General features: G+C 33.7%; 47 protein-coding genes (2 of these 47 only partly in view). 30 read left to right on the top strand and 17 right to left on the bottom strand.

The features are described 5' to 3' along the window. The 5 genes from ACWA1B_RS07065 to ACWA1B_RS07045 all read right to left on the bottom strand — a co-directional run. Nucleotides 1-355: the start of an adenosine deaminase gene (locus tag ACWA1B_RS07065; protein WP_456905424.1), read on the bottom strand. It extends 1,061 nt beyond the left edge of the window; 355 of the gene's 1,416 nt are visible here — the first part of the coding sequence; the start codon lies at nt 353-355; the stop codon falls past the left edge of the window. Nucleotides 356-568: 213 nt separating this feature from the next. Then, nucleotides 569-853 (bottom strand): GNAT family N-acetyltransferase, encoded by a 285-nt coding sequence (locus tag ACWA1B_RS07060; protein ID WP_456905422.1) that lies wholly within the window; start codon nt 851-853, stop codon nt 569-571. A 4-nt stretch (nt 854-857) separates the two neighbouring features. Further along, complete coding sequence (locus ACWA1B_RS07055; RefSeq protein ID WP_456905420.1) at nt 858-1,253, bottom strand: OsmC family protein; 396 nt, start codon at nt 1,251-1,253, stop codon at nt 858-860. A gap of 2 nt (nt 1,254-1,255) precedes the next feature. Beyond that, nucleotides 1,256-2,137: a pirin family protein gene (locus ACWA1B_RS07050; protein ID WP_456905418.1), complete on the bottom strand. Its 882-nt coding sequence runs from the start codon at nt 2,135-2,137 to the stop codon at nt 1,256-1,258. Between the two features lie 254 nt (nt 2,138-2,391). Then, a complete protein-coding gene (locus ACWA1B_RS07045) occupies nt 2,392-3,492 on the bottom strand; it encodes a DNA alkylation repair protein (protein WP_456905416.1) in 1,101 nt (366 codons plus the stop codon). Between the two features lie 203 nt (nt 3,493-3,695). Here ACWA1B_RS07045 and nadC point away from each other — a divergent pair, with 203 nt between their 5' ends. The 5 genes from nadC to priA all read left to right on the top strand — a co-directional run bounded on the left by nadC (nt 3,696) and on the right by priA (nt 9,236). Then, a complete protein-coding gene (gene nadC / locus ACWA1B_RS07040) occupies nt 3,696-4,553 on the top strand; it encodes a carboxylating nicotinate-nucleotide diphosphorylase (protein WP_456905414.1) in 858 nt (285 codons plus the stop codon). A 91-nt stretch (nt 4,554-4,644) separates the two neighbouring features. Further along, on the top strand, nt 4,645-5,565 hold the full coding sequence (locus ACWA1B_RS07035; protein ID WP_456905412.1) for a YihY/virulence factor BrkB family protein: 921 nt from the start codon (nt 4,645-4,647) through the stop codon (nt 5,563-5,565). 5 nt (nt 5,566-5,570) lie between these two features. Further along, nucleotides 5,571-5,996, top strand: a complete 426-nt coding sequence (locus ACWA1B_RS07030; protein ID WP_456905410.1) for a DUF2147 domain-containing protein — start codon at nt 5,571-5,573, stop codon at nt 5,994-5,996. A gap of 16 nt (nt 5,997-6,012) precedes the next feature. Further along, entirely contained in the window at nt 6,013-6,759 is a 747-nt protein-coding gene (gene bla-B1-FLAV / locus ACWA1B_RS07025; protein ID WP_456905408.1) for a subclass B1 metallo-beta-lactamase, read from the top strand. A 26-nt stretch (nt 6,760-6,785) separates the two neighbouring features. Beyond that, entirely contained in the window at nt 6,786-9,236 is a 2,451-nt protein-coding gene (gene priA / locus ACWA1B_RS07020; protein WP_456905406.1) for a replication restart helicase PriA, read from the top strand. Here the strand turns inward: priA and ACWA1B_RS07015 are convergent. Further along, a complete protein-coding gene (locus ACWA1B_RS07015) occupies nt 9,233-9,931 on the bottom strand; it encodes a LytR/AlgR family response regulator transcription factor (RefSeq protein ID WP_026729423.1) in 699 nt (232 codons plus the stop codon). The genes priA and ACWA1B_RS07015 overlap by 4 nt on opposite strands. A gap of 178 nt (nt 9,932-10,109) precedes the next feature. Here ACWA1B_RS07015 and rpsF point away from each other — a divergent pair, with 178 nt between their 5' ends. The 10 genes from rpsF (at nt 10,110) to ACWA1B_RS06965 (ending at nt 32,598) form a co-directional block, all read left to right on the top strand. Then, nucleotides 10,110-10,451, top strand: a complete 342-nt coding sequence (gene rpsF, locus ACWA1B_RS07010; protein ID WP_026729424.1) for a 30S ribosomal protein S6 — start codon at nt 10,110-10,112, stop codon at nt 10,449-10,451. A gap of 5 nt (nt 10,452-10,456) precedes the next feature. Then, the gene (rpsR, locus tag ACWA1B_RS07005; protein WP_002987043.1) at nt 10,457-10,753 is read left to right on the top strand and encodes a 30S ribosomal protein S18; all 297 of its coding nucleotides are present in this window, start codon (nt 10,457-10,459) and stop codon (nt 10,751-10,753) included. Nucleotides 10,754-10,822: 69 nt separating this feature from the next. Next, a complete protein-coding gene (rplI, locus tag ACWA1B_RS07000) occupies nt 10,823-11,263 on the top strand; it encodes a 50S ribosomal protein L9 (protein ID WP_035648232.1) in 441 nt (146 codons plus the stop codon). Between the two features lie 100 nt (nt 11,264-11,363). After that, nucleotides 11,364-14,534 (top strand): TonB-dependent receptor, encoded by a 3,171-nt coding sequence (locus ACWA1B_RS06995; RefSeq protein WP_456905404.1) that lies wholly within the window; start codon nt 11,364-11,366, stop codon nt 14,532-14,534. A gap of 99 nt (nt 14,535-14,633) precedes the next feature. After that, on the top strand, nt 14,634-15,107 hold the full coding sequence (locus tag ACWA1B_RS06990) for a DUF6495 family protein (protein WP_456905402.1): 474 nt from the start codon (nt 14,634-14,636) through the stop codon (nt 15,105-15,107). Between the two features lie 1,202 nt (nt 15,108-16,309). Continuing rightward, nucleotides 16,310-26,734 (top strand): Ig-like domain-containing protein, encoded by a 10,425-nt coding sequence (locus tag ACWA1B_RS06985; RefSeq protein WP_456905400.1) that lies wholly within the window; start codon nt 16,310-16,312, stop codon nt 26,732-26,734. A 47-nt stretch (nt 26,735-26,781) separates the two neighbouring features. After that, on the top strand, nt 26,782-27,714 hold the full coding sequence (locus ACWA1B_RS06980; RefSeq protein ID WP_456905398.1) for a PorP/SprF family type IX secretion system membrane protein: 933 nt from the start codon (nt 26,782-26,784) through the stop codon (nt 27,712-27,714). 11 nt (nt 27,715-27,725) lie between these two features. Beyond that, nucleotides 27,726-29,663 (top strand): OmpA family protein, encoded by a 1,938-nt coding sequence (locus ACWA1B_RS06975; RefSeq protein WP_456905396.1) that lies wholly within the window; start codon nt 27,726-27,728, stop codon nt 29,661-29,663. A 246-nt stretch (nt 29,664-29,909) separates the two neighbouring features. Further along, nucleotides 29,910-31,916: an NAD-dependent DNA ligase LigA gene (ligA, locus tag ACWA1B_RS06970; protein WP_456905394.1), complete on the top strand. Its 2,007-nt coding sequence runs from the start codon at nt 29,910-29,912 to the stop codon at nt 31,914-31,916. Beyond that, nucleotides 31,903-32,598 (top strand): lysoplasmalogenase family protein, encoded by a 696-nt coding sequence (locus ACWA1B_RS06965; RefSeq protein ID WP_035644970.1) that lies wholly within the window; start codon nt 31,903-31,905, stop codon nt 32,596-32,598. Before ligA ends, ACWA1B_RS06965 begins: the two co-directional genes overlap by 14 nt. On the opposite strand, the gene ACWA1B_RS06960 is transcribed toward ACWA1B_RS06965, so the two are convergent. Both ACWA1B_RS06960 and ACWA1B_RS06955 read right to left on the bottom strand, forming a co-directional pair. Beyond that, nucleotides 32,584-33,495, bottom strand: a complete 912-nt coding sequence (locus ACWA1B_RS06960; RefSeq protein ID WP_035644967.1) for a bifunctional metallophosphatase/5'-nucleotidase — start codon at nt 33,493-33,495, stop codon at nt 32,584-32,586. The two genes, ACWA1B_RS06965 and ACWA1B_RS06960, sit on opposite strands and share 15 nt — an antisense overlap. A gap of 51 nt (nt 33,496-33,546) precedes the next feature. Beyond that, nucleotides 33,547-34,326: a 5'-nucleotidase C-terminal domain-containing protein gene (locus ACWA1B_RS06955; protein ID WP_456905391.1), complete on the bottom strand. Its 780-nt coding sequence runs from the start codon at nt 34,324-34,326 to the stop codon at nt 33,547-33,549. A gap of 47 nt (nt 34,327-34,373) precedes the next feature. On the opposite strand from ACWA1B_RS06955, the gene ACWA1B_RS06950 reads away from it, so the two are divergent. The 15 genes from ACWA1B_RS06950 (at nt 34,374) to ACWA1B_RS06880 (ending at nt 49,537) form a co-directional block, all read left to right on the top strand. Continuing rightward, on the top strand, nt 34,374-34,886 hold the full coding sequence (locus ACWA1B_RS06950; protein WP_456905389.1) for a DUF6913 domain-containing protein: 513 nt from the start codon (nt 34,374-34,376) through the stop codon (nt 34,884-34,886). A gap of 15 nt (nt 34,887-34,901) precedes the next feature. Continuing rightward, complete coding sequence (gene dapA, locus ACWA1B_RS06945) at nt 34,902-35,783, top strand: 4-hydroxy-tetrahydrodipicolinate synthase (RefSeq protein ID WP_456905387.1); 882 nt, start codon at nt 34,902-34,904, stop codon at nt 35,781-35,783. A 135-nt stretch (nt 35,784-35,918) separates the two neighbouring features. After that, on the top strand, nt 35,919-36,713 hold the full coding sequence (locus ACWA1B_RS06940) for an outer membrane protein assembly factor BamD (RefSeq protein WP_456905385.1): 795 nt from the start codon (nt 35,919-35,921) through the stop codon (nt 36,711-36,713). An 8-nt stretch (nt 36,714-36,721) separates the two neighbouring features. Further along, nucleotides 36,722-37,039: a DNA-directed RNA polymerase subunit omega gene (locus ACWA1B_RS06935; protein ID WP_007807938.1), complete on the top strand. Its 318-nt coding sequence runs from the start codon at nt 36,722-36,724 to the stop codon at nt 37,037-37,039. Between the two features lie 10 nt (nt 37,040-37,049). Next, nucleotides 37,050-38,261 (top strand): bifunctional phosphopantothenoylcysteine decarboxylase/phosphopantothenate--cysteine ligase CoaBC, encoded by a 1,212-nt coding sequence (gene coaBC / locus ACWA1B_RS06930; protein WP_456905383.1) that lies wholly within the window; start codon nt 37,050-37,052, stop codon nt 38,259-38,261. Nucleotides 38,262-38,318: 57 nt separating this feature from the next. After that, nucleotides 38,319-39,203, top strand: coding sequence for a type IX secretion system protein PorD (gene porD, locus ACWA1B_RS06925; RefSeq protein WP_456905381.1), 885 nt, complete (start codon nt 38,319-38,321; stop codon nt 39,201-39,203). 60 nt (nt 39,204-39,263) lie between these two features. Next, complete coding sequence (recN, locus tag ACWA1B_RS06920) at nt 39,264-40,916, top strand: DNA repair protein RecN (protein ID WP_456905379.1); 1,653 nt, start codon at nt 39,264-39,266, stop codon at nt 40,914-40,916. Nucleotides 40,917-41,019: 103 nt separating this feature from the next. Further along, on the top strand, nt 41,020-42,210 hold the full coding sequence (fabV, locus tag ACWA1B_RS06915; RefSeq protein WP_456905377.1) for an enoyl-ACP reductase FabV: 1,191 nt from the start codon (nt 41,020-41,022) through the stop codon (nt 42,208-42,210). Nucleotides 42,211-42,334: 124 nt separating this feature from the next. Then, nucleotides 42,335-43,333, top strand: coding sequence for a glycosyltransferase family 2 protein (locus ACWA1B_RS06910; RefSeq protein ID WP_426485600.1), 999 nt, complete (start codon nt 42,335-42,337; stop codon nt 43,331-43,333). Between the two features lies 1 nt (nt 43,334). After that, nucleotides 43,335-43,931: a dephospho-CoA kinase gene (gene coaE, locus ACWA1B_RS06905; RefSeq protein ID WP_456905375.1), complete on the top strand. Its 597-nt coding sequence runs from the start codon at nt 43,335-43,337 to the stop codon at nt 43,929-43,931. A 59-nt stretch (nt 43,932-43,990) separates the two neighbouring features. Beyond that, nucleotides 43,991-45,577 carry a sensor histidine kinase gene (locus tag ACWA1B_RS06900; protein ID WP_456905373.1) on the top strand — a complete coding sequence of 529 codons (1,587 nt, stop codon included), beginning with the start codon at nt 43,991-43,993 and terminating at the stop codon, nt 45,575-45,577. 3 nt (nt 45,578-45,580) lie between these two features. Next, complete coding sequence (locus ACWA1B_RS06895) at nt 45,581-46,297, top strand: response regulator transcription factor (protein WP_035644935.1); 717 nt, start codon at nt 45,581-45,583, stop codon at nt 46,295-46,297. A gap of 545 nt (nt 46,298-46,842) precedes the next feature. After that, nucleotides 46,843-48,234: an RtcB family protein gene (locus ACWA1B_RS06890; protein WP_456905370.1), complete on the top strand. Its 1,392-nt coding sequence runs from the start codon at nt 46,843-46,845 to the stop codon at nt 48,232-48,234. Nucleotides 48,235-48,247: 13 nt separating this feature from the next. Continuing rightward, on the top strand, nt 48,248-48,937 hold the full coding sequence (gene prfH, locus ACWA1B_RS06885) for a peptide chain release factor H (protein ID WP_456905368.1): 690 nt from the start codon (nt 48,248-48,250) through the stop codon (nt 48,935-48,937). A 75-nt stretch (nt 48,938-49,012) separates the two neighbouring features. Beyond that, a complete protein-coding gene (locus ACWA1B_RS06880) occupies nt 49,013-49,537 on the top strand; it encodes a tetratricopeptide repeat protein (protein ID WP_456905366.1) in 525 nt (174 codons plus the stop codon). Nucleotides 49,538-49,611: 74 nt separating this feature from the next. Here the strand turns inward: ACWA1B_RS06880 and ACWA1B_RS06875 are convergent, their stop codons facing one another. The 9 genes from ACWA1B_RS06875 to ACWA1B_RS06835 all read right to left on the bottom strand — a co-directional run. Next, nucleotides 49,612-50,358, bottom strand: a complete 747-nt coding sequence (locus ACWA1B_RS06875; RefSeq protein WP_456905364.1) for an acyl-[acyl-carrier-protein] thioesterase — start codon at nt 50,356-50,358, stop codon at nt 49,612-49,614. A 43-nt stretch (nt 50,359-50,401) separates the two neighbouring features. Next, nucleotides 50,402-50,995 (bottom strand): hypothetical protein, encoded by a 594-nt coding sequence (locus tag ACWA1B_RS06870; protein WP_456905362.1) that lies wholly within the window; start codon nt 50,993-50,995, stop codon nt 50,402-50,404. 2 nt (nt 50,996-50,997) lie between these two features. Beyond that, nucleotides 50,998-51,675 (bottom strand): hypothetical protein, encoded by a 678-nt coding sequence (locus ACWA1B_RS06865; protein ID WP_456905360.1) that lies wholly within the window; start codon nt 51,673-51,675, stop codon nt 50,998-51,000. A 50-nt stretch (nt 51,676-51,725) separates the two neighbouring features. Continuing rightward, on the bottom strand, nt 51,726-52,649 hold the full coding sequence (miaA, locus tag ACWA1B_RS06860; protein WP_456905358.1) for a tRNA (adenosine(37)-N6)-dimethylallyltransferase MiaA: 924 nt from the start codon (nt 52,647-52,649) through the stop codon (nt 51,726-51,728). Between the two features lie 153 nt (nt 52,650-52,802). Beyond that, nucleotides 52,803-53,642 (bottom strand): ion transporter, encoded by an 840-nt coding sequence (locus tag ACWA1B_RS06855; protein WP_456905356.1) that lies wholly within the window; start codon nt 53,640-53,642, stop codon nt 52,803-52,805. Between the two features lie 30 nt (nt 53,643-53,672). After that, a complete protein-coding gene (locus ACWA1B_RS06850) occupies nt 53,673-55,034 on the bottom strand; it encodes an exonuclease domain-containing protein (protein ID WP_456905354.1) in 1,362 nt (453 codons plus the stop codon). Between the two features lie 60 nt (nt 55,035-55,094). Beyond that, nucleotides 55,095-55,754, bottom strand: a complete 660-nt coding sequence (locus tag ACWA1B_RS06845) for a YggS family pyridoxal phosphate-dependent enzyme (RefSeq protein ID WP_456905352.1) — start codon at nt 55,752-55,754, stop codon at nt 55,095-55,097. A 12-nt stretch (nt 55,755-55,766) separates the two neighbouring features. After that, on the bottom strand, nt 55,767-56,654 hold the full coding sequence (locus ACWA1B_RS06840; protein WP_456905350.1) for a 3-hydroxyacyl-CoA dehydrogenase family protein: 888 nt from the start codon (nt 56,652-56,654) through the stop codon (nt 55,767-55,769). A 91-nt stretch (nt 56,655-56,745) separates the two neighbouring features. Then, on the bottom strand, nt 56,746-57,671 hold the 3' portion of the coding sequence (locus tag ACWA1B_RS06835) for a Gfo/Idh/MocA family protein (protein ID WP_035644905.1). It continues 40 nt past the right edge of the window; 926 of the gene's 966 nt are visible here — the last part of the coding sequence; its start codon lies off the right edge, out of view; its stop codon occupies nt 56,746-56,748.

Here is a 57,671-nt window from a genome sequence, read left to right as displayed (position 1 = left end):
CATTATAATCTTTAGCCGACCAAGTTTGCATGATTTGCTGTTCATAATAATCCAGTTTTTCGAGTTTTTTTATACTATCGAAATTTATCCAGTTTCCTTTTTCAGGTTTTGTTTTTGAAACTGCCAAAGTTTCTAAATTAAGATAAAAGTTTTCAGAAATGGCTCTTTCTAAAAGTGGTTCTGCGTAAATTGATCCTGAAAAATGGTGGTGTAAATCGCCTCCTTTTGGCATTTGTTGAAAAAAAGCTGTTAAGAGAGCTTCATTATTTCTGATTTTTTCTAAATAACTTTCAGCCGATTGAGAAAAGCCGATTTGTGCTATAAAAATACAGAAAAGCGTAATTATCCTTGTCATACTCTAAGTTTAAATTACGCGCAAATATACGAGTTTTCGGAGAAATTTGAAAATTGAAATTTGTTACGTTGATTTTAACCGCAAAGAACGCAAGGTTTCTTATATACTAAAACTTAATATAAACGCAAAGTTCACAAAGCTTTATCTAAAAAAAAACTTTGCGAACTTTGCGTAATCCTTTGCGTGCTTTGCGGTTAAAAAAGCTTAGCCCCTTTAAGAAAAAAGTACATCATGTATTTCAGGAACCTTATCAAAAACGCTTTTAGCAAAAGGACAAAGTGGAATAATTTTTAAATTATTAGCCCTTGCATATTCTACCGAAGCCATAACCAGTTTTTTGCCAACACCTTTTCCGTTGAATTCTGGGCTTACTTCAGTGTGGTCTATGATGAATTTTGAATCTCCAGCCCAAGTATAGGTCATTTTTCCGGCTTGTTTTCCATCTTCTACAGCTTCAAAATAGCCTCTTCTTGTATCGTTTATTTGTTGAATTTCCATGTTTTTAAATTAATGTGGTTTTGATTTCGATTGAATGTGTCAGTGTTTTGTGAATTGGGCAGTTGTTTGCAATTGTTTCCAATCTTTGTCTTTGCGTTTCGTCAACTTCGCCGATTACTTCAATTCTTCTGGTAAATGAGGTACAATTTCGCTCTGAATCTCTTTCAAAGTCAATTTTTATATTGATTTCTTCGACGCTCCATTGCTTGCGATTAATGTACATTCGTAAAGTAATCAATGTGCAAGAAGCCAATGATGAAGCCAAAAGCTCTGTCGGATTTAAACCTAAATTTTTCCCTCCAAGTTGTTGCGGTTCATCTGAAATTAAAATATTTCCGCTTGCCGAAGTAATTTCCGTCCTATATAAACGCGTATCTATTTTTGCTGAAATTGTATCCATAATTATTTGATTCTTGGTTCAGGTAATGGAACAAATTCGGTTTCTCCCGGAACTTTTGGGAAAGTCTGTTCTGTCCAGTCTTTTTTGGCTTTTTCGATTAATTCTTTATCCGAAGAAACGAAGTTCCAAAATATAAAATGTTCTTCAGGAAATGGTTGTCCGCCAAAGATGTAAACGGTAGAGTTTTCAGAAATTTCAAATTCACAAAGAGAAGCTTCAGTTGTAATTAAAATTTGTCTCGGATCATAAACATGTTCGCCGTTTTTGATACTTCCCTCTAAAATATACAAACCGCTTTCGCCGAATAAATGGCTTCCAATATTGATTTTCTTTGCTTCTTTACTTTTAATTTCGATAAAATAAAGCGGACTATAAACCGGAACTGGTGATTTTTTTCCAAAAGCTTCTCCGGCGATTAATTTGTACGAAACGCCATCTTCTTCCCAAGCCGGAATATCATCTGCTTCAACATGCGTAAAATTCGGATCCATTTGCTCCAATTCTTTTGGAAGCGCTACCCAAATCTGCAAGCCGTGAAGCATTTTGTCTGAATCTCTTAAGTATTCTGGAGTTCTTTCAGAATGTACGATTCCTTTTCCGGCTGTCATCCAGTTTACGGCGCCGGGCTTTATTTCTAATTCGGTTCCTAAACTATCGCGGTGCATAATGCTTCCTTCAAACAAAAAAGTCAATGTTGAAAGTCCGATATGCGGATGCGGCGGAACATCCATATTTTCATGATCACTTAAATGTGCAGGTCCCATATGATCGATAAATACAAATGGCCCGACAGCTCTTTTTTCACGGAAAGGCAATAAACGACCTACCATAAAATTGCCAATATTGGCTGAGCGTTCTTCGATAATTAAACTGATATTTGACATCTGGTATTTTAATTTGATTTGAAAACAAAATTACAGTTGTGATAGAAATCTGTAACTTAATTTAGATTAAGAAAAGTTGTTTTTGGATTTTTGAATTATAAAAGTAAGGAAAACCTCCGAATAATTTATTTCATTTTTGTTATTGTAAAGTGAAGTGTATTTTTGTCAGACTGAGCGAAGTCGAAGTCCCGCATGCTGAATCACTTTGCGAGACTTCGACTTCGCTCAGTCTGACAACACTAAAGATATTCTGTTTAATCAATCAACTCAAACTCCAAAACTTCACTCTCTGTCCCATTAATAATAATCGACAATTGATGAATTCCAGTATGAAAAACTCTCGTTGTAATCAATTTAAAAGACTGATTTCTTTCAATCTTAGTCAATTGATTCGGATGATAAATTTTCTCACTGATTTTAAAGACTTTTTTTGCTAAATGTCCTTTTGCTTTTTTGTAATGAACTGCATATTCTAATCGAATCGTTTTAGCTTCTTCGTTTTTATTATTTAAATGAAAATGAAACTGTAAATAATCTCCAATTTTCACAATAGGTGTTTTAATTTCAAAAGAAGAAAGTTCAATATTGGTGCTTTCTAAACCATAATGACTTAAAATTTCAGGATGACCTTGTTTTAATAAAGTTCTGCATCCGTGTTTTATAATTCCTTCAGTTTCTTTGCTTTGACCTTTCCATTTATTAGCAATTTCTAATACAATTTGCGGATTATCTTTTGCAATATCATTTAAGTTATTTGCAACGCTTCGGCGGACATATTCTGAAGGATCATTTTTTAAATTCTCCAAAATGGGAAGGATAGAAGAGGGATCTTTTTTGAGAAAAGGAATCGCCATTGCCCACGGTAATCTCGGGCGCGAACCTTCGCTGGCTAATCTTCTAACATGATGATTTTCGTGTAAAGACCATTTTACCATTTCATCAATCATTTGTTCTTTATATTTTAAAATAAAAGGGCGAACGGCAAATTCACAGCTTATAAACTGTGTTATCGATACAAAGGCTTTCGCCGAAGTTTTAAAATCGTCTAAACCATATATTTCGATATAATCAGCAAAAAAGATGAAAGCCAAATTGCTGACTCCAAAGTTGTTTTTCTTCAGATTTTCGATGATTTTATCAATTGTGGCAACGGCTTCGGGAAAATTTTGAGGCATAAATTGGTGAAACACAACTGTTGTATGTTTCATTCTTTCTTTCCATTCTTTTTGTGCAAAATCGCCTTCGTAAATGGCTTCAATAAATTTTTGCTTGTTGAATGTTGGATGCACTTCGGCGACAGCCTGACTAAATTTTTCGTAAAAAGAAACCGAATAAATATCTTTAATTAATCCCATGATTTTGTTTAAATGAACCTCAAAGATATTTAATCCAACGCTTATTAAGGGAGTAAGTTTTGTTAAGAATTGTAACTTTTTTTTTCTGAATATTTTAATGGTTAAAAAAGAAAATTTTAATGTTTTGAAAAATTTTTCATGTTAAGTAAACTTTCAAATCCATAAAATATATCCTAATTTAGCATATTATTAAAAACAGAAAAATGATAAGCGAAGCGCAATTTCAGGCAGAATTACAACTTTTGATAAGCAATGCCATAAGAGAAGATGTTGGCCCGGGCGATTACAGTTCATTGGCTTGTATTCCAGATACAGCTCACGGTCAGGCTAAATTATTAGTAAAAGATCAAGGGATTATTGCGGGTGTTGCCTTGGCGAAAATGATTTTTGAATTTGTTGACCCAAAATTAAAGATAAAGACTTTTATCGAAGACGGAACACATGTAGAATATGGTGATGTTGTTTTTGAAGTTTCAGGAAGTTCGCAGTCTATTTTAAAATCTGAAAGAGTGGTTTTGAACACCATGCAACGTATGTCGGCAATTGCAACAAAAACCAATCATTTGATGCAACTTTTAGAAGGAACGGGCGCTAAAATTTTAGATACACGTAAAACAACTCCCAATTTTAGAGTAGCTGAAAAATGGGCAGTAAAAATTGGCGGAGGCGAAAATCACCGTTATGCTTTGTATGATATGATTATGCTGAAAGACAATCACATTGATTTTGCTGGAGGAATTACGCTTGCAATAAAGAAAACAAAAGAATATTTAAAAGCCAATAATTTAGATTTGAAGATTATTGTTGAAGCCCGAAACCTTGATGAAATTCGTGAGATTTTGTTAAGCGATGGCGTTCACAGAATTTTGATCGATAATTTTAATTATGAAGATACTAAAAAGGCTGTGGATTTAATTGGCAAAAAATGCCAGACAGAATCTTCGGGAAATATCAACGAAAAAACAATTCGCGAATATGGTCTTTGTGGTGTAAATTATATATCTTCAGGAGCTTTGACGCATTCGGTTTATAATATGGATTTGAGCTTAAAAGCGTTTTAGTTAAGTTATTAGTTTTGAGTTATAAGTTATGAGTTGAATTTTGTGATCTAAAATTTAAACTCAGAAATCTAAAATCTAAAATCAAATAAATATGTCGCAAGAGATAGAAGCTCGGATTGAGAAACTGCCTGTGGTACGCTCTTTCGCCCGACTTTTAAAGAAAATAAAATTGCCTTGGCTGGAAGGTTTTTCGCTGTATGACTTGATCGAAATGTACGTTATCGGTATTATTGATGGCGCATTTTCTTATCATGCGAGTGCGGTTTCTTTTAGCTTTTTTATGGCTTTGTTTCCGTTTGCTTTATTTATTTTAAATTTAATTCCCTTTATTCCGATTGATAATTTTCAGGAAGATTTTCTTCAGTTTGTACAGCAAGGAGTTCCTCCCAATACGTATGATGCTATCAGCAAAATTATCAGCGATATCTTAAATAATAGTCACTCGGGATTATTGTCAACCGGTTTTTTTCTTTCGATTTTTTTGATGGCAAATGGTATTAACGGAATCTTGAGTGGTTTTGAATCCTCTAAACACGTTTTTGATAAACGCGGATTTTTGCATCAATATCTGGTGGCGCTGGCAATTTCACTTGTTATGACTATAATATTATTTGTAACCGTGGCAACGATTGTCGTTTTTGAGGTATTTATTCAAAAAACAATCATTCAGGATGTGCTTAGTGACAGGATTCCGCTGATTATTTTAGGCCGATATTTGTTTGTTGTTTTGATGATTTTGATAACATCTTCAATATTATTACGTTATGGTACTAAGCAGTACAATAAAGTGCCTTTTATAAGCATTGGATCTGTTTTTACAACGGTGTTAATTGTTATATCTTCGTTCTTTTTTGGGATTTGGGTTATAAAATTTTCAAAATATAACGAACTTTACGGTTCAATTGGGACATTATTAATTCTAATGTTTTACATTTGGATAAACTGTATGATTCTGCTTTTAGGGTTCGAATTGAATGCTACTATCAGAAAATTAAAACAAAAAAAAAAATAAATAGTATGAAAAATTGGATGTTAGCAATTGGTGTTTTTTTCTTCGCAATGAGTATTCAGGCTCAAAGTGTTATTGGAAAATGGAAAACAATTGACGATGAAACTGGAGAAGCAAAATCAATCGTAGAGGTTTACGAAAAATCGGGAAAAATTTACGGTAAAGTAGTAGAAATACTTCGTGAGAATCACAAAAAAGATGTTTGCTCTAAATGTGACGGCGCTGAAAAAAATAAACCAATTTTAGGAATGGTTATCATTAATGGTCTTAAAAAAGACGGAAGTGAATATAACGATGGAACTATTTTAGACCCGACAAATGGTAAAAAATACAAATGCTACATCACTTTAGAATCTGCTGATAAATTAAAACTTCGTGGTTACGTTGGAATCTCTTTAATGGGAAGAACACAATACTGGACACGAGTGAAATAATTAATTCAAAAAATACATGCGAAAATTAACTTCGATAATTTTATTCTTAGTTTTAGTTTCAAACAGTTTTGGACAATCTAAGAATTCGCCATTACAAATAAGTCATCTTACAGGTGACTTTTATGTTTATAAAACGTTTCATGATTATAAAGGAACGATGATTTCTGCCAATGCCCTGTATCTGGTTACAGATAAAGGTGTTGTTCTTTTTGATGCTCCTTGGGACGAAACGCAATTTCAGCCTTTGTTGGATAGTATAAAGACAAAACATAACAAAGAAGTTGTAATGCTTTTTGCTACGCATTCTCATGATGATCGCGCAGGAGGTTTTGATTTTTATAGAAAAAAAGGAATTAAAACGTATTCTATTAAGTTGACGGATGATATTCTTAAAAAAGAAAAGAAACCGAGAGCTGAATTCATAATTCCTAATGATAAAACTTTTACTGTCGGGCAGCATGCTTTTGAGGTTTATTATCCAGGAAAAGGACATTCGCCAGACAATATTGTGGCTTGGTTTGATAAAGAAAAAGTGCTTTATGGAGCTTGTTTTATCAAAAGTGCCGATGCTCAGGATCTTGGTTATTTAGGCGACTCCGATGTGAAAGAATGGAAAACATCTATTAAAAAAGTACAAACGAAATTTAAAAGTCCAAAGTATATTATTCCGGGTCATGAAGATTGGACAAATACTCAATCTTTAAATCATACTCAGAAATTAGTTGATGAGTATTTGGCTCAAAAATCTTCAGGAAAAAAATAATTTTCCAAATCATATAAAATTGTTGCATGTTTTTTATCGAAGTTATTTTACCGCTTTCCTTAGCAAAAACGTTTACCTATCGAGTTTCTGAGGCCGAATATCATTTCATTAAAAAAGGAATGCGAGTGGCGGTACCTTTTGGTAAAAATAAAATTTACACAGCACTAGTTTTAGACATTCATGAAAATGCGCCAACATTATATGACGCCAAAGAAATTCATGAGATTTTAGATGAAAAACCAATTGCAACAGAAACTCAGATAAAACACTGGCTTTGGGTGGCTAATTATTATATGTGCGGAATTGGCGATGTTTATCGTGGTGCCTTTCCAAGTGGATTATTATTAGAAAGTGAAACAATAGTTTCGCATAAACCAGAAGTTATTGTAAATGATAGCGAACTTTCAGATGATGAATTTTTGGTTTACGAAGCTTTACAGCATCAAAGTTCATTGAAGGTTCAGGAAATTGCTTCAATTTTAAATAAAAAAAACATACTTCCGGTTCTTCAAAAATTGATAAGCAAAGATATTATTGTTTTAGAAGAAGAAATAAAAGAAAGCTACAAGCCAAAATTGGTTCGGTATGTAAAACTGCATTCCAAATACGATTCTGATAATGGTTTAGCAGAATTGCTTGAAGTATTAAAAAGTGCCAATAAACAAAAAGAAATTGTTTTGGCTTATTTTCAGCTTAATGCCTCAGAAAAAAAGCCAATCACAGTAAAAAAACTTACTGAAATCGCTAATGTGACATCAGCAGTTGTAAAGGCTTTAATCGAAAAAGAAATCTTTGAAGAATATTATTTACAGCACGATCGAGTTTCATTTAATGGAATAAAATCAGAAAAAGAACTTCATTTAAGTGAGGCTCAGGAAAATGCTTTTAAAGCTATAAAATCGAGTTTTTCTGAAAAAGAAGTTTGTCTGCTCCATGGTGTTACTTCAAGCGGAAAAACAGAAATATATATCAAATTAATTGAAGAATATCTACAGACGGGAAAACAGATTCTGTATTTACTTCCTGAAATTGCATTGACGACTCAATTAGTTTCTCGTTTACGTCTTCATTTTGGCGATAAAGTGGCTGTTTTTCACTCCAAGTACAGCAATAATGAAAGGGTTGAGGTTTGGAAACAAACACTAGAGAATTCTGAGAAAGCACAAATCGTAATAGGAGCGAGGTCGGCTTTGTTTTTGCCTTTTAATGATTTAGGATTATTAATTGTTGATGAAGAACATGAGCAGACTTTTAAACAAACAGATCCTGCGCCGAGATATCACGCAAGAGACAGTGCAATAGTTTTGGCTAATTTTCATAATGCCAAAGTTTTATTAGGTTCAGCAACGCCAAGTATTGAAACTTATTTTAATACACAAAATGATAAATACGGTTTAGTAACGCTTACAGAGCGCTATAAAAATGTTCGTATGCCTGAAGTCGTTTTGGTTGATTTGAAAGACAAACATTTCAGAAAAAGAATGACTGGGCATTTTAGCGATCTTTTACTTGAAGAAATTGCAGAAGCTTTGTCTTTAGATGAACAAGTTATTTTATTTCAAAATAGAAGAGGATATTCTCCTATAATAGAATGTTTGACTTGCGGACACGTACCTCATTGCCAACAATGCGATGTGAGTTTGACTTTTCATAAGTTTAAAAATCAATTGCGTTGTCATTATTGTGGTTATTCGATTGCAAAACCAACGAATTGCCACAGTTGTTCAAGTATTGATTTAACGACAAAAGGTTTTGGAACCGAACAAATAGAGCAGGAGTTAGTTTCTCTTTTTCCAAAAGCAAAAACAGCGCGAATGGATCAGGATACAACCCGCGGTAAATTTGGTTTCGAGAAAATCATTGATGCATTTAAAAATAGAGAAATTGATATTTTGGTCGGAACACAAATGCTGGCTAAAGGTTTGGATTTTGATAACGTAAGTTTGGTCGGGATTATGAATGCTGATAATATGTTGCATCATCCAGATTTTAGAGCTTTTGAACGCAGTTTTCAAATGATGACTCAGGTTGCGGGAAGAGCTGGAAGGTCAGAAAAACAAGGGAAAGTTGTGATTCAGACATACAATCCAAATCATAATACAATTCAGCAGGTTACCAATCATAATTATATAGGTATGTATAAGGAGCAATTATACGACCGCCAAATCTATAAATATCCGCCTTATTTCAGAATTATAAAACTTACTATAAAACATAAAGATTTTGATAAATTGAAAGAAGGATCAATGTGGCTGTATCAGGTTTTGAGCCAAAATTTGAATATGCCAGTTTTAGGTCCGGAAGAACCAGCGATAAGTCGAATCAGAAATGAATATATCAGAACTATATTAATTAAGATTCCGCAAAACCTGCATTTAGGAAACACAAAAAAAACTATTCAGAAGATGTTGAATAGTTTTGAAGCTGTTGCTCAATACAGAGCTATAAAAGTTGTTGTGAATGTCGATTTCTATTAAGACGAAGTAGATAATGCTTTAACTAAATCTTCTTTTTTGTTTCGGCTTAAAGGAATTTTTGTAATTCCGATTTCGGCAAATTTACTGTTAAAGCGTTCTACCTTATCAATATTAATAATATAGGATTTGTGCACACGAATAAATTTGTCTTTTGATAAATCGTTTTCAAAAGATTTCATTGTTGAAAGTACCAAATTGCTGTCATCCTCAGTAACTACTCTAACATAATCTCCAAATGCTTCGATCCATTTAATTTTAGCAGTAAAGATTTTTAGTTTTTTAAGATTACTTTTAATGAAAATATGTTCTCCTTCTTCTTCTTTGACTTCTTTTTTAAGTAAGTGCATATCGATCGCCCTTTTGACAGAAGCGTTGAATCGATCAACAGCAATTGGTTTCTGCAGATAATCAGTGGCATCATAGTCAAAGGCTTTTAAAGCATACTCTGCTTTAGAAGTGATAAATATAATTTGTGGTTTTGATTTTAGTCCGTCAAGAAAGTCAAAACCATTGATAACAGGCATTTCGATATCAAGAAATATTAAATCGATATTATTTAAAGAGATACAGCTTTTTGCTTCTATTGCATTAGAAAAGTCCCCGATTAAGTGCAAACCTGGGTGATTATTAACTAATTTTGCAATAATGGTCCTCTGTATAGAACTATCATCTACAACAACACAGTTTAGTTTCATAACATTTAAATTTAGAATAAATTCAGGATAGCATTAGTAAAAGTATTATTTTTTTTGTAAAAAAAACTAAACTGAGCATATATTTTTTGCAGTATGACGAATAAAAGCAAAAATGTGTTGTTTATTTAAATTTTATGATTACTTTTGCACCCAATTTTAACAAATAAATATTGTATTTATGAATCATTATGAAACTGTTTTCATTTTAAATCCCGTTTTATCTGAGGTTCAGGTGAAGGAAACAGTAACGAAATTTGAAGAATTTCTTACTAGTAGAGGAGCTGAAATGGTATCGAAAGAGGATTGGGGTCTGAAAAAAATGGCTTACGAAATCCAAAACAAAAAAAGTGGTTTTTACCATTTATTCGAATTCAAAGTAGCTGGAGAAGTTCTTGTAGCTTTTGAAACTGAATTTAGACGTGACGAAAGAGTTATGCGTTTCTTAACTGTAAGTTTAGATAAACATGCTATTTCATGGGCGGAAAGAAGAAGAGCTAAATTAAAATCTACTAAAGCGTAATTATTATGTCTACAATCGAACAATCTGCAAAAGGAAAAAAAGACGGAGATATCAGATATTTAACGCCTTTAAACATTGAAACTAACAAAACTAAAAAGTATTGCCGTTTCAAAAAATCAGGAATCAAATACATCGATTATAAAGATGCTGATTTCTTATTGAAATTTGTAAATGAGCAAGGAAAAATTCTTCCTCGTCGTTTAACTGGAACTTCATTAAAATACCAAAGAAAAGTTTCTGTAGCTGTAAAAAGAGCTCGTCACTTAGCTTTAATGCCATACGTGGCCGATTTATTAAAATAGTATAAAAAAAATCTAGTCGCTGGTTTCTGCTTGATCAGAACCTAACTTCTAAAATATAAGGACAACAACATGGAAATTATTTTAAAACAAGACGTACAAAACCTAGGGTTTAAAGATGATGTAGTATCTGTAAAGCCTGGTTACGGTCGTAACTTTTTAATTCCTCAAGGTTTTGCTACTTTAGCAACTCCTTCTGCTAAAAAAGTTTTAGCTGAAAATCTAAAACAAAGAGCACACAAAGAAGCTAAAGTTGTTGCTGATGCTAAAGCATTAGCTGAAACTTTAAAAGCTCTTGAAATTAAACTTACTGCAAAAGCTGGTGGAGAGAAACTTTTTGGTTCTATCACTAACATCGACATTGCTGAAGCTTTAGAGAAATCTGGTAATGCTATCGATAGAAAATTCATCACTAGCGGTGTTGTAAAACGTTTAGGAAAATACAACGCTACAGTTCGTTTACACAGAGATGTAATCGTTGAATTAGCTTACGAAATCGTTGCTGAAAAATAACATTTTGTTAGCTTATTGTTAATAAAATATTGAAATCACTCTTCGGAGTGATTTTTTTTTGCCTAATTTCGAGTTTAATAACTAACTCAAAATCAGGAAAATGAAAAAAATCTTTGCATTAATACTACTTGTGCTTGGGCTTACTGTAGTTACTGGGCAAACTACTACCTCGAGTATTAAAGGTATTGTTAAAAGCTCTTCGAATGAGCTATTACCAGGTGCTGGTATTTTAGCAATCCATACACCAACTGGGACAAAATACTCAGCCATTTCGAATGAAGATGGAAGGTTTAGTATTTTAAACATGAGAATTGGAGGACCTTATAAAATTGTGGTCACATTTGTAGGTTTTCAAGATCAGGAGTATACTGATGTATATCTGGATTTAGGGAAGCCTTTTAATATGGATGTTTTGTTAGCAGATCAAAGTCAGACGCTTGAAGAAGTCAAAGTTACCGCTAAAGATAAAGTTTTTAAGAGCGGAAAAACAGGAGCAGAAACTACGATTGGTAGAAGAGAATTAACTGCGTTGCCAACAATTTCGAGATCTGCCGAAGATTTTACTCGTTTAGAGCCAACAGCAAGTGGAGGATCTTTTGGAGGAAGGAATGATCAGTATAATAATTATTCCCTAAATGGTGCCGTTTTTAATAACCCTTTTGGTTTGGATGCAGCAACTCCCGGCGGACAGACAGGAGCGCAGCCAATTTCGTTAGATGCAATTGAGCAAATTCAGGTTGCTACGGCTCCTTATGATGTTACTTTATCTGGTTTTACTGGAGCATCTGTAAATGCGGTTACAAAGTCTGGAACCAATGAAATTCATGGTACAGCTTATGCTTTTTACCGAAATCAGGATTTAACAGGAAGTAAGGTGAAAGGAGAAAAAATATTTGTTCCTTCTCTTGAGCAAACTCAGGCTGGATTTAGTTTGGGAGCGCCAATAATTAAAGATAAATTGTTTGTTTTCGGGAATTTTGAGATTGATAAGCGAAGTGATTTAGGGTCTAACTTTGTTGCAAATAATAATGATGGAGTTACCGGAATCAATGAATCAAGAGTTTTGGAATCTGATTTAATCGCTGTTTCGAATGCTTTGGCAAACTTAGGTTATAATACAGGTGCATATCAAGGGTTTAAGCATGAATCTAATTCAAGTAAGGGAATTATAAAAGTGGATTGGAATATTAATGACAATCATAAATTGGCAGTAATTTATAATTTTCTTGATGCTTCAAAAGATAAGCCTGCTCACCCAACTGCGCTAGGGTTTAGAGGTCCAAATGCTTCAATATTGCAATTTCAGAATTCAGGATATCAGATCAATAATAAATTAAGTTCTTTTTTATTAGAGCTGAATTCAAAATTCAGTGAAACGGTTTCGAATAAATTACAGGCGGGTTATACTCATTTTAATGATTATAGGGATCCATTTTCAGTTCCAGCACCCGTTATAAATATTCAGGATGGAGCGGGGTCAAATTATATAATTGCAGGTCACGAGCCATTTTCAATAAATAATACTTTAGATCAAAAAGTAATTCAGATTACTGATAATTTAACTTATGCTGTTGGTAAACACGTGTTTACTTTTGGCGGTTCATTTGAGAAATTTGCATTTAAAAATTCATTTAACCTTGCTGGGTATGATAATTTCACTAACCCTAATGGTTATGCAGGAACATTCTTTACTCCATATTTTACTGTACAAGACTTTTTAGACGACGCTGCTAAACCTTTTGCGACTAGTATTATTGCTCAAAATCTTCAATATGCTCAGAATACTTATGATGCAAAAAGTCAGTTTGCAGTAGGTAGTGATGGAGGTTGGAAATTAGCCGAATTAAATGTAGGTCAATTGGCTTTTTACGCACAGGATGATATTAGTGTAAATGATGATTTTAAGGTTGCAATAGGATTGAGAATTGACAAGCCTTTGTATTTTAATACAGCAGATTTGATTCAAAAATACATTGATACTGATAATGGGGGTGCAGGTAGAGACAATAGTATAGATTATTATGACCCACAGACTGGTCAGGAAGTAAAATTGATTTCGACCGATTTGCCTAGTGATAAAATTCTTTGGTCGCCTAGAGTCGGTTTTAATTGGGATGTAAAAGGAGATGCTACTTCTCAGCTTAGAGGAGGAACAGGGATTTTTACAGGAAGAATTCCGTTTGTTTGGTTAGGAAATCAGGTCAGCGGTGCTGATGATAGCTTTTTGCAGATTATGGATCCGAGTTTCAAATGGCCACAAGTTTGGAGGTCTAGTTTAGGGTATGATCATAGATTTGAAAATAATTATATTGTGACGCTTGATTTTGCTTACAATAAAGATATAAATGGGGTACATGTTCAAAATTGGGGATTGAAACCTCCAACCGGCACTTTGGCTGGTGTTGACAATAGGTTGATTTATACAGCGGCAGACCATGGAGCAAATAATGCTTATGTAATGACTAACTCTGATAAAGGAAATGCTTTTACAGCAACGGTAAAGGTGCAAAAGACTTTTGTAAATGGTTTGTATGCAAGTGTGGCTTATAATTATTTGAAATCGCAAGATGTTAACTCAATTGAAGCAGAAATCACTGGAGATGCATTTGCGTTTAATCCTGCTTTGGGAAATGTAAATAATGATGTTTTATCTAATTCAAAATATGGAGATACACACCGTTTTATTGGCGTTGCATCAAAAAAATGGAAATATGGAAAAGACAAATGGGCAACTACGGTTTCTACTTTTTTAGAATATGCTCAGGGAGGACGTTATAATTATACTTATGGTGGTGATATAAATGGAGACGGTTCTTCTGTTAATGATTTGATTTATATTCCTACAACTGCTCAAATTGGTCAAATGAATTTTAGTGCGCCAGGTCAGGCTGAAGCTTTTGATAAATTTATTTCTCAAGATAAATATATGAGGGATAGAAGAGGGCAATATGCAGGTCGTTATGGTGCAATATCGCCTTGGAGAGGAAGATGTGATCTTAAATTAATGCAGGATTACAATTTTAGAGTTTCTTCGGCATCTGAAAAAACAAATACAATTCAGTTCAGTATAGATGTTTTGAATTTTGGTAATTTAATAAATTCTGATTGGGGTGTTGTACAAGTACCTACAAGTGTTCAGCCAATTGGTGTGACTGTTGCAGGAAATGTGCCAACATACACTTTTAATAATACGCTTGTAAAAACATATAATTATGATGCAAGTTTGACATCGAGATGGCAAGCGCAATTTGGTATCAGGTACATTTTTTAGTACAATAAAAAAAGTCTTAAATTTGCCCTCGCGTTTGCGGGGGCTTTTTTTTTGTAAAATTTCAAAAGTCTTTGCACCGTTTTAAACTTGATAAAGAAAATGAAATACACAAGATTAACAAAAGAGCAATTTGATGAATTGCATGCTGAATTTGCCAGTTTTTTGGCGACACAAGCAATTGATAAAGCAGAATGGGATTCTCTTAAAAAAAACAAGCCAGAAGTTGCTGAGCAGGAATTGGATGTTTTTTCAGATTTGATCTGGGAAGGTGTTTTGTCAAGAGCTGAATTCCTGGAACATTTTTCTAAAAATCATATTTTCTTATTTCAGTGTTTTGAAACGCATGTTCAATCTATCGTGTTAAAGTCGTTAGTGCCGGAAACTGATTTTTTGACTCAAGAAGGTTTGCAGTGGTTGAGTGATAATATGTTTACAGAAACAATTGAGATGAAAGTTGGTAAAAAAGTATTTACTGAAGATCGAAACGTTTCAATTTTTGAATTAATTCAGCAAGGTGCTTTTTTAAGTGATGGACAATTATTTAAACAGATTAACACAATTATCCAATCATAGTAAGCAAAAACTATTTAAAAATAAAAAAAGGTTGAACAATTTGTATTTGAATTGTTCAATCTTTTTTTATTTTTTTAACATTTGTTTAAGTTTTAAAATTTTTATTACCACGTACTTTTACGTATTTATTTAAGATTTCTTAATATTTTAAGATTTTTGTATTTAAATTTTTAGTTTATAATTTTTTTTTGTTTTTATTGTTAAATATACATCGTTTTAAACTTATTTTTATAAGTTTTTTCTTTCTTTTTTAAAATTTAATATTAGATAAACGTATTTTTTACACACTTTATAAAGTGCTTTTTTTGCCCTAAAAACACGGTTTTTTCTTATATTACTGGCTTATTTTGCTTTTTAATCTGCTTACAGTTCGAAAAAAAAATAAGAATATTAGGTTGCTTTTTGTTTTTATTTTATATATTTTTGAAAGAGAAATGTTAAACAAAATGATTTGGCCCTGTTTTGATAATTCTATTTTTGCAGTGTTTTGTTTAATTTTTTGTTTTAAAAGAAAATGTTTGACCCAAATGTTTTTCTTTTTTAGTAACTTAATTATATGCGTATGGAATTGACAATTACTCTCATTATCAAGTTTGCATTAAGTGTTCAAGTTATTTTTGCATTATTTAATGTTGCGAAATTTGCTCGTAAAATTTCTTTCTATTCAAATCTAAGTTTATTTCAAAACCACAATCAATATATTAATTTATTATCATTGCCCAGTTGGCAACTAGGTTAATAAATGATGATTTATCGTGCTTATTATTAGTTAATGCGATATATGATTATTTATCAATCACTGTTTCAAGTTTTAAAATCTTATTAAAACCCTGAGAGTCTAATCAGCTTTCTTGTGATATTGAACCAGTATTTTTTTATTCCCCCACAACATAACGTTTAAATTTTCTTAATTGAAAATTATGTAGCAAACAAATCACTTCATCAGGAAGATTGGTCTAGATCAGTATTTCCTAAAAGTTTTGAGGGATTTTTTATTCAGGATGAATAAAAGTATTCTTTGGTATACATAAAAATGTATACTCTAATTTAATTTTTTTTAATGAAATAAGATTTTAAAGTTCAGCCCCAAATACTTTAGATTTTATTTTAACTAGTTGAATATTAGTGTTTTTTATAATTGCCTAAGCATTCGTGCTTTTCGCAACAGGTATTTTATTGTCCATTTTCTAATCTTCCAAATTATGAAAAAAATCTTTACTTTTTGTAATCTCATTATTAAGAAGAGATTATTGGGGCTATTATTTTTATTCCTATTATGTAGTAATGCTTTTGCTCAGAATGTTTGCCGACCAGTTTCGCAAACAAATAGCCAGGCAGGTTTATTATGTGTAGGTTTAGATGTAAGTAATCCCACGTTGGCCTATGACAACGATCCGGGGCTAACAACATTTGCAACTCTGCAAAATGCGGTCGGACTCCTATGCTTGGTTGAAGAGACCATGACACTGAACCAGACCGTTAGAGCCGGAGATGAAATTGTACTTTATTTAGGTACAGGAAATGGTTTGCTTGATGTTGGACTATTGTCCAATGTATCAATTCAAACAAAGCTTTCAGGAACAAATGTAGGTCCAAGAGTGGCGCTTAACAGCCCAGTTTTGAACCTTAGTTTGTTATCTGGAAATGCTATTGGAGAAGTCCGATATACAGTTCCTGGCGACGCCAATCAAGTACAAATTCAGGTAGGAGGTCTTTTAAGCCTGCTTGTTAACTTACGAGTTTATGATGTTCGTCTTGATTTTGCAAAACCAACAGTAACAGGTGGTTTAAATCAGACGATTTGTTCAGGAACTTCAACGACTTTAACTGCTACACCGGTAGCAGGAACAACTTTAGTATGGTATAGTTCAGCATCTTCTACAACTGCGTTAGCAACTGGAAATACTTTGGTTACTCCAACTTTAACTGCTAGTACTACTTATTATATTGGTGTAGAAAGAGCCGGAGGATGTGAAGGTAACAATCGTGTGCCAGTGGTTGTTAATGTGTCTAATCCTGTTGCACCGGCAATTAGTTCTTCGGGGACTGCGGTGTGTTCTTCGGGAGCAACACAACAAACTACTTTGTCTTTGATTAATCCAATTCCGGGAACAACTTATAATTGGTATTCAGTACCTACTGCGGGAACAATTCTGGCTTCGGGAACTTCGTATTCTCCAACAGTTCCTATTGGAACAACTAGTTTTTATGTAGAAGCTGTTATTGGAAGTTGCATAAGTCCAACTCGAACTCAGGTAGATGTAGTTTCGGTTGCGGTTCCGGCAGTGGCTAGTGCTTTGACGCAAAATGTAACCATTCAATCTGGACAAAATGCCACTTTGAATGCCACAACATCTGAAGCTGGAGTGACGCTGAATTGGTATGATGTAGCGACAGGCGGAACAGCTCTTGCAACAAATACCTCAACTTTCACAACTCCGATTTTAACTGCTACAAAAACCTATTATGTAGAAACTCAAAGTGCAACTGGTGGTTGTGTAAGTGCTTCAAGGACTCCAATTACAGTGAACGTAGTGAGTACTCCGCTTGGAGGATGTTTACAAGCAAATAGTCAGCAAACTAATATCAATGGTCTTTGTTTGTTATGTAGCAGTACAAATCCAGATTTGTCTGTTGACGGAGATATTAATACAGCGGCGCGTTTAACCGTGCCTGTTGGTTTAGTAAATGGATGGATTCAACAAACATTACAATTTAATAATCCAGGAAAAGCAGGTGATATTATAGATGTTGAATTAGAATTACCGGGTGGTGTTCTAGATTTAAGTTTATTGAATTATATAAGTTTAGCAACCTATAATGGAGCAACTTTTAATAATGACAGAGTTTCGATAAATAACTTAGTAAGTGTTCAATTATTAGGAGGGAATCGTTTTAGAGCTAGTATAACTGCAGGAGCAAATTTTGACAGAGTTGAAGTTCGTTTAGGCGGTTTAGTAGCTGCATTGACGAGCTTGGATATTTATCAGGCAAGTTATCATTATGGCGAAACAAATGTTACAGGAAATAAAAATATTTGTAGTGGACAAAATACAGTATTAACTGCAGGCCTTGCTGTTGGAGAAACCGTTAATTGGTATTCTGCAGCCACCGGCGGTGCTTCATTGGCAAGTACTGCAGCTTTTACCACACCAAATTTAACTGTTGATACAACATATTGGACAGAAGTAACTCGAAATGGTTGTGTTAACAGTGTGCGTTATGCTGTGCCAATTACAGTAAATAATCCTGTAGTGGCAACTTTGGCGGCAGCTTCTTCAAGTATTTGTGAAGGACAATCTACGACAATAACAGTTCAGTCTCCAGTTGCAGGTACTACTTATAATTGGTACGATGCAGCAACAGCTGGAAATTTATTGTTTACAGGAACTACCTTTACAACTCCAGCTTTAACTTCTTCAACAAGTTATTATGTTGAATCAGTAATTGGAAGCTGTACTACTTCAAGCAGAGCGCAAGCCAGTATAACTGTTAATCCACTGCCAGCATCGCCAACAGTGGCATCTTCAACGGTAATTATTCCTTCAGGACAAGTTGTTACATTACAAGTTTCAAATCCTGTGGCAGGTATCGCTTATGATTGGTACGATGTAGCTACGGGAGGAACAGCGTTAGTGACGGATAATCCAAGTTATACTCCAAGTCCAGCTTTAACAGCGGACAAAACGTATTATATAGAAGCAAGAAACGCTTCAAATTGCGTTAGTGCAACAAGAACAGTAATCAATGTTGTTGTAACACCTCCAGCACCAGTAACTTCATGTTTACAGGCAAATGCACAAACTATCTCAACAAGCGGTATTGCTTGTGTAGGTTGTGGTGCTGTTTTAGGAACAGCTAATTTATCTGTTGATGGTGACAATACTACTGCAACTACTCTTCAAAATCCTGTAGGAGTAGCAGGTTATGTACAACAAAGACTAGATTTTGCGAGTTCTGGCTTTACAGGTGATATAATAGAAGTTGAGCTTGGCTTGCCAACCGGACTTTTAGATATTAGTGCCCTCTCTTATATTACTTTAGAAAGTTATAATGGAGGAACTGATAATGGAGATGGTGCAGCTATTAATTCATTACTAAACGTACAGTTATTAGGTGGAAACCGTTTCCGAGCTACTTTTGCAGCAGGCGCAAATTTCACTGGTGTACAAGTTAGATTAGGAGGAGTACTTTCGGTATTGAGTGAATTAAATATTTATGGAGCTTCATTTAGATATAAAGAAGCTACAATTACTGGAGCATCTTCACCAATTTGTTCAGGAGCGTCTGCAACATTGACAGCTTCAACTACAGGAGGAGATATACTTAGCTGGTATGACGTTGCTAGCGGAGGTTTAGCTTTGGCTTCAAACACAAACACTTATACAACAGGACCTTTGACAGGTTCTAAAACCTATTATATTGAAGCTGTTCGAGGTGGTACTTGTATAAATAGTGTTCGTCAGCCGGTAACGGTAACGGTGTTACCTTTATCAGTTGCGGCAGATATTACTATTGCAAGTCCAGTAACATCTTCATGTGATGGAACAGCTGTTTTGAATCCAACTTCTGGTTTAACCGGAGCACAATTTAAATATTACACAGATCAGGTTAAAACACAAGAAATTATTACAGGATCAACAGTTGTTGCTCAGCCTGGAATTACTTTTTCTAAAGATGCATCAACAGGAGCACTTACTATAAGCGGACTTGCTTCAGGAGTATCTTATACTTATTATATCGCTGTTGGGAATACAGCAAGCTGTGATAATGCAATAAATACTTTAAAACCAGTCGTGGTTAATTTCCCGGCAACTACTACAAGTTTGGCAGTAACATCGCCATTAGTTGCTTGTGGAAGTGCTAATTTAAAAAATGCGATTACAGGACTTGATACTAGCGGAAATACAACTTATACTTTTTTCGATCCTTCAAATGCAATTATGACAGACGAAGCAGCATCGAATGTAACGATTAGTGGTGTTTACTCAATTCAGGCTCAAGGCAGCGGAGTCGATTGTCCATCTGCAAAACAAACAGTGACAGTGACAATTAATGCGCTGCCAAGCTTGACTGTTGACCCAGCACAATCTGTAGCTCAAGGTACAAATGTGACGCTGAATGCAACTTCAAATGGTGTATTAGCGTGGTATGACCCACAAGGAGTGGCAATAGCAGGACCTCCATTTACTACAGGTGCGCTTAATGTTCCTGGTATTTACACTTATACAGTTGTAGCAACATTAGGAAGCTGTTCTGTAACAGGTACGCTTTCAGTAAATGTTAAAGATCCGGATAATTGCCAATTATTAACTGAAAGAGTATATGCAAATGGACAAAGTTCAGGATCAATTGTTACTGGAGGCGTATCAAATGGACCAAATGCTATTGATGGAAATCCACAAACATTTTCAACGATTACTACCGGAGTAGGACTTTTAGGAATCGGTACAACCTGGCAAAACTTAACTTGGTCTTCAAATATTGCAAAAGGAACACCAGTAACTATTAAATTGGGTTCTGAATATAGCGGATTAGGAGTGGCACAAGGAGTTTCAGTAATTGGAACTAAAGCTGGAGTTGATATCGGAACATTGCAATCTATTTCAGGAGCATTATTGAATTTGCTTCCGGGAGATAATGCTTATGAGTACACCTTTGTACCTTCAAATGCTGCAGGTCCACAGGATTATGACGGAATCCGAATTGTATCAGGCGCAGTTTTAAGTGTTGCTCAAAATACTAAAGTTTATGAAGCTTATTACAATAAATCTGTTTCTACGGTAGCATGTACACCAGGAGATATTCAGGATATTTTTTATGGAACAACTGATTTAGGACTTCCTGTAGGAGCGTTGACTGCTACAGTTGGAGTAAGCGATGCCTGGAATATAGCTGATAATGATGTTACGACTTATGCTACAATGTATAGCGGTGTTGGTGCTCTTGCAGCTGCAGATATGACAGTGCAATTCAAAACGCCTTCAGTAGTAAGTGATACATTAAGAATAGTGATTTCAAAACCAAGCACATTATTGAATGTTAATTTGTTAACTGGTTTTAGCATTCAGCGTTATCTAGGAAACGTTGCGGTTGGAGCTCCTATTCAAAATAATAGTACATTATTAAGTTTAAAATTATTATCTGCCAATACGATGGCAATGGTGTTAGTATCTTCTCCAACAGAATCATATGATAGAGTGAGAATCCGTTTTGGTGGAGTAGCGGGTGTTCTGGAATTCTTAAGAGTTCACACAGTTGAGCGCGTAGCTAATACTTCGGTTATAGATGGAGGAACTGATAATAAGGTTACAGTCTGTCCGGGAAGTCCCGTAACACTTCAAATACCAGAAGAAGCTTGTTCAACTTATGTTTGGTATGATTCACCTACGGGAGGAGCAATTGTAGCGAATGGTGTTACTTATAATGTGCCAGCAAATTTAGCGGCAGGTATATACAAATATTATGTTCAGCCAGTACGTTACGGTTGCGAAGCAATGACTCGAGGTGAAGTTACTGTTGAAGTTAGAGCAACAAGTCCAGAGCCTACTTTGACAGATATTACTCTGAATGGTACTGCAACAACTGCGATTTGTGCTCCTTCAGGAACTATAACTTTAGCTACAAGTTTAGTGGGTACGTTTACGAATCCAGTTTATCATTGGTATAAATTTGATGGAAGTGTAAGTCAGCCTGTAGCTGGTGCGACAGGACCATCATTGATAGTGAATGGTTTAATTCCTGGAACTTATACTTATTTTGTTGGCGTTAGTTCAAATGAATTTTGTGAAACGGCTGAAGCGGATAGAAAACAAATAACGTTTACTATTTTACCTCCTTCATTAGCAAGTGATATTGTAGTTGATGATTTAACAGTGTGTAATGGTGTTGCTGCATCATTGACGCCAACTGCGCCAACATTGACAAATCCTATTTTCACTTGGTATGCAGATGCTAGTAAAACTCCTCTTGTAAATGGAACACCAGCTGGTGTAACTTATACAGTAAGTCCAACGGGAGTCTTGACAGTTACTGGTTTAACACGTGCGGTAAGTCCAATAACTTATTATGTTGCTGTTTCGAGTGATACAACTTGCGAAAATCTAGCAGGAACATTACAAGATGCTGTAATTATTATAAGTGATCCAAATACACCAACGACAACAAATTCTACTCAAAATTTCTGTTTAATTAATAATCCAACAGTTGCCAATATTCAGATAAATGAATCAAATGTGGTTTGGTATAGTACAGATACTTCTACAACACCTTTGTTATCTACTGACGCTTTAGTTACGGGTACCTATTATGCCACAGCAAAAGATCCAGTTACTAATTGTGAAAGCAGTGTTCGCTTGGCAGTTGCAGTTAATGTAAACGATCCAGGAACACCGACACTAGTAACAGCAGGCACACAAAATTTCTGTTTGGCAAATGCACCTACTTTTGCAAGTGTTCAATTCAATGAAACAAATATTGTTTGGTATGATGCTTTGACAGGCGGAAACTTGATTCCATCAACTCAGGCATTGACTAACGGAACTTATTTCGCTACAATCAGCGATCCTGCAACAGGATGCGAGAGCGCAACAAGATTGAGCGTGACTATAAACGTAAATGATCCAGGAACTCCGACACTAGTAACAGCAGGTATACAAAACTTCTGTTTGATTAATTCACCGACTTTTGCAAGTGTTCAGTTCAATGAGACAAACATTGTTTGGTACACAGCTTTGACAGGAGGAACTTTGATTCCATCGACTCAGGCATTGACAAGCGGAACATATTTCGCTTCAATAAGTGACCCTGCAACAGGATGTGAAAGCGCAACAAGATTAAGCGTAACAATCAATGTAAACGATCCAGGTACACCGACATTAGTAACAGCAGGCTCACAAAACTTCTGTCTGATTAATGCACCGACTTTTGCAAGTGTTCAATTCAATGAAACGAATATTGTTTGGTACACAGCTTTGACAGGAGGAACATTGATTCCATCGACTCAGGCCTTGACAAGTGGAACTTATTTCGCTTCAATCAGTGATCCTGTAACAGGTTGTGAAAGTGCAACAAGATTAAGCGTTACAATAAATGTAAACGATCCAGGAACACCGACATTGGTAACAGCAGGCACACAAAATTTCTGTTTGGTTAATGCACCTACTTTTGCAAGTGTTCAATTCAATGAAACGAATATTGTTTGGTATGATGCTTTGACAGGTGGAAACTTGATTCCATCAACTCAGGCATTGACTAACGGAACGTATTTTGCAGCAATCAGCGATCCTGCAACAGGATGCGAGAGCGCAACAAGATTAAGCGTTACAATAAATGTAAACGATCCGGGAACTCCGACACTAGTAACAGCAGGAACACAAAACTTCTGTTTGATAAATGCACCGACTTTTGCAAGTGTTCAGTTCAATGAGACAAACATTGTTTGGTATACAGCTTTGACAGGAGGAACATTGATTCCATCGACTCAGGCATTGACAAGTGGAACGTATTTCGCCTCAATCAGCGATCCTGCAACAGGATGCGAGAGCGCAACAAGATTGAGCGTGACTATAAACGTAAACGATCCGGGCACACCGACATTGGTAACAGCAGGCACACAAAATTTCTGTTTGGTAAATGCACCTACTTTTGCAAGTGTTCAATTCAACGAAACGAATATTGTTTGGTATACTGCCTTGACAGGCGGAACATTGATTCCATCGACTCAGGCATTGACAAGTGGAACGTATTTCGCCTCAATCAGTGATCCTGCAACAGGTTGTGAAAGTGCAGCAAGATTAAGCGTGACTATAAACGTAAACGATCCGGGCACTCCGACACTAGTAACAGCAGGCACACAAAATTTCTGTTTGGTTAATGCACCTACTTTTGCAAGTGTTCAATTCAACGAAACGAATATTGTTTGGTATGATGCTTTGACAGGAGGAAACTTGATTCCATCAACTCAGGCATTGACTAACGGAACGTATTTTGCAGCAATCAGCGATCCTGCAACAGGATGCGAGAGCGCAACAAGATTGAGCGTGACTATAAACGTAAACGATCCAGGAACTCCGACATTGGTAGCAGCAGGAACACAAAACTTCTGTTTGGTTAATGCTCCTACATTTGCAAGTGTTCAGTTCAATGAGACGAATATTGTTTGGTACACAGCTTTGACAGGAGGAACATTGATTCCATCGACTCAGGCATTGACAAGTGGAACGTATTTCGCCTCAATCAGCGATCCTGCAACAGGATGCGAGAGCGCAACAAGATTGAGCGTGACTATAAACGTAAACGATCCAGGAACTCCGACATTGGTAACAGCAGGAACACAAAACTTCTGTTTGGTTAATGCTCCTACATTTGCAAGTGTTCAATTCAACGAGACAAATATTGTTTGGTACACAGCTTTGACAGGAGGAACATTGATTCCATCGACTCAGGCCTTGACAAGTGGAACTTATTTCGCTTCAATTAGTGATCCTGTAACAGGTTGTGAAAGTGCAGCAAGATTAAGCGTTACAATAAATGTAAACGATCCGGGAACACCGACACTAGTAACAGCAGGCACACAAAATTTCTGTTTGGTAAATGCACCTACTTTTGCAAGTGTTCAATTCAATGAAACGAATATTGTTTGGTATGATGCTTTGACAGGAGGAAACTTGATTCCATCAACTCAGGCATTGACTAACGGAACGTATTTTGCAGCAATTAGCGATCCTGCAACAGGATGCGAGAGTGCAACAAGATTAAGCGTTACAATCAGTATTACAGATCCATTGACTCCTACGACTACAAATGCATCTCAAGTTTTCTGTTCTGGAAATGCACCAACAGTTGCCAATATCCAAGTGAACGAAATAAATGTAGTTTGGTACAATACAGCGAATGGCGGAACAGCAATTCCTGCAACAACTGCTTTAGCTAGTGGTACATATTACGGAGCTATGAAAGATCCTGTAACAGGTTGTGAAAGTAGCGTAAGATTGGCAGTTAATGTTACGGTTGGAAATACAATAAATCCGACTACAACAAATGCATCGCAAAGCTTCTGTTCAACAACAGCGCCTACTATTGCTAACATACAGGTAAACGAAAGCAATGTTACTTGGTTTAGTTCAGCAACAGGAGGAACAGCAATTCCAGCGACAACTGCATTAACAACAGGTGTTTATTACGGCAATATTGTTGATCCAGTAACAGGATGCGAAAGTTCAACTCGTTTACAGGTTACGGTTACGGTAACAAACCCAAGTCCGACGCCAACAACAACGAATGCAATTCAGAACTTCTGTACACTAAATACACCAACAGTTGCTAATATTCAGGTTAATGAAGCAAATGTAGTTTGGTATAGTACAGCAACGGGAGGAACAGCAATTCCGGCAGCAACAGCATTGACTACAGGAACATATTACGGAGCTGTTTCAAGTGCAATAGGTTGCGAGAATCCAGTACGTTTGGCAGTTGTGGTAAATGTAAATACTCCGGGAGTTATTACAACACCAAGAACAACACAAACATTCTGTTTGTCAAAATTGCCAACACTTGCGAATATCTTAGTAAATGAACCAAATGTAGTATGGTATTCTTCTGCAACGGGCGGAACACCTTTAGCAGCAAATACACAATTAACTGCTGGAACTTACTATGCTTCGGCTCTTGCAAATACAACAAATGGATGTGAAAGCGCAACAAGATTAGGAATCACTATTGCTTTTGAAAATGATGCTTTGGTTCCGATTACGACAAGCGATGAGACTCCATGTGTTTTCCAAGGTGTAACTTATTCAGTAGCAAATGGTAAATCGAATTATGTATGGTCAGTTACTAACGGAACAATTATTTCTGGTGGGGGAACTGCTGACGGAAATGTAACAATTTCATGGTCTGATATTGGTTCTGGTCAAGTAAAAGTTACATACATCAACACTTGCGATGAAACAACTACTAAAACATTGAATGTTACAGTGGCAACTTGTTCAGATTTAACTATTACTAATACAGTGAGTAATCCAACTCCAAATTTTGGTGAGCAGGTAACATTTACAGTAACAGTAAACAATGTTGGTCAGGGAAGTTTTATAAATACTCTGGTAAGTGATTTATTGCCTAATGGTTATGATTTGATTAGCTCTAGCACAACTCAAGGAACATACGATCCAACAACACAGCTTTGGACAATTCCAACACTAAATGCAGGTCAGAGCGTAGTGCTTACAATTGTTGCCGAAGTAGTTCATGGTACTGATTATTTATCTGTTGCAACTATTGAAATATCAACTCCTTTAGATGTTTCTGCAGCAAACAACTCGGCTTCAGTTTCAGTCGAACCAATTTGTTTAACAGTTTATAACGAGTTCACTCCAAATAATGATGGAGCTAATGATCTCTTTAGAATTGACTGTATCGAATCGTATCCAAATAATGAATTGAAAGTATACAACAGATATGGCGCATTAGTTTACAGTAAACAACATTATGAAAATGATTGGAACGGAACTGCGAATGTATCTGGAGTTATTAGTAGAGGAGATATGCTGCCAACAGGTACTTATTTTTATGTGATAGACATTGGAGACGGAACGGTTAAAAAAGGATGGTTATCTATAATGAGATAAGCAGACAATGTTAATCATCTAATTAATTAAACTAAATAAGTATCGTTATGAAACTATATATAAAATCATTAGAAGCATATTTTATTCTAATATGCTCTTTTATCACAGTCTGTGCCAGTGCGCAGCAAGATCCGGAGTACACGCAGTATATGTACAACACAATGGCGGTAAATCCAGCATATGCTGGGTCTACCGGTACTTTAGAAGCAACACTTTTGCACCGTTCACAATGGGTTGGAATTTCTGGAGCGCCAGAAACACAGTCTTTTTCAATTCACGCACCGCTTCGAAACGAGAAAGTTGGTTTAGGACTTAGCGTTGTCAATGACAAAATTGGTCCATCAAATGAACTTTATCTTGACGGAAACTTTTCTTATTCAATTCCGCTTGGATATGAAAAAAGATTAGCCTTCGGTTTGAAAGCAGGTATGAGAATGCTGAATGTAGATTGGTCAAAAGGGAGATATTATGATCCGAATGATGTTTTGCTAAACCAAAATATCGACAATCAGGCAAAACTGGCAGTTGGAGCCGGAATCTATTACTATACTGACAAATGGTACGTAGGTGCGTCAGTTCCTAGTTTCATCGAAAATAGTTATTATGATGATGTTCAGGAGTCGATTAACTATGATCGTTTGCATTATTATTTCATGGGAGGTTATGTTTTTGATTTGAATCCAAATCTAAAATTCAAACCTGCATTTTTAGTGAAAGCAGTAAGTGGAGCTCCACTTACTGCTGATATATCGGCGAATTTTATGATTGCTGAAAAGTTTGTGATAGGTGGTTCATACAGAACAGATGATTCTGTGAGCATCTTGGCAGGTTTTCAGATTTCTAAAAGTTTTTATGTTGGATACGCTTTTGATTATACCGTTAGTGATTTGAATAAATACAACGACGGATCGCACGAAATTATTCTGCGTTATCAGTTCAATAAAGGCGAAAGTAAAATCAAATCTCCTCGATTCTTCTAAATCTAAAACCTATGAAAAAACTATATATCCTAAGTTTAGTCTTGAGCATTACGTTTAGTTTTGCTCAAAAGACTAATTTAAAGAAAGCCGATGCGCTGTTTAGAAATTTTGCTTATGCAGATGCATCAAGGGCTTACGAAGAAATTTTGCAAAACACCAAAAATCCTTCAGCGCAAACGTTAAAAAATGCAGCCGACTCGTATTATTTTATTTCCGATGAAAGAAATGCCTTAAAATGGTACAAAAAACTATACGAAGCACAAGGCAATAATTTAACCGATATTTACTATTTGCGTTATATTCAGTCGCTAAAAGGCGTAATGGATTATGACGAAGCAGATAAAATGACAAAAGAATACTTGACCAAAAAAGGAGATCAAAAAGAGGTGAACCGTTACCTTGCTCAGAAAAAACTGCTTGATAGTTTGTCTAAAGCAAAACCACTTTACACAATTAAAAATCTTGACATTAATACAAGTAAATCTGATTTTGGTGCTACTTTTTTTCAAGACAGAATCGTGTTTACGTCTGCCAGGGATACAACAAAATTTAGCGAAAAATTGTACACTTGGAACAATCAGCCTTTCTTAAATCTTTATTTATCCGAAAGAAATCCAGCTGATGGAAGTTTGTTCAACGAAACATTATTTCTTCCAAATGTAATGACAAAGTATCACGAAGCAACAGCCTCTTTCGATGCCAGCGGAAAAACAATTTATTATTCGACAAACATTGTCAAAAAGAATAAATTAGTTATTGATGAAAGCAAAACCAATAATTTTCAGATTGTTAAAGGAAGTATTGTAAATAATAAATTAGAAAATCCGCAAAAACTTTTCTTTGATAATGACGATTATTCAGTAGGACATCCTTCATTAAGTGAAGACGGAAAATGGCTTTTCTTTGCTTCAGATATGAGTGGAGGAATTGGTGAAACCGATTTGTATTATGTCAAAATTGCTGACGACGGAACAATGAGTTCTCCGGTAAATCTTGGTCCAAAAATCAATACGCTTGGAAATGAGGTTTTTCCATATTTTCGAAACGGAAAACTTTATTTTTCTTCTGATGGACATTATGGTTTAGGAGATTTGGATGTTTACGAAAGCAAACTTTTAGCTGACGGAACTTTCTCTGATCCAGTAAATTTAGGTGCTCCAATAAATAGCAATAAAGACGATTTTACTTTTATAATTGACAGCGCTGAAACTTATGGTTATGTTTCATCAAACAGAGCAGGAGGTAAAGGCGATGATGATATTTACTCATTTGTAAAAGGAAAACCAGTTTGCAATCAGAGTATTTCGGGTATGGCAATAAATAAAAAGACCAGATTGCCGCTTACAGATGTTTCAATTATGGCATATAATTCATATAGCGAAATTCTTGGCGAAACAAAAACAAATTTTGAAGGGAAATACGCCATCGAGGTGCCTTGCGGAAAAACAGTAAAAATGATTGCTGCAAAACCAAACTACGCAAGTGATGAAAAAACCGTTGAAACCACTAAAGAAAATGGTGGAGAAATTAAAGATGTCAATTTTGAATTGAGTAACTATGACGATTTAGTAGTCAAAAGCAAAGGCGTTGAAAAAGTGGATGTAAAACCTATTTACTTTGATTATGACAAATATGATATTACACCATTGGCAATTGAAGAATTGACAAAAGTAGTTTTTATCATGCAAAAATTTCCAAACATTAAAATTAAGATCGAATCTCATACAGATTCCCGTGGAAAAGACTCCTATAACTTAAAACTTTCAGACAATAGAGCCAAATCCACCCGAGATTATATTGTTTCTCAGGGAATTGATGCTTCTCGAATTGAAAGCGCAAAAGGTTATGGAGAAACCAGGTTAATTAATAAATGCAAAAATGGTGTAAAATGTACCGAAGAAGAGCATTTGTTAAATAGACGTTCTGACTTTATCATTATCCAAAAATAGTTTTATATTTGCATCCTAATTATTTGATTATCAGTGTAAAATATAAAACGAAGAAACCATTTGGAAGTTGGTTTTGTTTAATTCTTTTTTAAGAATAGTGGACAAGAAGAAAATCAAGTCGCATTTTTTTGTGACTTGATTTTTGATTTTTTAAAACTTTTATTTTTTGATGTTTTTCAACGAAAATAATTATCTAATTTTGATGTTTCAGTATTTCTAAATTAATTGGCATCATTTTAATATCCTATGAGTATTCAAGAAACTATTCAAACTTTAAGAGACGAACTTAACCAGCACAATTACAATTATTATGTGCTCGATAATGCGACTATTTCGGACTATGATTTCGATAGAAAATTAAAAGAGCTTCAGGATTTAGAAAACAAACACCCCGAATTTTTTGACGAACATTCACCTACGCAGCGAGTTGGAGGCGCAATTACTAAAAATTTTAAAACAATTGCACATCAATATCGTATGTATTCTTTAGATAATTCATATTCGAAAGAAGACTTACTGGATTGGGAAAACCGAATTCAAAGAGTTTTAGGTAACGTGAAATTAGAATATACCTGCGAATTGAAATATGATGGAGCATCAATAAGTATTACATACGAAAACGGAAAACTAGTTCAGGCATTAACTCGCGGAGATGGTTTTCAGGGTGATGAGGTGACAAATAATATCAAAACGATAAAATCAGTTCCGTTGCAATTGAAAGGAAATTATCCTGAAAAATTTGATATCAGAGGAGAAATAATTTTGCCATACGCTGGTTTCGAAAAAATGAACCAGGAATTGATTGAAATAGGAGAAACGCCTTATTCAAACCCCAGAAATACAGCTTCTGGAAGTTTAAAACTTCAAGATAGTGCTGAGGTTGCTAAGCGTCCGTTGGAATGCCTCTTATATTTTGTTACCGGAAATAATTTGCCGTTTTCTTCTCAGTTTGAAGGTTTGGAATCGGCGAGGAAATGGGGATTTAAAGTTCCGAAGGAAGCAAAATTGGTCGATAATATGAATGAAGTTTTTGATTTTATCGATTATTGGGATACGCACAGACATAATTTGCCATACGAAACAGATGGTGTTGTAATAAAAGTAAACAACATTCAATATCAGGAAGAATTAGGTTATACAGCAAAATCACCGCGATGGGCAATTGCATATAAATTTAAGGCAGAGCAGGTATCAACCAAATTAAATTCAATTTCGTATCAAGTTGGACGCACAGGAGCGATCACTCCAGTAGCCAATTTAGCGCCGGTTCAATTAGCGGGAACGATCGTAAAAAGAGCTTCTTTGCATAATGCAGACCAAATTGAAAAATTAGATATTAGAATAAATGACACTGTTTTTGTTGAAAAGGGAGGAGAGATCATTCCAAAAATTATTGCAGTAGATTTAGATAAACGACCAGAAAATTCAGAAAAAACAGAATATATTACACATTGTCCTGAATGTCAGACGGAATTAGTTAGAAATGAAGGCGAAGCCAATCATTATTGTCCAAATTTCTACGGATGTCCTCCACAAATTATTGGACGTGTGCAGCATTACATTTCAAGAAAAGCAATGGATATTGAAGGTCTTGGAGGTGAAACAGTGGCGCTGCTTTTCAAAAATGATTTAGTGCATAATTATGCTGATTTGTATGAATTAAAAGTTGAAGATATTTTGCACTTGGAAAGAATGGCGCAAAAATCAGCGGAGAATTTGGTAAACGGTGTTGAAAAATCGAAAGAAATTCCTTTTGAAAGTGTTCTTTTTGCACTCGGAATACGTTTTGTAGGTGAAACTGTTGCTAAAAAATTGGCCAAACATTATAAAAATATCGATGCTTTAAGCCAGGCTTCTTTAATGGACTTGATTTTAGTGGATGAAATAGGAGAACGAATTGCCAAAAGTGTAATCGAATTTTTTGAAAATGAAGAAAATAAACGAATAATTGAGCGCTTAAAAAATTATGGTGTTCAATTCGAAATAGTCGAAAAAATCAACCCCAACGCTACAGAAAAATTCATCGGAAAAACATTTGTCGTTTCAGGCGTATTTGAAAAGTTTTCGAGAGATGAACTAAAGAAAACAATCGAAGATAATGGTGGAAAAGTAGGAAGTTCAATTTCCGCGAAAACAGATTTTGTTGTCGCAGGTGATAATATGGGACCGGCAAAATTAGAAAAAGCCAATAAATTAAACATTCCTATATTGTCAGAGGAAGAATTTATAAGTAAATTAAATGAAAGCGAATAAACCGTCTTTGATTTTATTCTTTGTAGCATTATTGTTTACAATTATTTTAGATTGCACGAAACAGGATATTTTAGCTATATATGCTAAAGCTGTCGTGTTGCCAGCTATTTTTTTCTATTTCATTATCAGCAGTGATTTTAAAATAGGAAAAACAGAAGGCTTGATTTTTTTCTTTTGTTTTATTGGGCAAGTTTTTGATCTCATGGATGTTGAGATTTCTGAACTGGGAGGAGTAATAAGCTTTTTGATTGTTTACTTATTGATTTTAAAGCTTTTTATAATAGACCACGAAAGAATAAAATTAAGAAGAAAAGATATTCTTCCGGTTTCTATCGTGGTCATATTTCTTGTCTATTTGTTGGTTTCCGTACTAAGTCTTCAATTGGATAACATGAAAAAGTTTAATTGGCTTTATACTTTTTACGGAATAGTACTAAGCGTTATGAGCTATTATTCGTTTGTAACGTATATTACCAAAGGAACGCATTTGGCTCTTTTAATGTCTTTGATGGCTGTCAGTTATATTTTTTCAGACATTTTTTATATTTTCAATGAATATTTTTCCTATTCAGTAGTTTTAGTTTTGATTCGTGATGTTACACAAATTTTGGGCTACTACTTTATGGTTGAATACTTTCTTGAAAAAACAAAAATGCACAAAAAAATGTTATACAATAATTGATTTTCCTTGATTCGTGTGATTTTTGTTTTTATCAAAATAAAAATCAATTCGGCCTAAGTTTATTCCGTAGCAACCTACCTGGTTAACTAAAACTTTTTCGCCAGCTTTATTTTTTACAATAGTTGGTTTGTCAAGAAAAGTATGTGTGTGACCTCCAATAATTAAATCAATATCCTGAGTTAATTCAGCTAATTTTAAATCGCAAATTTTCTTTTCATCATCTTTGTAATTATAGCCAAGATGCGACAAGCAGATAACCAAATCACATTTTTCTTCTTTTTTCAATAATTGCGTCATGTCCTGAGCAATTTCTACAGGATCATTATATACCGTTTCTTTGTACATCTGTTTGTCAACCAAACCGTCAAGTTCAATTCCTAAGCCAAAGACACCAACTTTAATTCCATTTTTATTGAAAATTTTATAAGGCTTCACAAGTCCGTTCATGACCGTATTTTTAAAGTCATAATTAGAATTGATAAATTCAAATTTAGCATGTGGCATTTGAGCATATAAACCATCCAAACCGTTGTCAAAATCATGATTTCCAATAGTTGAAGCATCATATTTCATCATGCTCATCAATTTAAATTCCAATTCGCCTCCATAGTAATTAAAATAAGGAGTTCCTTGAAAAATATCTCCGGCATCCAATAAAAGTACATTTGGATTTTCCTGACGAATGGTCTCTATAAGAGCCGCACGTCGAGAGACACCTCCTTTATTTGCATTACGAGGATCATCAGCAGGAAAAGGATCTATATGACTATGTACGTCATTAGTATGCAAAATAGTCAGGTGTTTTATATCATTAGTTTCAAAACTGCTTAACGACAAACCTAAACTTAATAAGGCCGTACTTGCAGCAGTTTTTTCAATAAATTCTCTTCTTTTCATTGGATATATTTTTTGCGTAAACGCTAGATAATTTTATTTTTTCTTGAATGCTTATTCTTCTGTAATTCTGGTATCTTTTGGAACCTGAATTGTATCAACCTCTTTGAAATAATCGATTAAAACATTTCTAAGCTTGTAGTTTAAATCATATTTCTCAACACTTTTACCAAAGAAGTTCATATTATCACCACGATTAGCAAGGTAATCGTTAGTAGCAACATAATAAATTTTATTTAAGTCAAGAGGTTTTCCCTGAACCATAATGTTTTTAGCTGTTTTGTCTTTTGTAATTGTAAACGTCATTCCAGACAACGGCTGTGCTTTTTTCTCCTTAATAATATAAGCAGCTATTTCTTGAACTTGTTCTCCTTTCAGGCCTAGAACAACAAGATTATTTTCGAAAGGCATAATTTCAAAAGCAGTTCTGGTAGTCACATTACCTTTTGGTAAAATAGCACGAATTCCTCCATGGTTTAATAAACAAAGATCAATTGTTTTATTTTCACGTGGCTTAAAAACCAAATTTCCTCTTTGTACGCAAACGTCAGCCATTAGGGATCCAATTGCTGTTTGCCATTTTCCGTTGCTTTTATCCAAAGTCTCAGGACAATAAGCTAAAACGCTGTCTAAATCCTTATTAATATGATCGCGATAAGGCTTGATAAAGTTTTCAATTTCAGGAGTTTGAGCTCCTTTTTCTGTTATAGGAAGCTGTTTTCCTTCGATCTTAGTTAAACTGTAGTTTTTCGGGCTACATGAAAAAATAAAAAATAGTGTTAAGAATATAACAAAAAGTTTTAAAAATCCGTTATACTTTTTTAGTTTTACCATCTTAAATGCGACTTAAATAATTAATTTTGTAATCTGGTAAAAATACTATGTTTTTAAATTATATAAAGGAATTATTTGTAAAAAAATCATTAAAAAATAATCTGAATATTGTCAAAAACGAAGTTTTTACAAGCGACATACAAACAATTGGTTTATTGATAGATGAAAGTAAGTTTCGTCATTCAAAAGAGTTGTTCAATGAACTTTCTCTTTACGGAATTGCTTCTGAAAACATAAAAATTGTAGCGTATAGAGATAAATTGAAGAAGAAAAAAACGTATTCTAGACCAACTTTTAGTAAAAAACAGATTAATTGGAAGGGAGAAATTACAGAAAGTTTTTTGAATGAATTTATCGAAACAGAATTTGATCTTTTGATTAGTTATTATGAAATCGAAAAGCCGATTTTGATGATGATCACAAGCAAGTCAAAAGCAAAATTCAAAATTGGATTTTCAGCGGTGAATAGAAAATTAAACCGATGGATGATAGAGACGGAAATGGAGAATTATAAAATATTTGTTTCCGAATTATTTAGGTATTTAAAAAGTTTAAAATAAAATATAAATTAAAATATGCAATCATTAATAGGAACTGGTGTTGCACTTGTAACTCCATTTAAAAAAGACTTTTCAGTTGATATCGAAGCTTTGCAGCGTATCGTTAATTTTTCGATTGACGGAGGAGTTGAATATCTTGTAGTTATGGGAACAACAGCAGAAAATGCTACCTTGACTCAAGCCGAAAAAGAGTTGGTTATCAATACAGTAATCGACGTAAATAAGGGAAGATTGCCTCTAGTTCTTGGAGTAGGAGGAAATAATACAATGCAAATTGTTGAAGAATTAAAAACAGGTGATTTTTCAGCGTTTGAAGCTATTCTTTCTGTTTCTCCTTATTATAATAAACCAACTCAGGAAGGAATTTATCAGCATTTCAAGGCAATTGCTGAGGCTTCTCCAATTCCAGTAATTTTATATAATGTTCCGGGAAGAACTTCTAGTAATATGCTTCCGTCAACAGTAATTCGTCTGGCTAATGATTTTAGTAATGTAGTTGCAATAAAAGAAGCAGCCGGAGATATGGCTCAGGCTTTGCAATTGATTAAAAATGCACCAAAAGATTTCTTGGTAATTTCTGGAGATGATATGATTGCTTTGCCGATTGTTTTAGCAGGTGGGGCAGGTGTAATTTCAGTAATTGGACAAGGTTATCCAAAAGAATTTTCTGAAATGATCCGCTTAGGACTGAACAGAAAAGTAAATGAAGCATTTAAAACACAATATTTTTTATCAGATTGTATCGATATGATTTTCGAGCAAGGAAATCCTGCCGGAATCAAGCAAGTTTTTCAAGCCCTTGGAATTGCTGACAATACAGTGCGTTTGCCTTTGATTTCTGTTGATGATTCTTTAGCAGCAAGATTAAATGATTTTGTAAAAAACAGCATTAAATAATTGTTAAAGTGTTAGTATTTTAAGATACTAAAAAATTATTTTGCAGTCGCTAAATTAATGACTAAATTTGCCACCGAAACTTCGGTGTGATTTAGCTTTGGCAATTGTCTGAGAAATCATAATAAAAGTAAGAAAATGAAAAAAATAGTATCATTATTAATTGTTGTTGCCCTTTTTTGTTCTTGTAGTGATTACCAAAAGGTATTAAAAAATGAAGATGTTGCAGCAAAATTTGAAATGGCAACAAAAATGTATGATGCAGGGAAATATTCAAAAGCAATTCGTCTTTTTGAGCAATTAGCGCCTTCATATAGAGGTAAGCCACAGGCTGAAAAGCTTTTTTATATGTTTTCACAATCTTATTATAAGACACATCAGTATTATTTAGCTGGTTATCAATTTGAAAGTTTCGTCTCGGGTTATCCTCGTAGCGAAAAAGTGCAGGAAGCTGCATTTTTAGGTGCATATAGTTATTCAAAATTATCTCCTGTTTACAGTTTAGACCAGGCAGATACTGTAAAAGCTTTAGAGAAATTACAAGCTTTTATTGATAACTATCCAAATTCTGAATATATAGCTCAGGCAAATGAAGCTGTAAAAGTTTTAAATGGAAAATTGGAGAAAAAAGCATATGAAAATGCTAAAGGATATAATACAATTTCAGATTATAAATCAGCTCTGGTTGCATTTGACAATTTTATTGCTGATTTCCCTGGAACGCCATTAAAAGAAGATGCACTGTTTTATAAATATGATTCAGCCTATAAATTGGCTATAAACAGTATTCCACAAAAAATGGAAGAACGTTTAAACGTTGCAAAAGTGGCTTACAATAACTTGATTAAGTTTAAAAGCGACACTAAATATAAAAAAGAGGCAGACGAAATGTATGCCCGAGTTGAAACAGATTTACAAAAATATACTAAATAAATAAAGTCATGGATTTAAAAAAGACGAATGCTCCTGTAAACACAATAACTTACAATAAAACAGTTATTGAAGAGCCAACAGGAAATGTGTATGAAGCAATTACCATTATGGCTAAAAGAGCAAATCAGATTAATTCTGAAATTAAAAAAGAATTAACTGAGAAATTAGAAGAGTTTGCGACTTACAATGATAGTCTTGAAGAAGTTTTTGAAAATAAAGAGCAAATTGAAGTTTCTAAATTTTACGAAAAATTACCAAAACCACACGCTTTAGCTGTTCAAGAATGGTTAGACGGTAAAACTTACCACAGAGGTTCAAACAAATAATATAGTATAAATGTCAGTTTTAAACGGGAAAAAAATTTTACTGGGAGTTTCTGGTGGAATTGCAGCCTATAAAACAGCCTCATTAGTACGACTTTTTATAAAAGCAGGTGCACATGTCCAAGTGATAATGACACCTGCTTCTAAGGATTTTGTAACTCCATTAACGTTATCTACGTTATCAAAAAATCCTGTACATTCCAGTTTCTTTAATGAAGATGATCAAGATGCTTTCTGGAACAATCACGTTGATTTAGCACTTTGGGCTGATTTCATGTTAATTGCTCCGGCAACTGCAAACACGTTGTCAAAAATGGCAACAGGAAATTGTGATAATCTGTTAATTGCCACTTATTTATCGGCTAAATGTCCTGTCTATTTTGCACCCGCAATGGATTTGGATATGTATAAACATCCTTCAACTTTATCTAGTTTTGCTGCTTTAAAACAATTTGGCAATATTATGATTCCTGCTGAAAGTGGTGAGCTGGCAAGTGGTTTGTCTGGTGAAGGCCGAATGGCTGAGCCTGAGAATATTGTAGCTTTTCTTGAAGCTGATTTGCAAAGTAAACTTCCGTTAGTAGGGAAAAAAATACTAATTACTGCTGGTCCAACATACGAAGCGATAGATCCTGTGCGTTTTATAGGAAATCATTCATCTGGAAAGATGGGTTTTGATATCGCAAATGAAGCTGCAAAATTAGGTGCTCAAGTAATTTTAGTTGCTGGTCCAACTCATTTTAAAGCAAAAAGCAGTTCTGTTAAAGTAATAAATGTAGTCTCAGCGCAGGAAATGTACGATGCATGTCATTTGCATTATAATGATGTAGATGTTGCTATTGCGGCGGCAGCTGTGGCAGATTACAAACCAAAAGTAGTGGCTTCGCAGAAAATTAAAAAAGCTGCGGAAGAATTTTCAATAGAACTTGAGAAAACAAAAGATATTTTAGCTTCATTAGGAGCAATAAAAAAAGAGCAGTTTTTAATTGGATTTGCTTTAGAAACTCAAAATGAAATTGAAAATGCCAAGCTGAAAATTCAGAAAAAAAACTTAGATTTGATAGTTCTTAATTCCTTACAGGATGAAGGCGCAGGTTTTAAAAAAGAAACCAATAAAGTTACTTTTATTGATAAAGATTTTAAAATTGAGCCAATGGAATTAAAATCAAAAGAGTCTGTTGCTGTTGATATTTTAAACAAAGTGATTTTGCATTTTACGAAATAATAGCTTTTTAAAAATAAAGTATCAACATCAATTTTACATCAACACAAATCTTTTTTTATGAATAAAGCAGTTACATTTTTAATGTTTTTAATTTTTGGCTTTACTCAGGCGCAACAGTTAAATTGTATCGTAACGATTAATACTGAAAGATTGCCAAATCCCAATCAGCAGGTTTTTAAAACGCTTCAGACTTCATTGTCAGAATTTGTAAATAAAACAGATTGGACAGGCTCAGTTTTAAAACAAAATGAGCGTATAAACTGCTCGATGTATATTACATTGTCTTCAAACAGTTCAGATCAGTTTACTGGAACTATTCAGGTTCAATCTTCTCGATTAATTTTTAATTCGACATATTCTTCTCCGGTACTAAATTATAATGATAAAGATTTTAATTTTAGGTATACTGAATATGAACCTTTGCTTTTTAATCCAACTACTTTTGAATCAAATCTAGTTTCTGTTGTTTCTTTTTACAGCTACTTGATTTTAGGAATGGATGCTGATACATTTCAATTGGGAGCCGGAAACCAATATCTTCAAACAGCGCAAAATATTGCAAATGTTGCCCAGCAAGGCGGTTTTAAAGGTTGGAGCCAGGCTGACGGAATTCAAAATCGTTATTATTTAATAACAGATATGATTTCACCAATGTATAGTGATTTGCGCCAAGCTACTTTTATGTATCATTCTGGATTAGATACAATGAGTGATGATTTAAAAGGAGCAAAGGAAAAAATAAAAGCATCTTTAATGTTGATTGGAAGATTCAATAGTGTTAAACCAAATGCCTTTTTGACAAGAGTCTTCTTTGATGCAAAATCAGATGAGATTACTTCGATTTTTTCAGGCGGTCCAAGTATTACGGTTACAGATTTAACCGATGTTCTCAATAAAGTTTCGCCATTGAATAGTACAAAATGGTCGCAAATTAAGTTTTAGTTGGTTTTTTAGTCTTACTTTTACTTTCTACAATAACTTTTATATCCTCAAATTTATTTTATGATTACTTCGCTGTCGATTAAAAATTATGCTTTGATTGAAAAACTCTCTATTGATTTTTCAAAAGGATTTTCAATAATTACAGGTGAAACAGGAGCTGGGAAATCTATTATTTTAGGAGCTTTAGGACTAGTTTTAGGAAAAAGAGCCGATTTGACTTCTTTAAAGAATAAAGAAGAAAAATGTATAATTGAAGCTCAGTTTGAAATTTCAAAATATAACTTAAAGGAGTTTTTCGAAGCAAATGATTTGGATTATGAAGATGAAACAATCATTCGACGTGAAATTTTGCCTTCAGGAAAATCCCGCGCTTTTATAAATGATAGTCCCGTAAATCTTCAGGAATTGCAAGATTTAAGTCTGTTTTTAATTGATATCCACTCACAACAACAAACTCAGGAATTATCTGACGAAAGTGTTCAGTTTAAAATAATTGATGCCATTGCAAATAATGGTGATGTTATTTTGGGTTATCAAAAATTGCTTAAAACATACAAATCAGATAAATCGAAATTGAATGCTTTATTAAAAAAACAAAGCGATTCAGGAAAAGAGCAAGAATATAATACGTATTTATTAAATGAATTAGTTTCAGCTAAATTAAAATCAGGTGAACAAGAAGAACTTGAAGCAGATTTTGAAAAGTTGAATAATGTTGAAATTATAAAGGAGTCTATTGATAAATCCCTTGCAATTGCAAATGAAGAGCAATTCGGTTTGTTGCATAATTTAAATGAAGTGAAAATTTCGCTTCAAAAAATAGCGCCATTTTCTGTTGAATATCAGGGTTTGTTTGAAAGAATTTCAAGTTTGGCAATTGAGTTTGATGATGTTTCGAAAGAACTTCAGAATTGTTCGGAGAAATTATTGAACGATCCGGCACAATTAGAATTGATTAGCCAAAAACTGCAATTGATTTATAATCTTCAAAAGAAACATCAGGTCTCTTCAGTTGATGAATTGATTCAAATCGAAGCTGAATTGAGTAATACAGTTTTAGAATTAGGTAATATTGAAGAAGAAATAGCTTCATTATCAAAAATAATTGAGCAGAAAGTAATTGAATTAGATGCTTTTTCTAAAACAATTAATCAAAATAGAGCAAATGCAATTCCAGTTTTATCTAATAAATTGATTTCTATTTTAGAAACTTTAGGAATGCCAAATGTGCGTTTTAATATAGAACTTTTATCATCAGAAACGTATTTCTCAAATGGTAAAGACGAACTGCAGTTTTTGTTTTCGGCAAATAAAGGAACTGATTTCGGATTGCTTAAAAAAGTTGCTTCAGGCGGTGAAATGTCTCGTATTATGCTGGCTGTAAAAGCAATTTTGGCACAATATTCAAAGCTTCCAACATTAATTTTTGATGAAATTGATACAGGAGTTTCTGGTGAAATCGCTATTAGAATGGGGGAAATCATGAAAGAAATGAGTACAACGATGCAGATTTTTGCAATAACGCATTTACCTCAAATTGCGGCAAAAGGAGATTCTCATTTTAAAGTTTTCAAATCAACAGTAGATGACGATACTCAATCTGAATTAAAGCTTCTGTCTCAGGACGAAAGAGTTATCGAAATTGCTCAAATGTTATCGGGTGCAGTTGTTTCTGATTCGGCTTTAAATCATGCGAAGGCCTTGTTGAACTAAAGAAATACTTTATATTTGTCATCTAAAAACGAATTAAACAAAGCTAAAATAAGTTAATCAATTGCCTTAAATTGGCAATTGCTATAACGAAAAACAAGAAAATATGATTATAGAACCTAGAATGAGAGGCTTTATTTGCTTGACAGCACATCCAGATGGTGCCGAGCAAAATGTTAAAAATCAAATAGAATATGTAAAATCAAAAGGATCAATTGCTGGTGCTAAAAAAGTATTGGTTATTGGAGCTTCAACAGGTTTCGGATTGGCTTCAAGAATCACAAGTGCTTTTGGATCTGATGCATCAACGATTGGAGTGTTTTTTGAAAAACCACCAGTTGAAGGAAAAACGGCTTCTCCAGGTTGGTACAATTCTGCAGCATTTGAAAAAGAAGCTCATAAAGCAGGTTTATATGCAAAAAGTATCAACGGAGATGCTTTTTCAAACGAAATTAAAAGAGAAACGCTTGATTTAATTAAAGCTGATTTAGGACAAGTTGATCTTGTAATTTACAGTTTAGCTTCTCCAGTGCGTACAAACCCTAATACAGGAGTTACGCATCGTTCAGTTTTAAAGCCAATTGGACAAACATTTACAAATAAAACAGTCGACTTTCATACAGGAAAAGTTTCTGAGGTTTCAATTGCTCCGGCAAATGAAGAAGATATTGAGAATACAGTTGCTGTTATGGGAGGTGAAGACTGGGCAATGTGGATTGATGCTTTAAAAGCAGAAAATTTATTAGCTGATGGCGCTACTACAGTTGCATATTCATACATCGGACCTGCATTGACTGAGGCGGTTTACCGTAAGGGAACAATTGGACGTGCAAAAGATCATTTAGAAGCTACTGCATTTACTATTACTGACAGCTTACAATCTATTGGAGGAAAAGCTTATGTTTCAGTAAATAAAGCATTGGTAACCCAGGCTAGTTCTGCAATTCCGGTAATTCCATTGTATATTTCTCTTTTATATAAAATTATGAAAGAAGAAGGAATTCACGAAGGTTGTATCGAGCAGATTCAACGTTTATTCCAAGACAGATTATATAACGGTTCTGAAGTTCCTGTTGATGAAAAAGGAAGAATCAGAATTGATGACTGGGAAATGAGAGATGATGTTCAGGAAAAAGTGGCTAAACTTTGGTTGGAAGCTACAACTGAAACGCTGCCAGAAATTGGTGATTTAGCTGGATACAGAAATGATTTCTTAAACTTATTCGGATTTGAATTTGCTGGAGTTGATTATAAGGCTGAAGCAAATGAAGTAGTTGATATTGAAAGTATCAAATAAGGATATTGAAAAATATAAAATCAAAACCATCAATCAAAAGTTGATGGTTTTTTTATGAATATAGCCTATCTTTGTTAAAATTTTGAAATTTAAAAAATTGCCATTCTAATACCGCATTCCCGTTATGATTTTTTCTTTAATTATACCCGTGTATAATCGTCCAGATGAAGTTGATGAACTTTTAGAAAGTCTTGCAAAATCTGATTATAATGAACCTTTTGAAATTGTTCTTGTTGAAGACGGTTCTTCTATTCCGTGTAAGGATGTTGTGATGAATTATCAGGGAAAATTGAACATCTCCTATTATTTTAAAGAGAATTCAGGTCCCGGTGATTCGAGAAATTTCGGAATGCAGAAAGCGCGAGGTGATTATTTTATCATTTTTGACTCAGACTGTATTATTCCTTCAAATTATTTAACCGAGGTCAGAAAAGCATTAGATAAAGAATATGTAGATTGCTTTGGTGGTCCAGATAAAGCATTAGACAGTTTTTCAAGTATTCAAAAGGCAATTAATTTTGCGATGACATCATTCTTGACAACTGGCGGTATTCGCGGTGGTTCTGAAAAAATTAATAAGTTTCAGCCAAGAAGTTTCAATATGGGAATTTCTAAAAAAGCCTTCTTAATTTCAAAAGGTTTTGGTAACATTCACCCAGGAGAAGATCCTGATTTATCAATTCGTTTATGGAATTTAGGTTTTGAAACTCGTTTGTTTTCAGAAGCTTATGTTTATCATAAGCGTAGAATTGATTGGGAAAAATTTTCTGTTCAAGTTCATAAATTTGGAATCGCACGCCCAATACTAAATAGTTGGTATCCAGAGCATAATAAGTTGACTTTCTTCTTTCCTACATTCTTTCTATTTGGATTATTATTAGCTTTTTTATTGTTAATTTTCAATATTGATATTTTATTACAATTATATTTTGTATATTTCGTTATTATTTTTCTTACAGCAAGTATTCAAAATAAAAGCATTAAAATTGGTTATCTTTCTGTAATAGCAGTATGGAAACAATTTTATGGCTATGGAACGGGATTCTTAGAATCATTTATAAAAATTATTCTTTTAAAGAAAAAACCACAAGAAGCGTTTCCACGTATGTTTTTTAAAATATAAAATGACAAAAGTTATTGGCTTAACAGGTGGAATAGGAAGCGGTAAGACAACTGTTGCAAACTATTTCAAAGAAATGGGGGTTCCGGTTTATATTGCCGATGACGGTGCAAGGGCAGTAATGCAGTCTGATGCGGTCATAAAAGAAATAAAAGAAACATTTGGCGAAGCCCTTTTTGAAAATGATATTTTAAATCGCGCCAAGTTAGCTGATATTGTATTTAATAATGCTGATAAGTTAGCTCAACTCAATGCCATTGTACATCCCGCAGTAAAAAAAGATTTTGAACTGTGGCTTTTAAATCACAGAGATAAGGAATATGTAATTTATGAAGCTGCAATATTATTTGAAAGTGGCCGATATAAGGATTGTGATAGCATAATTACGGTCACTGCCCCAGAAGAAATTAGAATTGAGAGAGTCTTAAAACGCGATAATACCACGCGGGAACAAGTTCTAAGCAGAATACAAATGCAATGGAAAGATGAAGATCGTATTTCCAAGAGTAATTTTGTTATTAATAACGTAAATCTTAAAATTGCTAGAGAAGAAGTTGTTAAAATTCTTAAAATTTTAAATATTAAACAAAATCAGTCTTAAATGTTAATATTTGGTTAATGTATTATTTAGTATATTGTTAAAATATTAATTTTGTTTCGATGAATAAATTATTTTTTAGAATACTTGTTTTGCTTATGAGTTTGTCCTTAATAGGGATAATTCTGGTTCAGGTATTTTGGTTCAATTCTTCGTTCAAAAACAATGACGAACAATTTAAATACCACGTTACCCAAGTAATTGGTAATGTTGCTGATAAACTTGAGCAGCAAGAAGAGTATAGTTTTTATGACAAATATAATCGTATAAAAGACAGCACTGGTAAAATTCCTAAAAAAGAGGATTTACTAGAGGTTTTATATGTTCAGAGAAATACAAAAACAAATAAAACGATTGTATATTCAAATACACTTACTTCTGAAGATTATGATATTAGTGGCTCACTTTTTGATAAAAAATTCAGTAGTGAGCGATTTAAAAATTTTAGCTCAAAACGTGTAACTGAAGTTTATAACAACAATAATAGAATTGATAATAATTCTCTAGGACAAACGATCATTCCAGATTTAAAAATTGAAAAATCGGGGAGTTTAGATATATTAAATAAAGTACAGCAACAAATTCAATACAAAGATATTGCTTCGTTGACTCCTATAGAAGGCAGAATAACAAAAGACAAACTTTATAAACTTTTAAAGAAAGAATTAGAAGAATATGGAGTTAAAACAAAATTTGAATTTGGTGTTCTTAATAGTGGGCTGCCAACAAAAGTAAAATCTGATGGTTTTCATTATGATAAAGATTTAAGTTATCATGTGCCGATATATACAGATAATGAAGGAAATAGCAAGTATGACTTGTTCCTGACTTTTCCGAATAAAAAGAAATTTTTGCTGTCAGAATTATTAAGCATTACAATATTATCGATTGTTTTTACGCTTATTATAATAATTGCATACACAAGTGCATTGAACCAATTGTTGCGTCAAAAGCATATTTCTGAAATCAAAACTGATTTTATAAATAACATGACGCATGAGTTCAAAACTCCGATTGCAACTATAAATTTAGCACTCGATGCAATAAAAAGCCCGAAGGTTATTGAAGACAAAGAAAAAGTGTATCGTTATCTTCAAATGATCAGGGATGAAAATAAGAGAATGCATGCTCAGGTTGAAAACGTTCTTCGTATTTCTAAACTAGAAAAAAGAGAATTAGATATTACAAAAGAACCAACTGCAATTCATGATATTATTGATGATGCAATTGAACATGTAAATTTGATTTTAGAAGATAGAAATGGAACGGTGGTTAAGCATTTAAACGCTTCTAGAACAACTTGTCTGGTTAATGAAGTTCATTTTACGAATGTTTTGGTTAATATTTTAGAAAACGCAATTAAATATTCGCCAGATACTCCCGAAATTGAAATTTTTACAGAAAATGTGAAGGACATGATTCTGATAAAAGTAAAAGATAATGGTCTTGGTATGAGTAAAGTAGCTCAAAAACGAGTTTTTGAAAAGTTTTACAGAGAACATACAGGAGACTTACATAATGTAAAAGGACACGGTTTGGGTCTTGCTTATGTAAAAAGAATTGTGGAAGACCACAATGGTCAAGTATATGTAGAAAGCGAAAAAGGAAAAGGTAGCACCTTTATAATAAAAATACCATTAATAAATTAAAATATGGAAAATAATAACAAAAGAATACTTTTAGTAGAAGATGACCTAAATTTTGGGGCAGTTCTTAAAGATTATCTAATGTTAAATGACTTTGAAGTTACTTTAGCTAAAAACGGTATGGAAGGTTTCGAAAAATTCAAGAAAGATGTATATGATTTATGTATTCTTGACGTAATGATGCCTTATAAAGATGGTTATACTTTAGCCAAAGAAATTAGAGAGAAAAACAGCGAAGTGCCAATTATTTTCTTGACAGCAAAGTCTATGAAAGAGGATGTTTTGAAAGGATATAAAGCTGGCGCTGACGATTATTTAAACAAACCTTTTGATTCAGAGGTTTTATTAATGAAAATTAAAGCGATCATTCAGAGAAAATCTGCAGATAATAAAGCAGAACAAGTTCAATTTGAATTCAATATTGGAAAATTCCATTTAAATTCAAAACTTAGATTCTTGACTTTCCAGGATGAAGAGCCAATTAAATTGTCTCCTAAAGAAAATGAATTGCTTAAAATGTTAATTCTTCATGAAAATGATTTAATGCCAAGAGAATTAGCTTTAACTAAAATTTGGAGAGATGACAACTACTTTACTTCAAGAAGTATGGATGTTTACATCGCTAAATTGAGAAAATACCTTAAATCTGATGAAGATGTAGAAATCTTGAACATTCACGGAGAAGGATTCAGATTAGTTGTAAAAAGCAAAGTTACTGAATAGAAAATTCACCAAAAATATATAAAGCTCTGAGAAATCAGGGCTTTTTTTGTGCTTAAAAGAGAAAAACTTAATTTTGTTTTTCGAATAATATTTGTTTTTTAATCCATTGATATTTAGTTGTTTGGTTTTTATTTTTTGTAAGTTAAAAAATGAGAAAAAAATTATTTTGATGAATTTTCTTTAAAATAATTTGGAAAATCACAAAAGTATTCTGAATCTTTGCCTACGAAAAAAATAATAACCTTTTAAAAACGAAGAAAAATGTTTGTACTTACATCGACATCACAAAGCTTCACACCAAACAGATTTGGTGCAGCAATTCTTCGTGGCTTATTTCAATCTTAGAAATACATTTTTAGATATATAAAAAAGCCCGAAGACATTTAGTTTCGGGCTTTTTTTATTCTAGACACTTCAAAATTTTCCCGAAAAAAGATTTAAGAATTTATCCTAACAGGATAGAAGTTACCGCGCATCATTATTTCATTTTGAACTTTAACATGATATTCATTGATGTGCCCAAAATAAAAATTATTTAAAAATTTATGGGAAATAAATTATCTGGAAAAGACCTGATTAAATTAGGTTTTCCAAAGAACAATTCAATAAACATAGCCTTAGGGCAAATAAACAGATATAGAAAAAGAGAAAAAAAGGAATCCATTCTTACAGAGGCAAAAGATGTTTTGTTGAATCCTGAAAAATACGAAGGAAACGGAACATGGGGAAAAGTTGCAGAAGGTTTGATTAAACCAGTTCAGGTAAGAATGCATCAGCTTAAAACAACCAGAGCACCTTTTATAATTTTTGGTGAAAATGAAATTGATCAGCAAGCAAAATTTCAATTGTATGATTCTTTGAAGTTACCGATTTCAGTTGCCGGAGCATTAATGCCAGACGCGCATTCAGGTTACGGATTGCCAATTGGAGGGGTTTTAGCGACAAATAATGCCGTGATTCCATACGGAGTTGGAGTTGATATTGGATGTCGAATGAGCCTTTCAATTTTTGATTTACCGGCTTCTCATTTCAAAGGAAAAGAACATCAATTAGAAGCAATTTTGAAAGACAATACAAAATTTGGAATGTATGAAACGCATGCTTCAAGAGTAGATCATGAAGTATTTTATAAAAGTGAATTTCAGGATATTCCGTTGCTAAAGAATCTTTTACCAAAAGCTTATAAACAATTAGGAAGTTCCGGCGGAGGGAATCATTTTGTAGAATTTGGAATCGCTAAAATAGAAAATCCAGAGAATGAATGGAAATTGGCGAAAGGCGAATATTTTGCTGTTCTTTCGCATAGTGGATCTCGTGGTTTGGGTGCAAATATTGCAAAGCATTATACGTATTTAGCAACAAAACAATGTCCGTTGCCTAAAAATGTGCAACATTTGGCTTGGCTGGATTTGAATACACATGATGGTCAGGAATATTGGCTAGCTATGAATTTGGCTGGAGAATATGCAAAAGCCTGCCACGATGATATTCACGGACGAATTGCGAAAGCGATTGGAAAAAGAGTAGTGGTAACTATTGAAAATCATCACAATTTCGCTTGGAAAGAAATGGTAAACGGTCAGGAATGTATTGTTCACAGAAAAGGTGCAACTCCAGCAGCAAAAGGTCAATTAGGAATTATTCCGGGTTCGATGACAGCACCAGGTTACATTGTAAAAGGTAAAGGAAACGCAGAAAGTCTAAATTCTGCTTCGCATGGAGCAGGACGTTTGTTTTCAAGAGCTAAATGCAAAAGTACTTTTACGCAAAGCGAAATCAAAAAGGTTTTGAAAGCTAATGATGTAACCTTGATTGGAGGAAATATTGATGAAGCTCCGATGGCGTACAAAGACATTACCAAAGTAATGGCAAATCAAACTGATTTGGTTGAAGTTCTGGGGACTTTTACACCGAAGATTGTTAGAATGGACCGCTAAAATGGCATTTAAAATGGAAAGAATAATTCAGATAACAGCGGGTCGCGGACCTGCAGAATGTACATGGGTCGTTGCCCAAGTGCTTAAAAAAGTTTTGGAAGAAGCACAAGGTCAGAATTTAGAAACTGTTTTGTTGCAGCGTGAAGCAGGGCAGGAAAATGGAACGGTTGAAACAGCATCGATTTCTGTAAAAGGAAAAAATGCCGATCAGTTTGTAAATTCCTGGATTGGAACTATTCAATGGATTGGCCAAAGTCAATTTAGGAAAATGCACAAGCGCAAAAACTGGTTTATTGGAATCTTTGAAATCGAACAACAGAAAAATAACTTGTTTTCTGAAAACGATATTCAATATCAGGCAATGCGAAGCTCGGGAGCAGGAGGGCAGCATGTAAACAAAGTAAGTTCTGCTATTCGAGCAACTCATATTCCAACAGGAATTGCCGTTGTCGCAATGGACAGTCGGTCTCAGCACCAAAACAAGAAACTGGCAACAGAAAGATTAATAAAAAAACTAGAAGACGAGAAATTGTTACAGCTTAAAAGTCATGTGGTAAAACAATGGGAAAATCAGCTTAATATTGAGCGAGGAAATCCTGTGAGAGTTTTTACTGGAAGTGATTTTAAAAAGAATAAAGTGGAGAAAAGTTACAAAGGAACTCGTCAGAAATTAAAGAACGATTTACGAAATGAGCATAATTAAAAATTTGGTCGCAAAAAACGATGATGATATACGAATTATATGTGACCAAAAAAACAATAAATATAGACACATAAAATGAAAACAATTGAAAAATACCTTTTTCAAGCATTGGATAATTATCCTTATTCACTTGAAGAAACTATAGAATCTTTGGATTATGCTTTTTCTTATGATGATAAAAACACGATGGTTTTGTGTTTGCACGGAAGAATTCAGGCAGAACAATTATTGAATTACGAAGAAGCGAAATCTTATTTTCAGCAAGCTTTAGCCATTAATATTCATGCGTTGGAAGTATATCCGCATTATTTGCAGACTTTAATTTTGAATGAAGATTATGAAGAAGCTCAAAAATTAATCGATTTTGCTTTGACGATAAAAGGGATTAATAAATCTGATATTTATATAAAAAAAGCGATTATCTATGAAGCTCAGCAAGAGTTTAAAAAGGGATTAAAAGAAATTAAAAATGCAAAACTTCATACTTTGCAATTCTCTTTTGAGTGTAATATAACTGACGTTGAGAAAAGAATTAAAAGCAAAATAGAGGTACTAAAGAAAAAAAAATCTAAGAAAGATTCTAAAAAGAAATCGAAATGATTTGATAAAGTAAAAAACGATGCAATTTGCATCGTTTTTTTTATTAATTACAATTTCTTGAATGAAGTTGCAGTTTATTTCCAATGCAATTCTAAAGCAAAACAATTTTTATCTCCTTTTGTGATGCTAAATGTAGTTGCAGTTTTATTGTCATTATCACTTTCGTGAATAACAACCTCATCATTTAGAGAAAGCTCTTTTAGGAAATTCATTTCAAAACTTTTAACTTCTTGTTTTAGAATTCTTTTTGCATTAACATGATCCAGACACCATTCTAAATATTTCACATTATTAGCATGATTGACAATGTCTAAATCTGATAAATAAACCGTTTTTTCAAAAACCGATTCTTTTTCAGGATTAATATTTATTTTAGAGAAACCTTCGGTAGTAGCTCTGTTTTCAGGAAAAAGCTCAAAATGTTCGTAAGGTAAAGCTAAAGCTTCCGGACGACGTGCTTTTGTATTAAAAACGGCCCAATACGTTTCACTTCCAACAATTTTTTCTCCATTTACATACATTTCAAGCGCACGCACAGATCTGGAATTTTCAAGACTATTAATCCATGTTTTTACTGTAACTACATCTTGCCATTTTGGTAAAGCTGTAATTTCGACGCGCATTCTGCTTAAAACCCAAGCCTGATCAAATTCCTGCATATCAGTAAAACTGATTCCGCCAACTTCTGAATGTGCTGCAGCTGTAAGTTGTAAAAGATTACACAAATCGGTATATTTTAAATAACCAGTTGGTGTACATTGCGTGAAATTGATTTCCCAGTCTTTACTTAAAACTGATGTGAAATTTGGAGATATTGGCATGGGATGGTATTCTTTTAATTTTTGTATTTAAAGAAATACAAAATTAATGAATTTTTATTCCAAAATTAAATTGAAATAGCTCTGTATTATCATAGAATGATACAAACTCGGGAGAAGTATTGATGTCCAGGTTTGATTTTAGATAGCAAAAACCAAAATATAACGAAAATCTTTTGGCAAGCTGATAATCTGTATTTAATCCAACTCGAATGTTGTTTCCAGTTTGATTTCCAAAACTTCTGCCGTCAGATTTAAATTTGAGTTTTGCACCTCCATAACCGAAATAAGGTTCGAAGTTGAGTTTATCTGTTATTTTGATTTCATAAGAAACATCGCCGTAAAGAGTATGAAATTCGGAAGATTTAATATTTCCTGCCATGGAAATATCAGTTGTGGAATACGGAATAAAATCGTAACCTGCTCCTAATTTAAAATTATGAATTCTTAAAAAGCTGAAATTTGTTCCAATTCCCAAGTGACTTTCATTAGCTTTCGCTAGAAAATTATTGCCAAAAGTAGAAGGGATTATAAGATTTACGCGAATGTCGTGATTAAATTGAACTAAATTTTTGTTTTCAGTTTCCTGACTGTATGAAAATTGAAGAAGGAATAAAAAGAATAGAACTTTTAATTTCATAATTAATAAGTTAAAAGATGGATTACTTTTTCAGAATTGATTGGAATATTAGTTTCGTGATTAGTTGTAACCATTTTTGTAGGATCTGAGTAATCTGCAATCGTATAACTTAAATGTACATTCTGATTTTTAACAACATAAAAATTTGTTTCAAGATAATGATTTTCATTTTTATAATTTAAATCGATAAAATCTTTTGATAGAACTCCTTGAACATCAAGCGCTGTGACTATTTTATTAGTTGATGTTTTGTTTAACTGTATTTCAAGCTGTGTAATTTCATCATTCTTATATAAAGTTATTTGATTGAGATCTAATTTATAATTGATGAAATTTTTCTTCAAAGTCGATATGCTTTTATATTGATATCCCATAGTAGAATAATCATCTGCAAAATTATAACCATTCAGCTCAGTTATTATAGCAATTTCCTCGCCTTTTGGTGCAGGAAAAGCCATGAGAAATTTTCCTTCCGAATCAGTTTTGGTGTAACTTATTAAATCACTTGGAGTATAAGTTCCATCGGAAAAATTATTTATTTCAATTCTTTTATTCGGAATTGGATTACTGTTTCGATCAACCAGTTGTCCCTGAACTACAAGTCTTGTTCCTCCATCGTATTGGATTTCAAAAGAATAACATGTAAAAAGAATAAAAAATAGAAATAGAATTTTTCTCATTTAGAACAGATTTAGGTAAGTCTAAATATATATAAAATTGTTTAAGAAAATTACGCTTTCAATTTTAAATTTATGTAATCAAATATTATTTGTCTGTCAGTGTTGTAATCGAACCATCTGGTATCTTCGTTTCGTTTGAACCAGGTTAATTGTCTTTTGGAGAATCTTCTTGTGTTTTTTTTGATTTCTTCAATTGCGAAAGGCAAAGTGAATTCTCCATCTAAATGACTAAATAATTCTCTGTAACCAACAGTTTGAAGTGCATTTAATTCTTTGTTAGAGTATAGGGACTTGGCTTCTTCTAATAATCCCATATTCATCATAATATCTACACGCTGATTGATTCTATCGTAGATAATGTTTCTGTCAGCATCTAAACCAATTAAAATAGGAGTGAAGTTTCTGTTGTTTTTCTTTAGATTTAAGAATGAAGAATAGGGTTTTTGTGAGCCAATACAAACTTCTACAAAACGCATCATTCGTTGTGGATTTTGTAAAGTCTGTGGATTTTCGATCGTTATTTTTTGATAATAATCTGGATCAAGAAGCTGCAATTGTTCCTGAAGATATATGATGCCGAATTTCTCATAGTTCGAATTTACTTCGGTACGAATTTCCGGAGCGATTTCTGGAAATTCATCAAAACCTTTTAAAACGGCATCAACATACAAACCTGATCCGCCAATTAGAATGGCAAAATCGTTATTTTGATATAACTCTTCCAGTTTTAAAAGTGCTTCTTTTTCGTAATCGCCAACCGTATAATTTTCAAAAATGGATTTATTTTGAATGAAATGATGTGATGCTGCATTTAATTCTTCCTGACTTGGAACAGCAGTCCCAATTGTCATTTCTTTAAAAAACTGACGACTGTCGCAGGAAATTATTTCGCATTTAAAATGTTGTGCCAAAGCAATACTTAAGGCTGTTTTGCCTATAGCTGTTGGTCCGACAATGGTTATTAGGTATTTCATATTTTTTAGCCCAGATGGAAATGGAAACCCCGGACTTATATTTGTTAGTTTTTTTTGGTGTAAAAGAGCGACCAACGGAAGCTCCTTTTATACCTTAAAAAAACAACAAATATAAGGAGGAGTTGTAATGTACAGCTGGATTGGCTTCATAAATTAATTATTAGGCAATTCTGTTCCGCATTGATAGCAATATTTTGCATTATCAAAATGGATTTGAGATTGACATTTTTTGCATGTTTTTTTGCTATTAACTGCATTGTTTTTTAGACTGCTTTTTGCAAATTCAGCTGTTACAATTCCTGTAGGAACTGCAATTATTCCGTAACCTAAAATCATCACAAATGCAGCAATAAATTGACCTAAAGGAGTTTGCGGAGAAATATCGCCATAACCGACAGTGGTTAAGGTAACAATTGTCCAATAAATTCCCATTGGAATACTTGTAAATCCTGATTCTTTTCCCTCGACCAAGTACATTAGAGAACCAATAATTATAGTGCTGATTAAAACGAAGTAGATAAAAACCAGAATTTTCTCTTTGCTGGCCTCAATAGCTTCTTTTAATTGTAAGGATTGATGATTGATTTGCGGAATGTGCAAAATTTTGAATAATCGAAGAAAACGAAGCGCTCTTACGATTGATAAAATACTTGCGCCAGGAAAAAATATGGACAAATACATTGGTAGTACGGCAAGTAAATCAATGATTCCGTAGAAACTGATAATGTATTTTACTGGTTTTTGAATGGAGATAATTCTAAGAATATATTCAATAGTGAAAAATACCGTAATTATCCATTCACAAATTAGCAATTGGTCGTGATATTTGGAGCTAATTCCCTGCACGGTATCGAGCATTATTAAAAGAACACTCAACAAAATCAAACCTAAAAGAATTAAATCGAACATTCTTCCTAAAATGGTATCTGTGCCATAAAGGATAATTTTGATTTTTTCTCTAAAGATTTCGTATTGTGATTTTTGCTTTTTCATATCTTTAAAGATAATGAAAGTATTGCTTTTTTAAAAATGCATTATTTTCAATGACTTGCTTTTGCGGATATAGCTCTGAATAATATTTTTTACATCTCGATTGTGTTGCATTGGGATCAGAATGTTTTTAAGGATATCAATATTGGTGATTTGATAATTTAAATCGTAATAAGCATAGCCTTGATAGATTCCGTTTTCGATTAAAATAGCGCTTCTTTCGTTTATATTTCGTCCACGGTCAATCAAAATCATGCTTTTATTTTCAAAACTATTATCAGAAATGAATTGTTGTACGCGTAAATTATAAACTTCAGGAGTTACTTCGCCAATGCAGGCACCATCGCATTCTTTGATTTTGTATTGGAAACATTCCTTTTTCGTGATGTATAAACCGGTTAATTTTTGGCACAAATGGTATTTTGATGTATATCTAAAAAGTGCATTTTTTCCTTCCTGTAAATTCACATACGAAGTAATTTCCTTTTTTCGGCCATCAGCTCTTTCAAGTTTTAAGTTAAGATAGCCGTTTGCATCTTTTTCAGCATAAAGAGCATACTGAAAAATTGTTTTTCGTTGGGCACGATTGTGTCTAGGTCTGTTTACTTTTATTTCCTCGCTTTCTTTTAAAAGCGCAATTAATTCGCTTCCGGTCTCATCATATGTTATCGTAAAAACTTCAGCCTGAATTTTTTTACTTTTGGTTGTGATTCCGGTAAAATGCTGATTGATTCTTTTTTTGATGTTTTGGCTTTTGCCAATATAAATCAAAGTCCCACCTTCGTTATAAATATAATAAACGCCTGTTTTAGTTGGCATTTGGTTTAAGAGATCTAATAATTTTGGAGCAATTCCTTTTTCGATTTCTAACTTTATAAAATCTTTTACGATGGTTTTTTCGATATCTTTTTCCAGAAGCATTTTGAACAACTTTGTAGTTGCCATAGCGTCTCCGCTGGCACGATGTCTATCTGCCATTGGAATTCCTAATGCGCGGACTAATTTTCCTAAGCTGTAAGAAGGTTGTTCTGGTATTAGTTTTTTTGCTAATTCGACTGTACAGAGCGTTTTGGCTTCAAAATCATAACCTAAACGTCTGAATTCTGTGCGAAGGATTCTGTAGTCGAAAGATGCATTATGAGCGACAATAACGCAGTCGGAAGTAATTTCAATTATACGTTTTGCAACTTCGTAAAACTTTGGTGCAGACTGCAACATAGCATTGTTGATTCCGGTCAGTTTTACTACAAAAGGCTGAATCGGAATTTCGGGATTGACAAGGCTGATGAATTGGTCAACTACTTCATGCCCGTCAAATTTGTAAATGGCGATTTCAGTAATTCCCTCTTCATTAAATTGTCCTCCAGTGGTTTCTATGTCTAATATCGCGTACAAATTCAGTAATCATTTCAGTTTTTAGTATTCAGTAAATCTACAATCTTTAATCTACAATTATTAGCGTCCTCCAAAAATGCTGCTTCCAATGCGAACCATGGTGCTTCCGCATTCAATTGCCAGTTGGTAATCTCCGGACATTCCCATCGATATAGTATTCAATTCGCAGTTTTCAGTTTTCAGTGTAAGAATAGAATCAAAAATAGATTTTAAATGTGTAAATTCTTTTTTAATTTGATTTTGGTTTTCTGTGAAAGTTGCCATTCCCATTAAACCCAAGATACGAATATTTTTCAACTCTTTAAACTCAATAGAAGTTAAAAGTTCATTTAGTTCTTTTTCGTCCAAACCAAATTTAGTTTCTTCTTCTGCAATGTAAATTTGAAGAAGACAATTTATAATTCTGTTATTTTTTAAAGCTTGTTTGTTGATTTCCTGCAATAATTTCAAACTATCAACACCATGTATCAAAGCCACATACGGTGCCATAAATTTGACTTTATTGGACTGAACATGACCAATCATATGCCATTGAATATCTTTTGGCATTTGTTCCCATTTTTCAGTCATTTCCTGAATTTTGTTTTCTCCAAAAATGCGCTGGCCAGCTTCATAAGCCTGCATCAGGTCTGAAACAGGTTTTGTTTTTGAAACAGCAACAAGAGTCACGTGATCAGGTAAACTAGCTTTGATTGTATTTAAATTCGATTGAATCGACATGATATTTCTTTTTTATAAAAACTGCTTAGAGATTTTCTCTGCTTTTTTACTTTCGCTATAATCGTAAAAACCTTCACCAGATTTTACTCCAAGTTTCCCAGCCCTCACCATATTTACTAATAAAGGGCAAGGAGCATATTTTGGATTTTTAAATCCGTCGTACATTACATTTAAAATGGCAAGACAAACGTCAAGACCAATAAAATCAGCCAATTGAAGAGGTCCCATTGGGTGTCCCATTCCTAATTTCATTACCGTATCAATTTCATAAACTCCAGCAACTTTGTTATATAACGTTTCGATCGCTTCGTTTAGCATTGGCATTAAAATTCTGTTTGCTACAAAACCTGGATAATCATTTACCTCAACTGGAACTTTACCTAATTTTTCAGATAAAGTCATGATGATTTTAGTTACTTCATCACTTGTGTTGTATCCGCGGATGATTTCAACTAATTTCATAATTGGCACCGGATTCATAAAATGCATCCCAATAACACGTTCAGGATGTGCTACGACAGCTCCAATTTGGGTAATCGAGATTGAAGAAGTGTTAGTTGCTAAAATTGTATTGTGCGAGCAATATTCATTCAATTGTTTGAAGATGTTCAATTTTAATTCGACATTTTCAGTTGCTGCTTCAACCACTAAATCTGCACCTACAACACCATCTTTTATATCATTATAAGTAATAATATTAGTGATCGTTTTGGCAACATCTTCTTGTGTAATCGTTCCTTTAGATAACATACGATCTAAATTAGCCGCAATAGTTGCCATTCCTTTATCCAGTGATTTTTCAGAAACGTCGATTAGTTTTACGGTAAATCCGCTTTGCGCAAAAGTATGTGCAATTCCGTTACCCATTGTTCCTGCTCCAATTACAGCGATTGTTTTCATTTTAATGTGATATTATATTTATGATTTTAGCCACGAATTCACTAGTTTGATGTGAATTGCGTGGCTAATTTATGTCTGAAAATCTTTTAAATTATTTATTAAAGCAATCAATAATTTGATAAGCAACACGCAATGCATCTGTAGCTTGCTCAAGTGTTACAACCGGAGTTGTATCTGTATTAATTGCATTTGCAAAAGATTCTAATTCATCCAGAATAGCATTGTTTTGCTCCACATCTGGATTAGTGAAATAGATTTGTTTTTTTACACCTTCGGCATTTTGAAGAATCATATCAAAATCTCCAGGAACTTCAGGCGCGTCTTTCATACGAACAACTTCGCATTTTTTCTCTAGAAAGTCAACTGAAATATAGGCATCTTTTTGAAAGAAACGAGATTTACGCATGTTTTTCAACGAAATTCTGCTGGCAGTTAAATTAGCAACACAGCCATTTTCAAATTCGATTCTGGCATTGGCAATATCCGGAGTATCACTAATTACTGATACACCGCTGGCGTGAATATCTTTTACTTTTGAATTAACAACACTTAAAATAGCATCAATATCATGAATCATTAAATCTAAAACCACAGGAACATCAGTTCCACGCGGATTAAACTCAGCCAAACGATGTGTTTCAATAAACATCGGATTTTCAATCATATTTTTTGTGGCAATAAAAGCGGGATTAAAACGCTCAACATGACCAACTTGCCCTTTTACATTGTATTCTTTCGCTAATGCAATGATTTCTTCGGCTTCTTCTACTGTATTGGCAATTGGTTTTTCAATAAAGATATGTTTTCCTGATTTGATTGCAACCTTAGCACATTTATAATGTGAAAGCGTTGGAGTTACAATATCAATCACGTCAACAGCGTGAATAAGTTTTGCAATTGTGCTGAAGTTTTTATAGCCAAATTCTTTTGAGATTCTTTCGGCATTTTCTTGATTTTCGTCGTAAAATCCAACTAATTCGTATTTGTCAGATTGTTGCAATAAGCGTAAATGTATTT

It is taken from the genome of Flavobacterium xizangense, from assembly GCF_054075145.1.
This window is presented reverse-complemented; position numbering and strand designations above follow the sequence as displayed.

Excerpts from the sequence above, each read along its gene's own strand:
- ACWA1B_RS06995 (WP_456905404.1), top strand. The coding sequence starts at position 11,364 with ATGAAAAAAATCTTTGCATTAATACTACTTGTGCTTGGGCTTACTGTA.
- ACWA1B_RS07015 (WP_026729423.1), bottom strand. The coding sequence starts at position 9,931 with ATGAAACTAAACTGTGTTGTTGTAGATGATAGTTCTATACAGAGGACC.
- ACWA1B_RS07030 (WP_456905410.1), top strand. The coding sequence starts at position 5,571 with ATGAAAAATTGGATGTTAGCAATTGGTGTTTTTTTCTTCGCAATGAGT.
- fabV (WP_456905377.1), top strand. The coding sequence starts at position 41,020 with ATGATTATAGAACCTAGAATGAGAGGCTTTATTTGCTTGACAGCACAT.
- ACWA1B_RS06910 (WP_426485600.1), top strand. The coding sequence starts at position 42,335 with ATGATTTTTTCTTTAATTATACCCGTGTATAATCGTCCAGATGAAGTT.
- coaE (WP_456905375.1), top strand. The coding sequence starts at position 43,335 with ATGACAAAAGTTATTGGCTTAACAGGTGGAATAGGAAGCGGTAAGACA.
- ACWA1B_RS06940 (WP_456905385.1), top strand. The coding sequence starts at position 35,919 with ATGAAAAAAATAGTATCATTATTAATTGTTGTTGCCCTTTTTTGTTCT.
- porD (WP_456905381.1), top strand. The coding sequence starts at position 38,319 with ATGAATAAAGCAGTTACATTTTTAATGTTTTTAATTTTTGGCTTTACT.
- ACWA1B_RS06985 (WP_456905400.1), top strand. The coding sequence starts at position 16,310 with ATGAAAAAAATCTTTACTTTTTGTAATCTCATTATTAAGAAGAGATTA.
- ACWA1B_RS06950 (WP_456905389.1), top strand. The coding sequence starts at position 34,374 with ATGTTTTTAAATTATATAAAGGAATTATTTGTAAAAAAATCATTAAAA.
- ACWA1B_RS06900 (WP_456905373.1), top strand. The coding sequence starts at position 43,991 with ATGAATAAATTATTTTTTAGAATACTTGTTTTGCTTATGAGTTTGTCC.
- ACWA1B_RS06855 (WP_456905356.1), bottom strand. The coding sequence starts at position 53,642 with ATGAAAAAGCAAAAATCACAATACGAAATCTTTAGAGAAAAAATCAAA.
- coaBC (WP_456905383.1), top strand. The coding sequence starts at position 37,050 with ATGTCAGTTTTAAACGGGAAAAAAATTTTACTGGGAGTTTCTGGTGGA.
- ACWA1B_RS06975 (WP_456905396.1), top strand. The coding sequence starts at position 27,726 with ATGAAAAAACTATATATCCTAAGTTTAGTCTTGAGCATTACGTTTAGT.
- bla-B1-FLAV (WP_456905408.1), top strand. The coding sequence starts at position 6,013 with ATGCGAAAATTAACTTCGATAATTTTATTCTTAGTTTTAGTTTCAAAC.
- recN (WP_456905379.1), top strand. The coding sequence starts at position 39,264 with ATGATTACTTCGCTGTCGATTAAAAATTATGCTTTGATTGAAAAACTC.
- rpsR (WP_002987043.1), top strand. The coding sequence starts at position 10,457 with ATGTCTACAATCGAACAATCTGCAAAAGGAAAAAAAGACGGAGATATC.
- prfH (WP_456905368.1), top strand. The coding sequence starts at position 48,248 with ATGGAAAGAATAATTCAGATAACAGCGGGTCGCGGACCTGCAGAATGT.
- ACWA1B_RS06840 (WP_456905350.1), bottom strand. The coding sequence starts at position 56,654 with ATGAAAACAATCGCTGTAATTGGAGCAGGAACAATGGGTAACGGAATT.
- ACWA1B_RS06980 (WP_456905398.1), top strand. The coding sequence starts at position 26,782 with ATGAAACTATATATAAAATCATTAGAAGCATATTTTATTCTAATATGC.
- ACWA1B_RS06890 (WP_456905370.1), top strand. The coding sequence starts at position 46,843 with ATGGGAAATAAATTATCTGGAAAAGACCTGATTAAATTAGGTTTTCCA.
- ACWA1B_RS06990 (WP_456905402.1), top strand. The coding sequence starts at position 14,634 with ATGAAATACACAAGATTAACAAAAGAGCAATTTGATGAATTGCATGCT.
- ACWA1B_RS06960 (WP_035644967.1), bottom strand. The coding sequence starts at position 33,495 with ATGAAAAGAAGAGAATTTATTGAAAAAACTGCTGCAAGTACGGCCTTA.
- ACWA1B_RS07050 (WP_456905418.1), bottom strand. The coding sequence starts at position 2,137 with ATGTCAAATATCAGTTTAATTATCGAAGAACGCTCAGCCAATATTGGC.
- ACWA1B_RS06845 (WP_456905352.1), bottom strand. The coding sequence starts at position 55,754 with ATGTCGATTCAATCGAATTTAAATACAATCAAAGCTAGTTTACCTGAT.
- rpsF (WP_026729424.1), top strand. The coding sequence starts at position 10,110 with ATGAATCATTATGAAACTGTTTTCATTTTAAATCCCGTTTTATCTGAG.
- ACWA1B_RS07060 (WP_456905422.1), bottom strand. The coding sequence starts at position 853 with ATGGAAATTCAACAAATAAACGATACAAGAAGAGGCTATTTTGAAGCT.
- ACWA1B_RS06865 (WP_456905360.1), bottom strand. The coding sequence starts at position 51,675 with ATGAGAAAAATTCTATTTCTATTTTTTATTCTTTTTACATGTTATTCT.
- miaA (WP_456905358.1), bottom strand. The coding sequence starts at position 52,649 with ATGAAATACCTAATAACCATTGTCGGACCAACAGCTATAGGCAAAACA.
- nadC (WP_456905414.1), top strand. The coding sequence starts at position 3,696 with ATGATAAGCGAAGCGCAATTTCAGGCAGAATTACAACTTTTGATAAGC.
- ACWA1B_RS07045 (WP_456905416.1), bottom strand. The coding sequence starts at position 3,492 with ATGGGATTAATTAAAGATATTTATTCGGTTTCTTTTTACGAAAAATTT.
- ACWA1B_RS06895 (WP_035644935.1), top strand. The coding sequence starts at position 45,581 with ATGGAAAATAATAACAAAAGAATACTTTTAGTAGAAGATGACCTAAAT.
- ligA (WP_456905394.1), top strand. The coding sequence starts at position 29,910 with ATGAGTATTCAAGAAACTATTCAAACTTTAAGAGACGAACTTAACCAG.
- dapA (WP_456905387.1), top strand. The coding sequence starts at position 34,902 with ATGCAATCATTAATAGGAACTGGTGTTGCACTTGTAACTCCATTTAAA.
- ACWA1B_RS06875 (WP_456905364.1), bottom strand. The coding sequence starts at position 50,358 with ATGCCAATATCTCCAAATTTCACATCAGTTTTAAGTAAAGACTGGGAA.
- ACWA1B_RS06870 (WP_456905362.1), bottom strand. The coding sequence starts at position 50,995 with ATGAAATTAAAAGTTCTATTCTTTTTATTCCTTCTTCAATTTTCATAC.
- ACWA1B_RS06965 (WP_035644970.1), top strand. The coding sequence starts at position 31,903 with ATGAAAGCGAATAAACCGTCTTTGATTTTATTCTTTGTAGCATTATTG.
- ACWA1B_RS06955 (WP_456905391.1), bottom strand. The coding sequence starts at position 34,326 with ATGGTAAAACTAAAAAAGTATAACGGATTTTTAAAACTTTTTGTTATA.
- ACWA1B_RS06880 (WP_456905366.1), top strand. The coding sequence starts at position 49,013 with ATGAAAACAATTGAAAAATACCTTTTTCAAGCATTGGATAATTATCCT.
- priA (WP_456905406.1), top strand. The coding sequence starts at position 6,786 with ATGTTTTTTATCGAAGTTATTTTACCGCTTTCCTTAGCAAAAACGTTT.
- ACWA1B_RS06935 (WP_007807938.1), top strand. The coding sequence starts at position 36,722 with ATGGATTTAAAAAAGACGAATGCTCCTGTAAACACAATAACTTACAAT.
- ACWA1B_RS07055 (WP_456905420.1), bottom strand. The coding sequence starts at position 1,253 with ATGGATACAATTTCAGCAAAAATAGATACGCGTTTATATAGGACGGAA.
- rplI (WP_035648232.1), top strand. The coding sequence starts at position 10,823 with ATGGAAATTATTTTAAAACAAGACGTACAAAACCTAGGGTTTAAAGAT.
- ACWA1B_RS07035 (WP_456905412.1), top strand. The coding sequence starts at position 4,645 with ATGTCGCAAGAGATAGAAGCTCGGATTGAGAAACTGCCTGTGGTACGC.